This is a genomic window from Moraxella catarrhalis, assembly GCF_001656295.1.
GTDB classification, from domain to species: domain Bacteria; phylum Pseudomonadota; class Gammaproteobacteria; order Pseudomonadales; family Moraxellaceae; genus Moraxella; species Moraxella veridica.
Genome location: NZ_LXHE01000002.1, coordinates 230,685 through 288,355, shown reverse-complemented (window position 1 = coordinate 288,355; position 57,671 = coordinate 230,685). Strand labels below are relative to the sequence as shown.

The following is a 57,671-nucleotide window of genomic DNA, read 5'->3' as shown; positions in this document are numbered from 1 at the left end:
CGGCGATAGCGACTGATGGGCAGGCGGCTGCATGGATGACATCGGCAAATCAGAGTCTTTGACATCAGCGCCCTCCATAGATGCACCAGACCAAGACGGCAGAGTCATCACATCAGCATGTCTTGGCGCCCACATGGTGATGCCAAGTTCAGTTAAGATGTGACGATTTTGAATAAGGCGCGTTGGCAACATAACTTATACCGCTGAAGATTAGCCAATGATTATAGCTTATTTTTCGGCAAGACATGACGACAAATAGAGTTTGTTTCAGAAAATTGAGCACCCCATTTTCTAAAGCCTTGGGTATCCAAATGGATGGCACCTGTGGCGTATAAACCCAGCCCAAAATTGTGGTTTTCGCCATGATCCAGCCAATACTGGCATAAGCGATTTTGGAGATCATACAGTGCTTGGCTTTGTATTTCAAAGTCAGGCACCCAAATATCAACGGCGCCATTGGTCAAATGCTTACTCATTGGCGCACCGCCAGCACATTGGTTGAGCTCAGGATTTCGATACACTGAGCGAATTTGGGTATTGTCTGGCAATATGCCTCTGCTCTTAAGATCTTGATATAACTGCAATGTCGGTACAATCTTATCCCAAAGGTGTGCAGGCGGCACCTGATAAGGTTCATGACCGCACGCCTGCCATGAGTGCGCAGTCGTTAGCAGCTGACTCATGGGTGGTACATGGTTACCAAGTTTTGATCGCAAATACGCCTGATACCTTGCCACCTCTTGCTCGGCGGTGTGATGCGTCTGCAGCCAAGCCTCAAAATGTGTCTGCAGCCCCACATCACTCACAGATTCATCATACTCATGCGTGTGCTGATCGCTCGTTTTGGCTTGAGTGATAACCACCGACGGCTTTTTTATCGGTGCTGCTTGCGGTTTGGTTGGTGTGGGCGTGCTGCAGGCCGCCAATGTACTTATGATAAGTATAAACAAAAAGCATTGATTCAAATTTTTCATCAATTCACCGCCAAATTAGTTGATCCATCACCGACAGGATACTCGATTGCTTGAAATTTAGCAAATCAACCCCATATTATAAAGGTATTATTGATAATATCAATAATTAATACCTGCTTGAAATTAAAGTTTGGTGCCATAGTGACTTGGATTAATATTTTTCTAAGATGCGATTTTTAGAATATTTATCCATATTTTGTACAAAATTTGAGCAATATCCGCCAAAACAGCGAATAATTGACCTTGTAATTTCAAAAAATAGTGCTAAGATAAGGTATTTGATGCGCACTACATCAATGAGCATTTTCTTTTATTAATTTTTATTGATACTGCATTGATCTTTTGAAGTGGTATTTTACATAATGTTTTGACTCTGATTTGTGCATACTTTGCTAAGTATGTTCCGATTTTTCAATCATTGTCAGAGTTTTCAACACTAAAGGTGTAACCATGAAAACAGTGAGCAAATCTTTACTTGGATTGGCGAGCATTACTTTAACCGCAAGTTTAAGCATGAATGCGCAAGCCGGCAATAATCCTGCCAATATTGACAATGTGCTACAGCAGCTCACCACGCAGCATAATAATGCATCAAGCTTGGTCAAGTCAGCGCGTCAGCCTGCGTCTTTGGCGCTTAACAGTCCAATGATTGCTCAATCTGCTAAATCCAAAAAAACCGATGAAGATATTCCTGTGCTTGATCGCTTGACAGCTGTCGCTTCAAGCACTGTCAATAAGTTCAAACAAAATGGCATCGCTTCGTGGTATGGTCGTCAGTTTCATGGTCGTAAAACTGCCAGTGGCGAAACCTTTGATATGAATGCCTTAACGGCAGCACACAGTAGCCTGCCAATGAATTGCCATGTCAGAGTGACCAATCGCGATAATGGCAAATCTGTGGTCGTCAAAATCAACGATCGACCCAAGACCAATCGTGTGCTTGATTTGTCTTATGGTGCTGCACAAGCCATTGGTATGACTGGTAATGTTGGTAATGTAACCATTGAGCGTATTGATTAATCATCTAAGCGATATAGATAACTAAAACCGGCTACTTCAGCCGGTTTTTTGATGTTGATTTGGCAAAAGTTAAATTATAATTTACCCAAAAGACATGCTTAATATCGAATGGCGGTTAAAATTTGCTGTTTTAGGGTTAAATATTCAGTAGATTGATAAAAATCCCGCTGTTTAGGTACCCAAAAATGATGCGTAAACATCGCTGGCATGCCTTTTAATACATAAATCTCATCAGATAAATAAATCGCTTCATCAATATCATGCGTGATGATCAGACAAGTCAGCTGATTGGCTTGGCGAAACTGCCCAAACCACTCGTGCATATCCGCCTTGGTCACAAAATCCAAGGCAGAAAATGGCTCATCAAGTAGCATCAGTTCACGATTAGATAAATAGGTGCGAAGTAATGCGGCTCGTTGACGCTGACCACCAGATAGCTGATTGGGATATTTTGCTACCAGTCCATCTAGCCCAAAAATCGCCAAATTCGGCTGAATGTGCGCTGCGATCTCTTGCTTGGTTTTATGCGACAACATCAATGGCAAAGCGATGTTATCATACACCGTCTTATAGGGCAGTAATAAATCTTTTTGGAGCATATAGCCCACATGCCCAGCTACGCCAGTGACATCGCTGCCATCGATCATCACTTGTCCATATTTGGGATGGATCAGACCAGCGGCGATATTAAATAGCGTGCTTTTACCGACGCCACTTGCACCGACGATGCTGACCACACTGCCTTGAGCGACTTTAAGATTCAGACCATCAAATAATGGCGTCTTGGCCTTCGTGGTGAAAGCGTGACCGATGTTTTTGAATTCAAGCTTTGGGTGCATGAGCGATAGATTACTGGGTCAAATAATCATTGGTCACGCCTGCTTTTGGTGTGAATTCATCCATCAAGCCTTTTTGATAAACCCAGTTAAAAAACCGATCCCAGCGATCATAGTCAAATCGCCCCCAATCGCCTTGCTCATCAAGATATTGCGGCGAGATATACGCTTGGCTTTTTTTGGCAAGTTCTACATTAATCTCTGGAGCATGCTTAACTAAGATTTCGGTGCTTTCATCTGGATGGTGAGCGGCATAGAGATAGCCTTGTTTGATCGCTGCCAAGGCTTTTTTGTACTTTTCAGGGTAGTTTTTTAGCTCATCATTATTTGCAATTAATAAAGGCGCATAATAATCAAAAACTGGATCGGCATCTTTTAAATAAAAAAAGTTCGTATCCACACCCTTGATACCAGCATGAATACCATCCCAGCTATAATACGCCATGATGTAGTCAAACTGATTCATGCGTAGTGCAGTCGTTGCGTCGGTGGATTCGCCAGGGATCTTATTAAGCGGTGCACCGACAACCTGCTCAACCACGGCATCATCGACAGGATCTTCCCATGTTGAGTAGCGTTTGCCCTGCAAATCTTGGGGTGTAACTGCACCAAGCTCGGCTAGCGATAGCAGTCCTGCGCTACTGTGCTGAGTGATCGCCGCCACAGCCGTGATTGGCTCGCCTTTATTCAGACGCTTAACCATATTCGGCTGAAAATAAACACCAAAATCTGCGCGTTTATTTGCAACCAAGGTTGACGTGCTGTCTTCGCTTGGCTGTACGATCTTGGCATCAAAACCCGCTTCTTTAAAATAACCTTGATCAAGTGCAACATATAGCCCTGTATGATTGGTATTTGGCACCCAGTCTAGTGCAATAATCAACTCTTGAAGTTTTGGCTCATTGCCTGATTGCCCATTTGAACAAGCAGTCATTAATGAGGCTAATACGGCTACCAAGGTAATGCCAACGCCAACCAGTGGTCGAAAACAGAATATTTTCATTATTATTCCTTATATTGATAATCAAGCGCGCGGCGCTCCAGCCATTTGACCAGTGCGATCAGCGCCAATGTCAAAAAACTGATCAAAAAAATCACCGCAAACATATTGTCAAGCTCATACGACTTACGCACTCGGGTCATATACACACCCAACCCATGATAGCCCCCAAGCCATTCTGCCACCACCGCCGAAATCAGGGCATAGCTGAGCGCAACTTTCAAACCCGTAAAAAAATATCCCATTGCCGAGGGAATCTTAAGATGACGATAGGTTTGATAGGTATTGGCTTTCATAGAGCGAAATAAATTTAACTCATCCTTACTAACAGAACGATAGCCATCAAGCAGTGCAATGGTCATCGGAAAAAACACCGACAACACCACCAAAACCACCTTGGGCAAGATACCATAGCCAAGCCAAATGACCAAAAGTGGTGCGATAGCGATGGTCGGAATGGTTTGATTTAGCAGTATCAGCGGATACACACTTTGGCGAAAACCGCGCGACAAATCCATTAAAATCGACAGCACAAAACTTAACGCCAAACCAATGACAGTCCCGATAAAGGCAGTGGCTAAAGTGTATTTGGCATGATGTGCCAACAGATTGGCATCATCGATGAGTGCTTGTAAAATTTGCCAAGGACTTGGCAAAAGATAATCTGGCAGCATACCTACTGCCACCACAAATTGCCAAATGACCAAAATAATCAGCACTAAGCTGTATTGGCAAATCAATGTGATCAAATGGTGCATAAATCAGCTATAAAAGTCAGATAATGGGCTATTTTAGCATACCCGCCCAACCGTGCAAATAAAAACTTAATGCGTCATGCTTGATTGTTTTAATATAAACCTTGGTAAGCTAGATTTGCCTAGATTTACCCAGGTTTAAATATTAAATTGCATCATTGTGGTGTGCCATGCAGGGACTCTAGCTCTTGCAATAGTTGTTCAAGCTGTGTACTTTGTCTTGACTGACTGGGCGAGTTTTGTATAGGTTGGCTTAATGTGTCTGAGCTTGGTCGCTCGGCTAATACCACCTGTACAGTCATCGGTCTCTGATCACGCATAATATCAACAGTCAGCTGACTGCCAGGTGCTTTATGAGCGACGACACCGACAAGCTCATTGATACTGGTAATTTGCACGCCATCAATACGCACAATTTTATCACCAGATTTTAAGCCTGCATGCTCTGCTGGACTATTCTGCCAAACTTGACGAATAATAACATTTGAACGACTCTCAATATTTGTAGGATCATCTGCCATACGCACCATTTCAATCCCCATCCAGCCACGGCTAACTTTACCTGTGGTGATGAGTGATGTCATGACTTGCTGGACAATTTGATTGGGAATGGCAAAACCAATACCCATCGAACCGCCAGAGCGTGAATAAATCGCCGTATTAATCCCAATCAAAGCACCATTAGCATCAACCAAAGCACCGCCAGAGTTCCCTGGATTAATTGCTGCATCTGTTTGGATAAAATCCTCAAAACTACTGACACCGATACCAGTGCGTCCTGTCGCAGAAATGATGCCTTGGGTAACTGTTTGACCAACGCCAAATGGGTTACCGATTGCCAGTGATACATCACCAACACGAATTGGCTCAGCACGAAATGCCATTGGTACAAGATTATCCAGCTCAACCTTAATCACCGCCAAATCACTGTCTGCATCACTACCGATAACGGTAGCGCGTGCTTTACGACCATCATTTAGTGCCACTGTAATCTCATCAGCACCGTTAATCACATGGGCATTAGTCACGATATAGCCTTCGCTAGACACCACCACACCTGAGCCTAGATTTACGCCTTGATGTGGTGCTCCACCATAATAACGCTCCAAAAATTGCTGCAATACAGGATCGTTTGAATATAGTTGACGGTGTGCATTTTGGGTGGTATAAATATTCACTACCGACTGGGCAGCTCGGTTTACTGCTTCATAATATGACGCAATTGGTGCAGGTGTATCAGGATGTACTCTTGTGCTGTCATCAGCGATGGTAGGTTGCCACTCCTGTTCATTGGGCGCACTCACGGCAGGCAGCTGTTCTGATGGCTTGGTTACCACGCCTGGATTCATCACCAAATAGCCAATAATAACCGCAAATACAGCCAATAAAAGCCATGAAACAATCAGTAAAACGCCGATGCCTGACTGATGATGAAAACGCGTATTTGTCTGCATATATACCTTTAAAATTATGCTTTATTGGGTGTTGGATGGGATCACGGCGAGATTTTAGCACACAAATATTGCCCATTTATTTGGGCACTGTTGAATAATGCTAATAAAATTCACCATAGTTTACAAGTAATTTATCGAATCACTATGTCAGCACAAGCCGCTGATCAATAATACACCCTAATCAAGGTGTTACCGGCACCAGATCCAGACCTGTCGTCTCATCAAAACCAAACATGATATTCATATTTTGTACCGCTTGCCCTGCTGCACCTTTGACCAGATTGTCTTGCACCACGATTATCGTTAAGACATCCAGATCGTGATGAATACTGATACGAAGCTTATTAGATGCTCGAGCCGAACGCGTATCAGGGAATACTCCTTTTGGTAGCACATCAATAAAATATTCATCTTGATAAGCGCGCTCAAAAATCTCCTGCCAATTCAAAGCTGCGCCCTGATCACTCAAAGGAACATGAATGGTGCTCAGCATACCACGAATCATAGGCACCAGATGCGGTACAAAACGGATTTTGACTGGGAGTTTTGCTGATAAAATCTCATTCATGCCTTGTGCGATCTCTGGTGTATGACGATGTCCTGTCACACCATAAGCACTAAAATTATCTGCCGTTTCAGCATAGCTGATCGACAGCTTACCTTGTCTGCCTGCACCTGAGATCCCCGATTTGGCATCTATGATGATGCGTCCATCAATCAGGGCGTCAGCATGGGTATTCATGGCGTCAATCACTGGCTTAAGACCCAAAATTGCCGTCGTCGGGTAGCAGCCTGGATTAGCGATTACTTGAGCAGCAGCGATGTGCTCGCGATTGACCTCCGATAAGCCATAAACCGATTGAGATAAAATCTCTGGGCAAGTGTGCGCCATGCCGTACCATTCTTCAAAATCATCAAGCGACTGCAAACGAAAATCCGCACCCAAATCAATGACTTTTACGCCCGCTGCCACAAGCTTGGGAGTATGCGCCATCGCAACCCCATGCGGCGTCGCAAAAAATACCAAATCACACGCCTTTGCCATCTGATCCATGACAGCGTCCGTCATGTCACTGAAGACCACATCACACACGCCGCGCAAGCTTGGGAAAATCTCACTGACAGCGCGCCCTGCTTCACTTCTTGAAGTTAAATACTGAATGCTTGCGTTCGGATGACGGCTTAAGATTCGCAGAAGCTCGACGCCTGTATAGCCTGTTCCACCAACGATGCCGATGTTGATTGTTTGCTCAATCGCGCTCATGAATCCACCCCTTAAAATATTAAAAAATCAACTTGCCATCTTAGCTGAAACACGCCTGAATTGCAAATGACTGATCGAAGATGGAGCGATCATTTTAAATGAATAATGACTGCATAAATTGAGCATTGATTGATAAGTATACGTCATAAATTTGTGATACAATCAAGCCTTATTGATTATTTTTATAAAAATATCACAACCAATTAATAATATCTTAATATATTCATCAAGCAAGGAGCAAAAATGAGTTATCGTGACGAAACCTTAGCCATTCATGCAGGCTATCACCCTGAGCCGACCACCAAATCTGTGGCGGTGCCGATTTATCAGACCACTTCTTACGCCTTTGATAATACGCAGCATGGCGCGGATTTATTTGATCTAAAAGTGCAAGGCAATATCTATACGCGCATCATGAACCCAACCACCGCAGTGCTTGAGGAGCGCATCGCAGCCCTTGAAGGCGGTATTGGCGCACTTGCGCTTGCTTCTGGTATGTCTGCCATTACTTATGCCATCCAAACCATTGCTGAAGCAGGAGATAATATCGTCTCGGTGTCACAGCTGTATGGCGGGACTTATAATTTATTTGCTCATACCTTACCAAAACAGGGTATCCAAGTGCGCTTTTTTGATGGTAATTATCCCGAAAGTCTGCGTGATAAAATAGACGACAAAACCAAGCTTGTCTTTTTGGAGTCTATCGGTAATCCTTTGGGAAATATTGTGGACTTAGAAGCTGTGGCGAATATTGCTCATGAATATGGCGTGCCTGTGGTCGTCGATAATACCGTCGCTACACCAGTGCTACTAAAGCCTTTTGAGCATGGCGCAGATATCGTGATTCATTCTTTGACCAAATATATCGGCGGTCACGGTACAAGTGTCGGCGGTGCCATCATTGATAGCGGTAAATTTCCTTGGGGCAATTATCCTGAGCGATTCAAATCGCTGAATACACCCGATCCAAGCTATCACGGCGTCAATTATGTAGAAGCACTGGGTGCAGCTGCCTACATCGCGCGTGCTAGAGTCGTACCACTACGCAATACTGGCGCCGCCCTCAGTCCGATGAACGCCTTTTTGATCTTACAAGGCTTAGAAACCTTGAGCCTGCGCATGGAGCGTCATACCCAAAACGCCTTAGCAGTCGCCAAATATCTACAAGAACACCCCAAAGTAAGTTGGGTAAATTATGCTGGTCTCTCCACCCATCCTCAGCACGATTTGGCGAATAAGTATCTGGATGGCAAGCCTTCGGCGATTTTATCTTTTGGTGTTAAGGACGGTCGTAGTGGCGGCACGCGTTTCATTGATGCCCTGCAGCTAATCACTCGCTTGGTAAACATCGGCGATGCCAAGAGCCTAGCCTGCCACCCGGCAACCACCACGCACCGCCAGCTCAGTGATGATGAACTTAAAGCGGCTGGTGTCAGTGATGACATGGTTAGGCTCTCAATCGGCATTGAGCATATTGATGACTTGATCGCTGATTTAGAGCAAGCCTTAGAGCAAGTATAATAATTAATAAAATCCCCTAAGTGATATACTTAGGGGATTTTGATTCAGGTGATTAAATCTGATAATCATGCACCGCATCAATAAATACTTTGGCATGTTCAGGATTTGACCACTGCGTGATGCCATGCCCAAAGTTGGCAATATACCCTGTTTTATCAAGCACATAAGCATCATCAAGCATACGACGAACCTCACTGCGTATCATCTCAGGTGAACCAAAAATCGTGGTCGGATCCAAGTTACCTTGCAGCGCTTTTTTAACATTTAAAGCGTGCAAAGTATGGCGCGCCTTATCCAAAGGCATTGTCCAATCAAGTCCCAGTGCATCAGCTTGGCTGTCTGCTTGAACATCAAGCCAAAGCCCGCCACCTTTGGTGAATAAGACCACAGGCACATCAGGATGGATGGCTTTTAGGCGTGCCACGATATCGCGATTATAAGCATGACTAAATTCAGCAAACTGGCGATGACCAAGCGCACCACCCCAACTGTCAAAAATCTGCACAATCTGCGCACCTGCCACAATCTGCGCATCCAAATAATCCACCACTGCATCCGTAATCTTAGCAAGCAGTGCATGTAAAAGCTCAGGTGTGGCATACATCATATGCTTGGTGTGACGAAAATCACGACTAGAGCCGCCCTCCACCATATAAGTCGCCAACGTCCACGGACTGCCACTAAAACCAAACAAAGGCACCTGACCATTTAGCGCCGTGCGAATGCTTGTCACCGCTTTCATGACATAATCAAGCGATGAGTTCATGTCAATCTTTGGCAAAGCGGCAATCTGCGCTTCTGTACGCACCGTTTTGGTCAGCTTTGGACCTTCACCTTCTGCAAAGTACAAGCCCAAATCAAACGCATCTGGAATGGTCAAGATATCACTAAACAAGATGGCGGCATCCAACTCAAATCGGCGTAAAGGCTGCAAAGTGACTTCGGTTGCCTTATCGGTATCCTTGCATAGGCTCAAAAAATCACCCGCCTGCGCACGCACTTCTTTATATTCTGGTAAATAACGCCCTGCTTGGCGCATCATCCATACAGGCGTCGTATCCACAGGTAAGAATTTTAGCGCTCGTAGTAGGCGGTCATTTTTTAGGGGGGCGAACTGTACTGTCATAACTGTCTCTATCAATTTGTTTTTGGGTTTGACTGACTGAATTTGTCAAATCATTTAAGTCAAAAAATCACTGTCTGTTTTATTGTATAAAGTCATAAAATTGCCATATCATCACGGTGTACCATGACGGATTTTTCGTCAACGCCATGCAGGATTTTGGGAATCTCGGTAGATTTTTTTTGGACGATCTTTTTGGCATCTGTTGACGAAAAACCCACTTGACCAACAGCGATACGAGTTTTGTTTTTATCAATAATCTCAACCACATCGCCATCATCAAATACGCCATGAACCTCAACCACACCAATCGGTAGCAAGCTTTTGTGGTTGGTGGTGATGGCAGCTTTAGCGCCATCATCCACAATCAAGGTACCTGCCATGCGGATATGAGCCGCCAGCCACTGCTTGCGCGCGATCAGCTTATCTTTACTGTCAGTTGTCAGGCGTGTGCCGATACGCTCACCTGCCGCCAAGCGGATTATCACATCATCAACTTTGCCGTTAGCGATGACGGTTTGGCATTGACCCATCGCCGCCAAGCGTGCGGCTCGAATCTTAGTAAGCATGCCGCCGCTGCCCCATTTACCGCCATCACCCGCCACCTCAAACAAATAATCCGCCATGGCGCGCTCTTGACTGATGAGCGTTGCATTTGGATTATTTCTAGGATTATCGGTAAACACGCCATCTTGATCGGTCAAAATGATATAAAAATCAGCATGAACCATCGCTGCTGCCATCGCACCTAAGCTGTCATTATCACCAAATTTGATCTCATCAAAACTGATGGTGTCATTTTCATTGATGACAGGCACCACACCCCAGTCAAGTAGCTGACCGATGGTTTGAGAGATATTTAAATAGCGTGAGCGATTCGTCAAATCATCATGCGTCAAAAGCACTTGCGAGGACTGAACGCCTTTTTGGATCAGCGCTTGCCACCAAGTTTCAATGAGCCCCATTTGACCAATTGAGGCACAGGCTTGCAAGGCTTCTAGCTTTTTTGGGCGTTCAGGCAAATTCATGCGTACCACACCTTCTGCCACAGCCCCACTTGATACCAAAACCACTTCAATACCTTTGGCGTGCAGAATCGAGATTTGGCGCGCCCACTCATAAATGGCGGTTCGATCCAGTCCGCGACCATTATTAGTCAATAAAGATGAACCGATTTTGACGACGACACGGCGTAATTTAGTTTTCAAGACACTTCTCAAATAAAAAAGCAGTAGGATGCTAAAGACGCATCCATAAAACGCTGATAAAACCTAAAAGTCTATGATAAAAGCCCACTATTAATAGGGCGCATACTCGACCGCGACATCATAATCGTCATCATTCCAATCATCATCGTCATCACCATCACCGCCCTCACGCTGTGCTTTACGCATCGCACGATAAGCCTCTTTTTGGATTTCGGTATTATGACGCACTTCTTCTTCTAGTCGTGCAAAACGAGCCGCCTGCTCTTCGGCGAACATCGGATCTTCAAGCTCGCGCTCGCGCTCATCTTCGATCGCTTGCATTAGATGATGCTTGACCGCTTCCACACCCTCGCCAGTCAAAGTCGAAGTACGAAACACCATGCCTGTCCAACCAAGACGCGCCAAGATATCAGTACAAACGGCATTGTGTTCTTCTTCAGGGATTTGGTCAATTTTATTTAATACCAAAACCTGCGGCAGCTGTGATAATTCATGTGAAAACTTCGCCAATTCATTTAAGATGATTTCGGCATTTGCCACAGGATCTGAACCATCAATCGGCTTGACATCGACGATGTGCAGCAACCGACGGGTACGCGCCACATGCTTTAAGAAACGAATGCCAAGACCTGCACCGTCGGACGCCCCTTCGATCAGACCTGGAATATCCGCCATCACAAAAGACTGGTGCGACCCCACATCCACCACACCTAAGTTTGGGACAAGTGTCGTAAAAGGATAATCGGCAACCTTAGGGCGGGCGGCAGAGACTTGGCGAATAAAGGTAGATTTGCCTGCATTGGGTAAGCCGATCAAACCGACATCCGCGACGACCTTAAGCTCAAGCTTGATATTTTTAGCTTCACCTGGAAAGCCTGGAGTAGCTTTACGAGGCGCTTGGTTGGTTGATGATTTAAAGCGGGTGTTACCAAAGCCACCATCACCCCCTTTGGCGATTAAGATTTTTTGACCTCTTTCGGTCAAATCTCCAATCACCACATCCAAATCGGTGTCAATAATCGTTGTTCCAATCGGCACTGCCAAATAAACATCATCAGCACCCTTGCCCGAACAGTTTTTACTGCCGCCATTTTCGCCGCGGCGCGCCTCAAACTTACGAGTGTAGCGATAATCCACCAAGGTGTTGGTATTGTCATCGGCAATGGCATAGACATCACCGCCTTTTCCGCCATCACCACCATCTGGTCCGCCTTTGGGGACAAATTTTTCACGGCGAAAGCTGACTATTCCGTTGCCGCCATCACCTGCCTTGACGCTGATTACAGCTTCATCAATAAAACGCATAATTTTGCTCAAATTTTAGTTAATTGGTGAATATTGTAGCACAAATTGCCCAATGATTGAAAAATAACAAAACACAAAATCATTTATGCGGTAAAATAAAACCCATCATAACAAAGTTTAAGGAATGATCATGCCTAAGATTTCACTCATTGCACCGACACTCGCCCATCAGTCGCAGATTTTATCACTTGCCAAAGCCTTTGATGACAAGGGCTTGGTGCTGCATGGCGCATCGCTTTCGCTGTTTGATCGTTATGAAGATTGGCTAGATTTTGCTCATGCACCTGCAGGCACGCCTGCGCCCAATGAAGCGTTTTTTAAAGTCGCGGATGCTACTTTTTTGGGTGTGGATGAGCTTGGGCGAGTGCTTGGCATCATCAATGTACGGTATGAGCTGAATGACTTCTTAAAAGCGCAAGGCGGAAACATCGGCTATAGCACCCATCCAGATCATTGGGGTCAGAGCATCGCCAGTCAAATGCTTAAGCTTGCCTTAACACATTGCCAAGAAAAAGGCTTAACACAGGTGCTAATCACCTGCGATGACACCAATTTAGCATCAGCCAAAGTCATCGAAAATCAAGGCGGCATTTTGGCAGATAAGCTAAGTGTCAATGACAAAATTACTCGCCGATATTGGATTCAGTTTTGAAAATCCAAATTGTATTATTAAGACCTATCCAATTGAACTTACAGCGAATAATAGTACAAGCTAGGTAAAGCGTAGAGTTAAAATTGCGTGCTAGCTTTCCATAAGGTGTTGCTATACTGCGAAAATGCTTTAATCAAGCGAACATATTTTCAACTAAATGAAGTCATTGATAAAACCTATTGAAAAAGCTATAGATGAATTACTGTTATTTATTAGATGCAAATTATACTTGAACGATATCTATGAAGTACAAATAGAGCGATGCTATTATTTAGCTGATCCATTCCCTCCCCCTTCTCATTATAGTCAGCGAATGATTAAACTGCTACGGTTTTGTGCTCCGAAGCGGTAGTATAAGTAAAATCTGTCGTCGGCTATCTTGTAGCTATTTTAGATTTCTTTGATTATAATAGTAAGTTAATGTGTTAAAAATAAGAAATCGTATGTACATATTAATCTATGTCACTGATAGTGAGCTTTGATAACAAGGTGCTATATGAAAAAACTAGAATTGGGTGAACTCTACAACAGAGAAGATGTGCATAAGTTATTTGGGGGAGACTCAAAGTTCACACCAGGGGCTGGAACTTGGGGTATCAGTGGTATGCTTCGGACTCATCAAGATGATTTAAGCTGGGTATTCTATGTCACGCTAGGTCATAGAGAAGGTGAGCATCAGTTTGACGAGAGGATTTCTCACAAAGGTGTTTTAACGTGGCAATCGCAACCGAGTAAACATCTTGGCAGTAGGGAAATTATAGATCTAATTAATTTTGATGCTGATAAACATAGCATATATTTATTTTTAAGGCAAAATAAGAAAGAGAATTATCGATATCTAGGCCGATTAAGCTATCTATCGCATGATCCTGATCAAGAGAAGCCAGTTTATTTTGAGTGGCAGCTTATTGATTGGGATAACGTAAAAAATTTAAACTTCGTGAAAAACCTATCTGGTTATAAAAGCAGTGGCCTAAAGGCTGAGTCAGATAATAAGAAATCAGGACTAATAAAAACTCCAAGACCCGCTGCGAAGAAGAAAACAAGCAGTGAAGCTAAGAGTTATTTTTTAGTAACACCTCCAGGATCAATAGATCTAACTATTGAGCGCCAAAAGCAGATAGGTTCTTTAGGTGAGGAGTTGGTAGTAGAAGAAGAAAAAAGATTACTTGAATCATTAGGTAGGCAGGATCTAGCAGGTTCTGTAGAGCACAGCTCTAAGTTGATAGGCGACGGCTTGGGTTACGATATTAAGTCATATAACTCAGATGGCACTCCAAAATACATTGAGGTGAAGACGACTACACAAAGTGCAAATGCAGATTTTTACATCTCTACCAGGGAGCTTGCTGCTGCTGAACGTTATAAAGAGAACTATATCATCTATAGAGTTTATGACTTAGATGAGAAAGTACGTGCAGCAAAATTCTATACTATTAGTGCTAGTGAGCTATTAGATAGCTCACTACACGACATGATACCGACTGAATACAGAGTCAGATTAAAAGCTTAATCTACTTCTATTTCTAGTTGGAAGCTAATTTTGGGACGCCACACCTGATAAATAGCTGCTGTAACAGTTGGTCGTCTATAAAGACTATGGTGGCATCACGACCACGAGTTAATAAAACACGGTAGGTGTTCTTAATTAGCTGCTTTGGGTTTTGTGCATCTTTATCACGCTCTTTATAAGTATTAGGTTTATGCTGCCAATTATTATTCTGGTATATCAAATCATCACCCCATTCAACTAGCGCCATATCAAGCTCTAAACCCTGGCATTCATATTCTGTAGCAGCATAAACCAAGCAATTAGAATAGCGTTCTTCGTGTTGTTGCCAACGCATAAAGTCCTCAGCCTCTAAGTTGTTTTCTCTACTATTTAAGCCTCTTAGCTCGCGATAATTGTGATATATGACATAGTCCGGCACCTTATAAAAAGTAGTTTTAGTAAACACTTTAAAATGTTTGGGTTTGGTGGATGTCGTCGAATACAAGGCACCATACTGAAAGCGACCGTCTTCTGTTTTAATATTGCTGGCATACCCAGTTAAAGTTGATTTGGCTGCTTTTATGCTATCAGTCCATCTAAATAAATACTTATCTTTTATCAGTGAGAAGTACTGAGCTGCTTGGGCAAACTCCCCTTCTAAAAAGCTGTTGATAAACTTGTGATATTGATGTGCATCATGATTACGTAATGCGCTATTAAGAAAAAGATGATCAGAGTTATCTAGATACACGTTCGCGGGCATGTTACTTTGAAAGTGAATGAGGTCTGTTGGCGATCCATGGACATAATAGCCAATTTGTTTATTAATACTTACCTGTCTTACAGCATTGGCCCACAGCTCTAGACCAGCCTCTTCGCCACCTTTAATCTCTTGGCCTTGACCAATGAGCGCAACAGTGACACTCCATTGTTGCGTTACGCGGCTTGCAATATCTAATATAATATCAGGCTCAGACATCGAGACGTTATTAAACGTATGGTTAACTTTGTTTTCATCCCAAGCTCTCTGAGCCTCATCAAATATGAAAATATTTTCATAGGGGGTCTGGGTTGCATTATTAGACAGTGGCTTATACTCGTTTTTAAACTTATATAGATGCTGCACAAATGTATCATTTGTTAGGTTCGCTAGTACATCAACCAAAGGTCTATTACCCGATAAGAATACTGCCTGCCCTGGATTAATATGCTGACTATAGTCTTTATGAGCTATTTTCAAACCTAAAAATGTTTTGCCAGATCCAGGCTCACCATGAACTAAAACTAAATGATGCGTTCTATCGTTCTGAGCTTTTTCAATAATACTTTCAACCTGCTCCAAAACATTATAGAAGTTACTACTTTCAACAGTAGATATACGCGGTATATCACGATTATGAAATAATATTCTTGCGCTATGCACGATAGCTGGCGAGGGTATGTATTGTGAGTCCAGGAATTGAAGTAATAATTCTTTAGAGCTGCTTTTATTCAACTTAACTGTCGATGAGAGAGGGTTTGGACAAGATACAGTCTCTTTTAAGATTTCTAATAAGCAATAACGGCCAACAATAGTTAGGTCATGCTCGTTATCTACATAGTATGAATCATCCCATGAGGGATGAACAGATATTAAAATACCTTCAATATTGCTAACATAATCATGGGTAAAGCTATGGTAATAGCTTAGTTTTTGTAAATATACTCTAAGCTGCCACTTTTCATTCTCTTGTAGGTTGGGATGACTCTTGAACTCTATGACTTTTAAATCTATTCTGCCAGAATCACGCTTTTGAATAATAATTACATCTGGTCGAGACAAGCCACTTCTAGGTAGTATGTACTCAAATATTATTAGGTCATCAGGATAAGGGTAATTGGCTAAACACCCCTTAAGATAACTGAAGCTATCTTGCCAAGCATAAATTTGAGACTTTATTTGCTCTGCTGTCTCATTGTAGTGAAGAGTGTAAAACTTAATACAAGAGTCAACAATAACTGTTGTTTCAGTATTGCAAAATTCAGATATAGAGCCAGCCCAACCGCACTTTTTATGATTAATCATGCATTGTCCATAATGTGTTGTGAGTAGAATTAATATAACTTAGATAGAAGCAAGTCAATTTTTAACTGAGCTTGTTGACAGTTTCTTTTCTGATATTGATATTGATATTGATATGAATATATAATACTCTAAGTTGTTAGGGTCTGTCTAATTTAACTTACAGTGAATAATAGTACAAGCTAGGTAAAGCGTAGAGTTAAAATTGCGTGTTGCATGCCCTGTTCTCTCGCTTTATCTCTGATTATCTGCAAATCTTACCTTTGTCAGCTATAAAATATTCTGCCTGTTCAATCACTTCTATTAGGTCGTTTGCAACTTGACTGTCGTGCACTTCACCCCCAGTGATTTTAAAATCGATCGGATTTCCATGCGCGTCCACACATAGGTGTATTATTGTCGTGCTTCCGCCACGACTGAATCTAATTGCTCGCTCTTCACCACGCCGAGCGCCACTTACATGTTGATGACACCGTACAAACTGATAAAATTCTGCCACAGCCCCTTTTTAGACCATTGATGAAAGTGGTTATAAGCTGTTTTCCATAAACCTAGTTCGGTAGGTATGTCTCGCCATGGAGTGCCTGTTCTTAGTTTCCAAAGTATGGCTTCCATTATAGTGCAGTCATTCTTCCATTGATGACAACCGTGAACCTTCATTGTTGTTTTTAGTTGCTCCTATAGGTTGTCAGTTATTAATGTTCTAGACATGGTTTGAATTTCCCTATATTTTATTTAACTCACTTGCAATAAATTTTTACCAAATTTTATCTAAAATGTATTATATTAATTAGGAAAAATATCAAATATACCATATAAAATAAAAGCCCATCAACCTACTAAGCTGATGAGCTTTTTTGATTAAACAAAATAAATTAGGTTATTTTGCCATCTGTTCAGCCACGCGGATCACTTGGGTGCTATAACCCATCTCATTATCATACCAAACATATAAGGTGGCACGGTTATCAGTAGCAATGGTCGCTTTGGCATCAAAGATTGCCACTTTTTCAGAACCCACAAAATCGGTTGAGACCGCTTCAGGAGAATCTGAATAATCGATCTGTGCTTGCCATTGTTCACTTTGGGCTTTTGATTGAATAAAGGCGTTGATCGCGTCAGCGTCACCGACTGATTTTTCGAAGTTTAAATTTAAAATCGCCAATGAAACATTTGGTGTTGGTACACGGATGGCGTTACCTGACAGCTTGCCTTTAAGCTCAGGGATGGCTTTTGAGACTGCTGATGCAGCACCTGTGCTAGTCATCACCATGTTCAATGGGGCAGCGCGTCCACGGCGATCGGCTTTATGGTGGTTATCCACCAAGTTTTGATCATTGGTGAATGCGTGGATTGTCTCCATATGACCATTTACAATGCCGTATTCATCATGCAACACTTTCAGGGTTGGCGTGATGGCATTAGTGGTACAGCTGGCCGCTGATACAATGGTGTCGTCTCCGATGGTGTCATGGTTGACGCCATATACCACGTTCTTGATCTCGCCCTTAGCAGGTGCGGTTAAAAGCACTTTTTTGACGCCTTTGGATGCTAAGTGCTTACCAAGACCCGCTTCATCTTTCCATTTGCCTGTATTATCGATGACGATCGCATCATTGATATCATGTGCCGTATAATCTACCTCTGATGGATCAGAAGCATAGATCACCTTAATAAAGCGACCATTGACAATAATACCATTATTTGTGGTATCAACTTGCACAGAGCCATTAAACCAACCATGTACCGAATCGCGCTCTAGTAGCGATGCACGCTTAGCCAAATCGCCCTCGCCCGCTGGACGCACAACGATAGCTTTAAGCTGTAAGCCTGACTCTGATGCAGGACGACTCATTAATAGACGCGCCAAGATACGACCAATGCGACCAAAACCGTACAACACCACATCAGTCGCTTTGGCTTGGCTGCCGCTGCTAAAATCATTGGCTGATTTTTGTGCTTTAACCGCGTGAGCGATATCAAGCGATGTATTTGATAAGCCCTTGTCAACCAAAGCCTTAGCCAGCGCCAAAGTATCAGCCAGCGCCACGCCACGATTATCATGCAAAGCAATCAGTGCCGCCACATCCAAAGACGCGCGCTCACCCAAGAAAGTCACAGCCACTTGGTTATTAGCCAAGGCATTCAACGCAACAAGCAATTCAACCGCTTGAGACTCTTGGGTTTTACGAGATGATAAGTGAGTAGAATAAAGGTTTGACATGGTATTTTCCTTACGGTATTTTCGTCAAATTAATTAAGATTCAAATGATCACAAACACTAGAATTATAAATGAATATTCAAAACTTAGCAATGTTAATTCATTTTTGAAATATGGCTATTTGCACTGTAAATATCATCACAGTGATCAGTCAAAGCCAGCTTTGATCACATTCGCTGCGTCAATCCGCTAAATCATACCACGGATCCCTGCGATGCCGATCGCCCCATGATCTTTGGCGCTTTGTAAATCTGATAGCCGCATGCCGCCCAAAGCAAGACTTGGGACATCACAAAGCTGCGCTAAGTGTTGAAATCTCTCCCAGCCAAGCGCTGGTGTCTCAGGATGTGTGGCGGTTGGGCAAACTGGTGAAATCAGTGCCGCCAAGACGCGATGGCCTTTGTTTAGCTGATTGACAGCAAGCGCCTCTTTTTCATCATGAACGCCTACCCAAATTGGCAGGTCAGCAGGCAGATCATGCGCATTAAATTGATCCAGTTCAGCACGCGTTAATTTCACCATCAAGTCTTTGACATCTCCGCCCTGCTGATGATACGCGTGATAAGCAGACCACCCAACGACAAGCCTTAAATCTGCGCGCGACTCTGTCATCAGTGCCAATAGCTGTATGATCTCATGCACACCGATACAAGGGCGTAAATAAAAACACGCCCCCTTAGGCAGATGATGGGCATAATAATTGGCAAATTTTTCCATACCGCCAAATTCACTCAGCGTATGGCTGATATATAATACTTTTGGCAAGCTTAGCCAATCCAAGATACGCGCATTGGCGGCGGGCAACTCATGCGCCCTAGCGATGATTTCATCTTGTTTAAACCAATACAAGCTTTGATTTTCAAGCCCCACGCTCCGATGGCGAAAATCGCCATATTGGCAGTCGGTTAAGCAGGCTTGATAAATGTGCAGACAGACAGATTTATCCGCATAGTCATGAGCGATTTTACCCATAAAAACCAACTGGTCGGTATTTAATTTAAGTCCAATTTCTTCATGAACTTCACGCACGGCCGCCAAAGCAGGCGATTCATCTGCATGAATTTTACCGCCAACGAATTCTAATTTGCCGCCTTGATGCTGATGGAGGGAGCGCCGAGCTAATAAAAATTCATCGCCATATTTCAATACAGCCACTGCAACATAAACAGTTAGTGGATCGGTCTTGTTAGGAGTTGATTTCATAATGCTTGATATTTCAATCAGTTATGGATTTTTTTAATGAATTTTATCAAATTTTGATATTTATATTTGCAATTTACTAAAAACCTGCTATTATAACTACAAATGATAATTATTGCTGTTTAAAAACTAATATCATTCGAAAATCAACCCAATGATAAAACGGCAATAAATCATTTTAATGGCAATCATGCCAGCACTCAAAATATATTTGAATCAGAGTGCACTTTAGTAAGATAGTAGTTTAGCATACGGCTTGGGATAACCACCCATCACCCGTCAACACAAGGAAAATCGCCATGACTATGAGTATCGCTCGTTATTTCACCAATCGTGATAGTATTCGCTTACCAACCTTATATTCTCAAAATCTGTTCGCCATGACCAAGGAAGTACGCATCGAACATCAAGGTGAAGAATACCGACTGCGCCTCACTCGAAACAATCGATTGATTTTGACCAAGTAATTATCTCATAATTATCTAATGATCCATTGGCGACATTAGGTATTATCAAGATATTAACATAATGTATCATATTGATTTTATATCAGTTTAATATCTTAAATCACTTTAATAAAAACCGTTTTTCTCCAACCCAACAGGCATCATTTGTACTTACAGATGATGCTTGTTGGGTTTTTAAGGCATCAATCGGTCTAAAAATGCTGACAATTACTTTGTTAAAATGACATACGGATTAAAATCAATTTCATCAAACATTTGGCATTGATAAATCTTCTGTCAATGCCTTTTTATTCATCATCTGATACACATTCAAACGCATTTATGAATGGTTTTTTGGCTAAAACTTCCAACGATAAATCACATCTACCATGTTTTCGGCGGCACTGGTTGCCTCAATATAAACACGGCGTGTCAATTGATAACGCATGGATAAGGTTGACTCAGCATTAAACACACCCACGCCATAACGCAAATACAAATCTGGCGTAATATAGCCTGTAACATTAACATTGGTATCATCTGAGCTGCCCGAGGCATCAATGGTCAAACTCTGAAAACCAAATGCGTGACCAATTTGGTTGGTTAAATCTCTGGTCCCTGACAAACCTAAGCTTAAGCCAGCAGCGGCCAGGTGATTGGTTACTTGTGAGCGAAAACCCTGCTCTGTGATACCCAAATCACTTGATTCGCTAATGCGTCCTGTCACCAGTGCATTCATTGCTTGGTATTCATCCAAACCTGCATCATTAAATACGGTAATGTTTGGATTTGATGCCGTTCCACGAATGCGAACGCCCACCGTTTGCCCTTCAATTTGTTTTTCACCCTCAATAGATAAGCGTGGATTGAGCATGTCGCCATCAAAACGAATTTGGGCATAATTTAAATCCAAATTTTGACCGATGACATCAATTTTTGTGCGTTTAGAAACCTGAACCACGCCAAGAGCTTGCATTGTACCTTGTCCTGACTGGGTCAAATGTATCGCTCCTGCCAATGGTAATACCGCCCCAAATCCACGAAATTCAATCTCATTACCCAAATCAACACCGATATTTGCATTAATATCCCAAGGTTTGGCTCTACTTAAAATCTGGTCAATATTACCTGTGATACGGCGGTCAATGACTGATACATCTGGGGATTCGGTTACGATATCTGCGGTTGCCTCTGGCGGACGAATGGTTGCTGATGGAATACTAACGACACCTTGAACATCGACAAATTTTTGGAAAGGTCTGATAGTCACTTCCAGCTCAGGGCTGATTTGTGCCGTCACAAGCGGTGGCTGGCTGACGGTCAGATTTTCACCAAATACACCAAGGTGAGCATACAGCTCTTCTGCCCAATCCATTTTACCATAAAGCACACCATGGCCCTCACCGCCCATAAATCTACCGTCTAAGCGTGCTTGAGTACCCCGTATGTTCACCGTGGCATCAACATCAGAAATGGGCATCGGGACGCCAACAATAGCCAACGCGCCATTTTTTAAATTGGCATTACCATAAAACAATGGTTTGGATAATGTGCCACCTAAGCCACCTGCCAAGCTGACTTTACCGCTCAATGTTTGAATGCTTGGGAAAAATGGTCGCAATACAGCCAAATTAAGATCATTCATAACAAGCGCACCGGAAATGGGCTTATCTGTTTGATTGGGGTTGATGATTACATCGGCATAACCACGACCTGCCGCACCCAAGATATCGGTTCTTACCTTTAAGCCATTATCAACACTTTTGGCAATCACAGACGCGCGTTGATACGGCATCTCAACATAGCCTGTCTCTTCTTGAGTTAAGCCAATTGTGCCATCATCAGAATACAATACAGCATCAACCAAAGGCGATTGACCTGCCTGCCACTGTGCTTTTATGCGGCCATTGAGCATCGATTGCCAGCGAATATCACTTGGCAGAGCCGCTGACAGCACTTGGGTGTCAAGATTTTGGATAATAAGATTGACATTCCCCGATTCTGGTGTATAGCTTAATGTATCTTGCAGACAAATCGCACCCACGCCATCGCCTTGGGTATGTGCCGATTGCCAACAATGTGCTGCGATTTGTAGGCTATTATCATCCAATCCATAACTAAACTCAGTCGGCTGACGCTGCGACATTTTGCCAAACCTGTTATTCACAAAGCTATCTGACAATACCCCGCTGTAGCGCATATTACTGCGATTAAATGCCCCATCAATGCGCGTAGATGCTTCGATATCACCGCTTTTGGTCGAGATAGACAAAATATGATTGGCTTCTGTACCACTAAAATCCATCCGAGCCGATTTGATGACGCGGCCCATCACGATGATGTCATCGCCTTGAACCAAAAGCTGGCTTTCGCTATTGCCTAGATTGACGATTTTACCGATGGCTTGGGCATTTTGAATGGTGATATTGGCAAGCCTAAGCGCTGAGACGCTGGCATCGATATATAGCGTTGGCAAGGCATGATGATCATTGACGACAATCACACCGCCTTGAATGGCACCGCTTGCGGTATTGATCAGCTGACCAAGATCAATCACATTGACACTGGTGGTCAGCTGTCTTTCATCACCCGACATGGTCAGATGATTGTTACCAATGCGGACTTGTAGATTATCAGCATTGAGTTTATGAATGATATTTTGGGTTTGGCGTGCGTTGTCATCAATGCGATTTTTTAGTGCCAATAAATCATCAGATGAAGTCGGTGGGCGGCTTGCTTGCTTGATACTTTGGATATACCCAGCCAAATCTTTGGGTAGGGAAAGCTTGGCATACAGACTGCCTGAAGCGATGAGCGGCTGATTATTGTAGCTGCCTGTGAGATCTAAATTGGCTATATCAATGATTTGGCGAGTCTCTTGCCAACTGCCTGCAAGCTCAATTGTGCCGTTTAAGTCGGTATCTAGCGACTGGATAAATGCACCCAAGTTCAATGAATTCATATCAGCCTCTAGCTGCCATGCAACGCCTTGGCTGATATCTACCCAACCTGTCGCATTCAGCGTGCCTGCTTCGCCATCATGTCTTAGATGATTGACCATAAAGCGATTGCCAGAACCTGCCGCATCAATACTTAGATGACCATTTGGGATTGAGTTGTTAATCACTTGACCATCAAAGGTAAGTGCGATATCATCCATCACGCCATCACGATATCTGCCTGATGTGGCAAGATCGCCTGTGATGATCGCAACTAAATTGTCATCATCAACAAAAGCGGCGGTATCTACCTCATCTAATCGCCCCTTGATATCCCAACGAATACCATCATTTAACCCAAGGCGACCTGCAAGCGATACTTTGCCTGAGTCATTCATCATGACTGCCCGTGTGATGGTCAAATCATTCAAATCACCTTCAATATCCAGTCCGATGCTTGAGCCAGCTACCTGCGGTAAGATGTCTTGAGCAAGCTTGCCATCAAAATTTGCCTTAAGATGGCTAATTTGTCCATCTTGTAGCCTAATATTGCTGGTACCTTGACCCATCAGATGTACTTGCTTGCCGTCATTTAATAAAGCGGTTAAATCACTGTCATCAACTTTAATATCATGAATTGACACACCATCCATCTCACGCAGACGCCCTGAAGCAATCATTCTGCCTGAAATTTGCTCAAACGGTGTTTGATTGGGTGTTTGAAAATACGCATTGGGTTTGACTGGATTGGCAGTGACATCAAGCTGCCACTCAAGTGGTCTTTGGGCAGTCGCAAAATCAACCCTGCCAGTGCCTGTTAACTCGCCCATCACGCCTTGATAGTTGAAATCCGTCAAGTGCAAGCGTTGATTTTGCTCAATATTTGCCTGCACATGATACGATCCGCTTGGGGCGGCATTAAGTTTAACAATGTCAGCAGAGGCATTAATATAGGTATGCCCGTTCTCCAAACGAACTGATGCCTGACCTGAGCGACTGTGAATCTCGCCAATTTGTGGAATGTCATGGCGGATGAGATTTGCCCAAGTCGCATCAATACGCCAAGGCTCATGATCACTCTGTTGATTTTGAGCCAGCGTCGCTTGAATGCGTTCACCATCTTTTTGATTCAGATCAAACTCAAATCGAGTATCATGACTGGCTTTGTCTAATAGCGTATATTTAACTCCAAGTGAGCCTGTCAAAACTTGAGGCAAATAAGCTTCATAGTCGCGATAGTCGCTTGGCATGGCTTCACGGATACGATAGCCTTCTGCTGTGATGGTGGCGTCAAGCTCATAACCATCAGACCAGTTCATACTGCCTGCTGCAACCAAAGTACCACTGGGTGTATCCGCCTGTAGATACGGAATATCCATCACACTGCCGCGAATGATTCCACGACCGTGATAATGCCCATCAGGAATATCTTTGGCGGATAACTCAGTGTTAATGCGTAGCTCGATATTTGAGATGACGCCATCAGCAACGATAGAGCCATTTTTTAGTAAAATATTTTGGCTGTCAGCATAAGGCAATCGCACTTCATCAAAATCAAGGCGTGCGCTAAAAGGTGAGTTTTTATCCAACCCTTGAGCGATAAAGCTGCCTGTCACATGATGCTGATTATATTTGCCAGTGAGTGTACCAACTGTACGCTTAAGGCTACCGCCTGCTTTCACCGACAAAGTATCAAAATACGCATCATCAAGTGCCAAAATATGCACATCTGCCGACAACGACAGCGGATAATTACCTGTTAAATCAATTCCACCAGTGGCATGGCTGATATTAATATCATCACCATAGCTTAGCATGGCATTATCAATTTTAACTGTTGAATCTGCCCATGATGCGTGATCAAATGCGATATGATGCAGTACGACAGGCTCAGAATCCACTTGGTCATAGATAATTTCATTGACTTTGGCATTTTCAAGCTTAAGCGTCACTGGTAGGCTGATGGTCGCATAATCAAAGGGTTCGCCCGTTGATGGCTTGGTGTTTGTCACATAAACTTTATCAATCTCAGGATTGACCAAATGCACTTGGCGAGCAAACAACGCACGCCACCCAAGCTGCACATAGGCGCGATTAACGGTGACGGTGATGTCTTCACCTTGAGCAATTTTGACATCTTGCACCCATACGCCGCGGCGAATTGAGCCTTCGCTATACTTAAGCTCGGTACCAGTCTCTAGCGCGATTTTTTCGATTAAAAACTTCGAGCCTGCTTCGCTGTTAGTCATGGCAAATAGCACAACCAACAACAATAAAGTGGCAATAATCGCTCCGATAATTAAGCGAATCAAATAGATCAGCCAACGCGGCTTGGGCGTGGGTGGGTTTGGTGGTGCGGGCTGCGTTTTGGTAGGCGCGGCAGCGTCAGCAGAAACTGTTTTTTCTGCTAAGGATGAGTTTTTTGAATTATCCTGATGAGTCATGCACTGCCTTTAGACATCTGATTACCAATGCGCCATTTAATCACAAATGGTTAAAATTATCAATTCACACCGATCAGTGGGCGAATATAATATATTAAAATAAGTTTAATTAAAATGGTGTGCCAATAAAAAAATGTAGCTTGATGGGGTTGCCTTCTTCTTTGACGCCAGTTGCCACATCAACACGCACCTGACCCACAGGGGATGCCCAGCGTACACCAACACCTGCACCAATCTTGGTGTCATTATTAAAGCCTTTATCATAAGCATTACCAATATCGCTAAAGACCGCTAAGCGTAGATCTTTCATAAATTCATAGTTATATTCAGCTGTACCGACCGCCAAGACTTGACCACCTGTCAGATAACCCTTATCTGATACAGGTGATAAACTGTCATGTGCATATCCACGAATACTTTGGTCGCCACCAGCAAAAAAACGCAAACGATATGGTACATGATTAAAATTATCCGACCAAATGTATCCTGCTTGTAGCCCACCGATCAGCTGATGCGCCCGATTGCTGCCATATGCATTATCACCAAAACTATAAACTCCGCTGATGCCCGCTCTGGCAATCGCCATATTGGCATCAGAAACAACGCTGTCAGAACCGACTTCCAAAGAGTACTGCTGACGATATCCACGCATCGGGTTGACTGGATCGTCGGCGACGGTTTTATGGACAGCCACGCCTGCCAATAACGCTTCTTGGGTTGGCTTTCCGCCCACAAAATTGACAGGCAAATCCTGCCAAGTGTCTGGCGGCGCTTGTGTTTCTAGCTCATCCAGTCGGTAGCGCAATGAATAAGTACGATTCCAGCCGCCAGGCTGAATGATATTGCGGCTAATGCCCTGCTCGAGCGTCCGTGATGACAAGTCAAAGCCGTTTGTGGATTGTCCAAACACTTCTTCTTCATAGCCCAGGCTTGCTCTTAGCTTGTCATTCAAAGGATGGCTAAGCGGTCTGGTGGCATATAATTTGACCCCTTTTTTATCCTCAGACAGTCTTAGCTCAGCACCTGCTTGATAGCCATCACGATTCACCAAATTATGCTCAAACTTAGTGACCACTCGGGTACCTGTGTCTGATCCCCAGCCCACACCAATCTGTGCATCGCGCGGTTTATCGCTCGCCACAAAGACATATAGCGGCACTTTTTTACTTTGATAGACATCAGCAGGTGTTTTACGATTTGCCAATGCGGCGCGCTCAGGCAAATCTATCGCATCACTTTCAGATTCATCAGGTAAAATGGCGCGTGCCACAGCGGAGACAGCATCACTGATTCTGCCCAAAATTGAGCGATTGATACGATCGTCATTATTAATGGCAAGCACCCTATCATCAGGCATCTCGTGCAGACGGCGCGCCTTTGCAGTCACCAAATCCAATTTATCTTGAATCAGACTGGATGTACTAAACTCGATCGGTGAGATATCCACCAGCGTACCATCTGCCAGCTCCACTGTCTCGATGACGGGTTCCAGCGTGCTGTCATCGACTTGCCCTTGTTCGGCGCGGCTGCCTGAAGACCGCTCAAAGCTGACTTGATCGTTTTGGGTTTGTTCGCGCTCTGGAAAGACAATCTCAGTATTAACCATATTAAAATAGCGCGTGGCAAGCAAATCATTCGAAAGTGCGCGCACCGCCTGCAAATTATAAGCCTCTCCCATATCAAAGGTCAGTAGCTGCTCAAGCAATTTGCGTTTGACTGGCAATTTATCCGGATCGGTTGTCAATTGATTGGTTTTGGGATCAATAGTAAAAAAAACCACCTCATCAAAGCGATACTGCGTGCCTGTGTCATAAATCAAGCTGACATCAGCGATATTATCTGGCAAAATCACATCAACTGAACGATCTAGCCAACGCCCATCAAAATAGCCATGTTCAGCACTGGTGTTTTCGATGAGATATTTTTTGGTTTCGTATTGCCCGTGATGAAAGACATCACCCGCCTGCAGCGGCACTTCATCCGACACTTCAGCAAATGATGCATCATCAGCACCCTCACCGCGCACCTCGACCGCTCGATAATCAATACGAACAGGCTCGCCCAGACTATAGATGACGACATCCACTTCCCCAACACTGTTTCTTATGATTGATAAATCAACATCATAGTAGCCAACGGCACGTGCTGCCGCCAAAGCAGTTTGCCTTAGGCGCGCTATCGATCCACTCAAATCCATCACCGACTCTTGGGTGACATCTTCAAGCGCTGCCTTAATATTGGCATACGGCTCTATTTTTTGATCCGATGACTGAATGGCGGTGATTTCGCCTGATTGTGATGATTGATAAAATGTCGCCTTTAGTCTAGGTGCTTTGCTGACGCCATCATTAAATAGACGGGCATAAAGACGCTTTATTAACCCTGGCTGCTCAGGCTCTAGCGTCTGTGGTACTATCACTTCAGTATCAGGTTGCTCGCCTTGATATTCTGGAATATAATCATTTGGATTGATTCCCATCTCATCAGATTCTTGAGCAAATAATTCCTCTGAGCTTATCGGTGTGGTTTCTTCGATCGCCACCATATCCAGCCCCAGCGGAGGTGATTGATCGCCGATGCGTGATACAGGCGCTTGATGATCCACATTGACAGCATCCAAAGCTTGTGGTCTGACAGGAGTATTAAGACTCGCGGCATTCAGACGCGCTTGTATCTGCTCTGGCGTCAGCAAGGCAGGCATGGGAACATCCGCCACTACTTGATCGGCAGCATCTTGAGCCGCTGCGTGAGTGGTGAGGATGGTGTCAGAATCAATTTGCTGTGCCAAAGCCTGCATCATAACAAACGGCAGGCATGCCGCCAAGGAGACAGGCGCAAATATCCGATTGGTCAATAAAACCGACTTTGACATACAAAAAACTCAAGATGAAATAGCAAATTGCTGTTATTATAACAGAGTTTACAGACGATTAAAGCCCAAATACACCCAATCTCCATTTACAACAAGCTTTTAGATATCAAATATTATGGCAAGCCAATTAAACTTATTTCGCCGTCAAGTGTTTACTTCGATGTTTTTTACCCAATTTTTTGGGGCATTTAACGACAATGTCTTTAAACAAGCATTGATATTGGTACTCACCTACTCAGCAGCGATGAAACTTGGCGTGGAAGTCAGTTTATTAAATAACTTGGCTGCCTTGTTATTTATCCTGCCATATTTTTTATTCTCGGCATTGGCAGGTCAAATTGCAGATAAATACGAAAAATCGTTTTTGACTCGGCGTATCAAGCTGATTGAGATCATCATCATGATGATTGCGGCGGTGGGGTTTATTTACGAAATATACAGCTTACTGTTTTTTTGCTTGTTTATGATGGGCACTCAGTCCACCTTTTTTGGTCCTATCAAATACGCTTACTTGCCCGAAACCATGCAGCGCGATGAGATCATCGCTGCTAATGGATTATTTCAAACCAGTACCAGTCTTGCCATTTTGACAGGAATGATACTCGCCGGCGTGCTGACTCAGCTGTATTTATCTGAATACTGGCTGGCGTTCGTGACGATTTTTGTGGCGATACTAGGATATTTGGCGGCGCGCCAAATCCCCAAAACTCAAGTCCATGCGCCAGATTTGCAGATTGATTGGAACATCGCTCGTACCAGTTTTGATATCATTAAATATCTTTATGGCTTACCGCTTTTGTTTTTTATCATCATCGGTAACAGTTGGTTTTGGTTTTATGGCGCGACGTTTTTGACACAGACGCCAGAAGTCACCAAAGTTTTGCTGCATGGTGATGAATCGGTGGTGATCTTTTTATTGACCTTATTTTCTGTCGGTATCGCCATTGGATCGCTACTTTGTAAAACACTCACCAAAAACCAAGTCAGCTTTAGACTTCTGCCGTATGGATTAGCAGGGCTATCACTCTTTGCGATGGCGCTTTATGTGTCACTAAATCAGATGTCTTTGCCGGTGCCAGTTGAGCCTTATACTGTCATAGAGCTGATCCGCCACTCGCAGACTTGGCCGGTGTTTGCTGAGCTATTTTTATTGGGCTTTAGCGGTGGTGTGTATATCGTTCCGCTATATACCGCCATGCAAGCTTACGCCCCCGTTGATTATCGCTCACGCGTTGTTGGCGCCAATAATATTTTTAACGCAATTTTTATGGTGGTGTCTGCGATTTTTGCCATTTTGATTTTGGCAGTGATCAAACTTAACTTGCCGCAGCTGTTTGCCATCAGCGCCCTATTAAATCTTGGCTTTGGTATTTATTTATACTTAAAACTCAAAAAATACGATCGCACGTTGCCAATCAATATGGACGAAACGGCGATTTTGCCTTGATTTTCAATTTGCAACAAAAGGGTAAGATTTTATGCAAATTTTTGTAAATCGTTACCCTGAAGCAGCATGAAATCTGCTATGATTTGATCAATTTCGTCCCGTCACAGGGTTATAATTTATAGTTTATGGATGTTTTTATGAAAAAATTAGCACTTGCTCTATCAATTTGTGGCGTCATGTTTGGCTCTGTCGCCACAGCCAATACCACTTATCAAAGCCCAACTATGCGTGGTGAAATCACCGAAACGATCACGGCTCGTGCTGGTACTGCTGATTTACTACAAACAATCGTGCAAGGTCTGCCTGCGCCCAATATTTTAATCACAGAAATCAAAAATATCCCCACTGTTACCATTGCCGCCAATACCACAGGCACTGTCATTTTAGATGTTACTTTGATTGATGAGTTTTTGGATGATGTCGCTCCAAATGCTCGCCATTATCCAACCAATTTCCCAAATCGTACCGCTGAATATATCACGACAGAAAATGTCAAACATCTGTCAGATTGGATTGAACCTTATGCCAGCGTGTCTGATGCGTCATTTGATGTTGTCATTCGTGCCGCTAAATTAAACGGTATCGCAAGAAATCTTAATCTTGGTACAACCTATACGGTTCGTGCAGGCACATACATGCAAAAAGCCTTACAATTAAAACCAGATGACCTTGAAGCCAATCTGCTATTTGGGATTATGCTGTCTGAATCAGGTGGTTTTAAAGAAGGTCGTAAGTATTTGGATAAGGCGGTTTCAATGGGCAATGTTGAGGCTGAACAAAGCATCGCTCAAGCAGATTTGTTGAATGACAATCGCACAGCAGCACTCAAACGCTTGCGTACTTTGGCTGCCAAACATCCTAATAACGAGCAAATTGCTGAACAAGTTCGTATTGTTGACAACGGTGGTTATTATATTTGGAACATCAAAGATGATGACATTCATGTCAAACCCATCAAATAATGAGTTTGTGAGTCATATTATCCTCCGTACAGTCTCTTGATTGTACGGATTTTTTTTATTATGATAAAGCCTTGACTGATTTTAGCTGATCTAACTGACGATCTGCCATACGCCTCACCAGAGAAATCTATGCAGACTTTATCAATAAAACCAAGTAAATTACGCTTAGGTAAGCTTTTACTGCCTGCCAGCTTAATGATTATTTTGAGTGCTTGTCATACGCTTATACCGCCCAAACAGACACCTGCCAAATTACTTGAAAAAACAAGAAGCAGTATCATTACAAACGGTCGTGTCAGTGCGGCGACACAATCTATTTTGGTTTCGTCAGGTCATACCCAAGAAAGCTGTATGGCGGATTTTGAAGCCTGTATTGATGATGTACGATCAATTTTTTTGATCGAGACGCCCAACCGTTTACAGTTGTCTGTATTTAGCGAGCTGTATTATACACATGCTGAGAATCTCATCGCCAAGGACGCTTGCCGCATTGAGCTTGCCAGACCGCCTATTGATCCTTATTATGCCAATTCGCCCAATAGTGAAGATACCGTTGAGAACAAGCTTAAAGCTCGTACTGAGTGCCATGCCCAATATCGAGATGCGCTTTATCAGACGCTCAAATACAGCTATGCTTATTTGTTTTATCACAGCTTAGGTGGTGACAGCAATCCTTCTTTGATTCCCAGAGAGTCAGATGTTCGGACACTGGATTTGTATCATCTTGCCATTAATGATTTGATCACTCAAATTTATCGCAGAGACAATGGCGCGTTTTATGACGCCAAATTCCAAGATGTGTTATCAGCGGAACAGTTAGAGCCTGTCTACAATCAGCTGAGAATTAGCCGTATCAGCACTAACGACCGCGGTCAAAATACCCTACACATGTCTGTTGGCGCTCGTGACTTTTTGGCAAGCGAACTTAAAAAGCATGAACGCAGCAGTGAGCTGTTTTCTGAGGTGATTTCTGCTTATGATTCTAGATTGGTGGATTTGGATGTCAATACCAGACGCTCAGGGCTTGGTGTCAGTTTCGTTGGCGCCATCAATGATCGACATACTGCCAGTGCCCGTAATCTAAAAAATCTTGCACCCAATAAAGCTTTAGATGATCGCATTCACAATGTTGGGCATGTTCAGCTCACCGCCATCATCGAACCTACAGGCAAGACCATCGATGAAGTGCTGTCATCACATGAATTTCATGCGTATTTTTTTAATCCAAGCAATAACACTCATGTCAAAATCGGCGATACATCATATCCTTTGACAGCAAATTTTTCAGCGGGCTATGCTTTATGGCTGGCTGAAAATCAGCTCAGGCAAGTCTCGCTGATGAATATGATTTCTCGTTCTGATGCCATCGCTTTACCTGAACTATTTATGCTCAAACCGTATAATCCTGACCAAAAAGTCATCATTATGCTGCATGGTTTGGCATCAAGCCCTGCCACTTGGGTGAATCTTACCAATACCCTGATGACGGATCCTAAGCTCAATCAGCATTATCAGGTTTGGCAAATTGCTTATTCTACCAACTTGCCCATCTTGGAGAATCGCTATCAAATCCATGAGCTGATTCGCCATACATTTAGCAAGCTCGATCCGCACGGGCAAGACCAAGCCAGCAAAAATGCCGTGCTCATTGGGCACAGTATGGGCGGTGTGATATCTAGAATGCTGGTTTCTGATACCAATTTGACCGATGCGCTGGTCACACTGGATGATAAAAAGCAGTTCAAACTGATCAATGATTTACCCTCAGATCAGCGTCATACCATTTCTGAGCGGCTAAAATTAACATCATTACCACAAATTGATGAGGCGGTTTTCTTATCTGCACCTCATCGTGGAACAGATTATGCAGATCGCTGGTTTACTCGTGCCGCTCGGCGGATCATCAAGCTACCCGTTGACTTTACCAGATCTTTAGGTGCAGCACTGACCGATGATGTTCAGTCACAAAGTTTTTTGGGCTCATTATATCTACAAAATGGTGCAAGTCAGCTGTCGGATCGCTCATCTTTTGTCGCACTGACTAAAGATGTACAGATCAGCCCCTCTGTGCGCTATCACACCATCGTCGGCAATAATACTGGCATTAGCCACTCTGAAAATAACTCCAATGATACCGTGGGCGGCGCCATTTCTGATGGCATTGTGCCTTATGCCAGCTCGCATCTTGAGGGCGCAGCTTCAGAGATCATCATTGAAGGCAGGCACAATATCCACGAAAACCCAAAAACCATTGTACAGCTGCGTAAGATTTTACATGAGCATTTGGAACACTGATCAGATTAAAGCTCATTTGACAGATATAACAAAGCCCATAATCAAAACTGTGAATTATGGGCTTTGTTGTTAAAGCTGCTTGGTATTATTTAGATTTTAATACAGCAAAAATCTCATCACGAACTGTATCGATAGATTTTGTTCCATCAAAGTCATGATATTCAGGGGCGTTTTCACCTGATTTGGCAACTTCTTGATAATGACCGATCAACGCTGCAGTTTGAGCATGATAGACCGATAGGCGATCGCGTACCACTTCTTCTTTGTCATCATCGCGCTGAACCAAAGGCTCGCCTGTCACATCATCCACATCTGCCGTTTTGGGAGGATTATAGATCACATGGTAGGTGCGACCTGACGCCAAATGTGCGCGGCGACCTGACATACGGCTTACGATTTCATCATCAGGGACGCTGATTTCAATCACATAATCAATAGCAACGCCAGCATCTGCCAATGCTTCAGCTTGAGGGATCGTGCGTGGGAATCCATCAAAAATACAGCCATTTTCACAATCTGGCTCTTCTAGGCGCTCTTTAACCAAATTAATGATCAGCTCATCAGAAACCAGTTGCCCAGCATCCATGACACTTTTTGCCTGCTTGCCAAGCTCGGAACCTGCCTTGATCGCTGCACGCAGCATATCACCAGTTGAGATTTGAGGGATGTTGAATTCCTTAGACATTAGCTGAGCTTGCGTACCTTTGCCTGCACCTGGTGGACCTAGTAAAATAATGCGCATCGTTATATATTCTCCAAATAAAGCCTGCCTGATGGCAAGCGGCTGTTAGTTAACTGATTGTACTATAAAGCACATTGATGAATTGTTCAAGTTTTTTATCACAAAATCCAATGAAATCACAAGTTTTTGTGAATATTTGTATTTACCAATTCAACTGACTGTCATCACTGGTCTTTTGAGTATTTTGGTAAAAAATATCGACTAAGACTTTCAAAATAGCTATCATCAATAAGCCCAATATTGATCAATATTGGGCTTAAAAATATGTTATGGTACGATTTGAGAAATCGTCAAAGATACTTCGGTTTGCTTATCCAAGACAATGGGGTTGGCAGCCAAATCCCCAGACTCAGAGACAGCATTACCCGAATGACTGATCCGTGCATTGACGACCAGTACCGCGCCTGCGTCTCGCCCTGCTGACAGGGTGCGAGTTGGCATCATGGCATCCATATCACTCAGTGTCACACTAACTGCTTGTTGGCTCATAAGCTCACTGGCTGGCAGTTTTTTGACGGCATAAGGTGCGCCGCCTGATTGCCCACTAATAGAGACAAACAGCACGTCATCTGGTCTTAGCTGATCCACAAGCGCAGGCGACAGGCTGACGCCCACCGTGACACCTTGAGCAGCGGCAGCTTGCTGGCGATCGATGTTTTCAACCAATTTATCCAAACTTGCCAAAGCTTCACTGTGGTCACCTGAGCGTGCCATCAAACTTGAGCGTAATCTGGCAATCCATGCTTTGGCATTAGGATAATTACCTGCACGCACCTCACCCATTGCCATCATCATCATGGCACCTTCATGATTGGGTGTTTGGGTTAAGATTTTGGTTAAAATCTTATGCGTTGTTGCATCCATTCTGCCTTCATTGATAAAAAAATTGGTCTGTGCATAAGTCAATGCAATTTCTTCATTATCAGGCTGTAAACGATTGGCTCGTGCCAATGCTTCTAATGCTTGTGGCTGTGCTTCGAGCATCATAAATAGCTCAGATAAACGCATCCAGCGATTGGCATCATCGGCATGGCGATGCACATTGGTTTGCATGGCACTAATCAGTGCTGTTGACTCTTTAGCTGCCCATTCAGGCGGTACATCAATCTTACCAGTTAATAAATCATCTGCCACTTGACCGACTTTATCTTGAGCTTGCCAAAGTGTAAAAACTGCCGTGCGATCGGCGGTCATCACATAAGCAATAACAACCAATATCGGAATCCAAATTATGATAATTGCACGCCCTTTGATACCAACGGGCGTTTGTGCTTCTGTCGTCGTTTGGGCATCTATCAGCTGGCGTTTTAGTTCGGTGATTTGGGTTTGATAAGATGCCTCATCAATAACCCCTACCGCTTTATCAGCATCAAGCTCAGCAATGCGTTCACCAAAAATCTGCACATTAATCGCCATCAGTTGATTATCAGATGATACGCCAACTTTTCGCCAAGGTAGAATGACTACCAAAGATAACAATACCGTCAAAACAGCACACAATGAAAAAAATAAAATTAAACTTGGTGTCATATTGATGCCTTATTTTGTTGGTTTTGAATCACTGCCATCCAACGATTTATTTTGATGATGTGCCAAGATTTTTTTAAGTTTTGCTTCTTCACCAGCAGATAAAGGTGCATGACTTGTGGGGATTTGCTTAGACCAAGAACGACCTTTTTTGACTTTATAAATCCAGCCCAACAGCAAAAGTAATAAAAGTATGGGTGGAAAAAACCATAAAATCCATGTAGATGGACGCACAGGCGGCTTATAGCTGATAAAATCTCCATAACGCTCAAACATATAATTACGAATCTCAGCATCACTGCGACCATCTTTGACCATTTCATAGGTTTTTTGTTTTAAGTCTTGGGCGATGGGTGCATCTGAGCCTGCCAAATTTTGATTTTGGCATTTTGGGCAACGCAACTCTTCGATGAGTACTCGATACTGAGCCTCTTGCTGGGGTGAATCAAATTCATACAGCTCAAAGCTTGCGGCAGCAGCAGTTGATACACCAATCACCAATACCATCATCAAAGCACGCAAGTTCATGAATCATCCTTATGGCAGGCTTTAATTTTTTTGGCATCAGATAAACCATCATCGGCAACTGCTGTCAAACAGCGTTGAATACTAGCCCAATTTTTTTCACCAATCTCACCAATAATATGTTTATAAACAATGCCATCTGTCCCCACAACATAGCTTTCAGGTGCACCCATCAACCCCAAATCAAGAGCAAAATCACCCGTAAAATCCTGCACAGAATAAACAAACGGATCTTGATTTTTATTTAAATATGCCAACGCTTCAGACAGCTCATCTTTATAATTAACACCAATAATGGGAACGCCTTGCTCATGCAACTTAAGCAAAAATGGATGCTCAGCATGGCAGGTCAAACACCACGAACCCCAAACATTTAAAATAAATGGCGTATCTGGAAAGTCTGCCTTGGTGATTGTGCGTGTGGTATCGGATAATAAGGGTAAGCTTAAGCTTGGCAAGGGATTGCCCACCAAACGACTGGTATTAATCTCTGTCGGCTTACCAAGTCGCATAAAGAACATCACCACCAGTATCATAAAGATAATCAGCGGGATAATAAACAACATCAAGCGTTTATTGGGTTTTGCCATGATAATACTCCTTTGATGGTTTTATTGGTTTGTCATGGTTTTGTTGAACTTTGATGAATATTTACCAGATTTGGTTTGGTAAATGCGATATCGTTTATCCAAAATAGCGATGAATGCACCGATAGCCATAATAATTGCACCCAGCCAAATCCAGCGTACCATAGGTTTGACATATACACGCACCGCCCAAGTATTCATATCCACTTGACCTGTTTGAGTGCTGATTGGCTCACCTAACGCCACATACATTTCATTGAATAAACTTGGTCGAATACCAACTTCAGTCATTGGCATCATACTGACAACATAATCACGCTTTTGGGGATATAATACCGCAATTTGCTGACCATGTTGTCTGACAATGATGGTCGCTTGAGTGGCATCATAATTGACCCCTTGAATCATCTCAAATTCTTGTAAATAAAAATCATAGCCTTGAACATGTACGCTATCGCCCACCGTCATGGCAACATCTTTTTCAATGCTCATACTGCTGGTCGCTGCCACACCCATCATACAGACAATCACGCCAATATGTGCAATTTGCATGCCCCAGTAGCTTGGGCTAAGCTTAGCTAAGCCTGAAAAAATACCACCTTTATGATGCTTTAGTTTATCTTTAATATCTAAGATAATAAAGATAAGCACCCATAACGATAAAATCCCAGAGATATAAATACCATAATCAAATAATGGCTCTTCTGCCAATTGAGACACCATATAAGCCAGCACAGATCCAAGTACGAATGCACCGATGGCACAAGCCATTAAGGTTGCTAAAAATGGGCGGCTATCGTATTTATAACGCATGACAACGCCAACGCCCATAAATCCAAGCAAAAGCCAAGTGAGCGGCACAAATAATGCATTAAAATACGGAGGACCAACAGACACTTGACCTAATTTGAAAAAATCGGCAATGATGGGGTATAAAGTACCCAATAAAACGACCAATGTTGCAACCAACAAAACTAAGTTATTGACCACCAACATGGTTTCTCTTGATTTGAGACGGTAGCTGCTTTCAACAGTCAATCTCCAACCACGCAATGCAAACATTAATAAGCCAAATCCAATAACGATTGTTAAAATCGCCAGCACAGCCAAACCACGGGTTGGGTCAGCTGCAAACGAATGCACGGAGGTAATGACCCCTGAGCGAACCAGAAATGTTCCAAGTAAAGATAGTGCAAAGGCAAAAATCGCCAGCATCATCGTCCATGCCTTAAATACGCCGCGCTTTTCGGTTACCGCAAGCGAGTGCATGAGTGCCGTAGCGGCAAGCCATGGCATGAGTGATGCATTTTCGACAGGATCCCAAAACCACCAACCGCCCCAGCCCAATTCATAATATGCCCACCACGAACCCAAAGCAATGCCTAAGGTTAAAAATATCCATGCGACCAATGTCCAAGGGCGACTCCAGCGTGTCCAAACCGCATCTAAGCGGCCCGACCATAATGCCGCCATACAAAACGCAAATGGTACTGCAAGACCCACATAACCCATATAAAGCATGGGTGGATGAAAAATCAGACCAGGATCTTGTAATAATGGATTTAAATCAGCACCATCAACAGGTAAATTTGGCAAAACACGGTCAAATGGCGATGACGTAAAAATCATCATCGCAAGCATCATTACCTGAATACCACCCAAAATGGATAACACGCGCGCGCGCATATCCAGTGGTAGACCGCGACTCAACACAGACACCAACATACACCAAGTCGCCAAAATCGTCATCCAAAGCAGCAGCGAGCCTTCATGCCCACCCCAAGTCGCAGAAAGCTTATAATACCAAGGCATCAAGCTATTTGAATGCTTAGCCACATAAATTAAGCTAAAGTCATTGTACAAAAACCCTGCGACCAAGCCCAAAAACGCCACCGCCATCGCCAAAAACTGCGCCATCGCTAGACTTGGTGCCAGTCTTTGCCACTGTACTTGATGTTTGATAACACCGATGGCGGGTAAAATGGCTTGTAGCATTGCAAGTACCAACGCAAGCAATAGCGAAAAGTATCCAAGTTCTGTTATTAGCATAATAAAACACTCATTTGCTGGCAAAATTTTGCGGGGCTTTTTAATGTTAACTTGTTATCGGTTAACTTATTATCGGTTAGCTTGGTTAGCTTGTTATCGGTTAAACGAACCAACCCACTCCAAGATAACTCATATGGCGATATTCTTGGTAACATGTACCAAATCAACGATATTTGACTAAAAAAAGACAATCACCAAATGCAGCCAACCTGCCAAAAATCCTGTGATACCACCCAAGATAATTAAGGTAATCTCATCTTCTTGGAAAGCAGGTCTTAATAGATTTTGAAACTCTTTAGGGGTTAGGGCACGAATGCGACTTTCAAATAATCCAAAGATTTTATTTGCTCGAGAAACATTGAGCTTGGGATCACGAATAGGCACCATCGTTGCATCGATGGATTTATCAATAATAGTATCTTTAAAGCTATCAAGACTGCGCTCATCCATGCCCACTTTGAGCGTGGTTGCGACGACAGGATCTTCTAGCATGCCGTACAGATGTGATTTGACCAGTTCTCGCGTCTGATGGGCGCGTCTGCCGTACATCATCTCATTCATGATATTTTCAAGTGTGACAAGCTCATTGACGACAATTTCGGCAAAAACAGTTGAGACCTCATCCTGACGCTTCATAAAACCACCTTGCCAAGAATAGTTGTGCCAATGCGGGCGCATCCACACCACGCGTTTTTGGTTATTAACCATCTCATAACGAAACAGGCGAATGAACGGAACCGTCTTTGGCTCAACGGGATTAAACACCATCCATATGGCGATCCAGTTGGTCAAAGCCCCCCAAATCATCGCAAAAAAAGGCACCGTCCAATGCTGTGGCACAAAATAAAAAATCGCCATCTGAAGCACACCGAAGCCAAAGCCAATCAGTGCGCTGATTTTCCAAATAAAATTAATCTCTTTTTTGCCGACGCGCAAAAACATATCCACCATGAGCTTGCGGTCGTTTTCCATCTTAGAGACGATCATCTCGCGCATATCTACGAGCGATTCGACATTATAAGTCAAATCCATCACCAAAGACTTCATCGTCACAGCCAATCGTGAGCGCACATGGGCATAAATACGGCGTCGAATGGCGTATGGCGTGTGCGTCCATAGCGTGTACGAACGCTCAAGCATGATTTCATCGATCAGATTTTCTAAGTTTTTATCGACAGTGGCCGTGATAAACTCCGCCATCTCTTCAGGCTCCATCGCCTGAAAAAATTCATCCAAAGAACCAAGCTTTGAGAGCGTCTGATCAACGATCACCCCAGAGATTTTTCCGGCTTTGGCAGGCACGATGCCCTGCCAGCCCAAGCCTTTTAAGCCAAAAGGCATCCCAGGAATGCGAATTCCCCAAAATCTAATCGGATGAAACAGCATCTCAAGCGCCATCCAAACATGCGCCCATGTCACAAACGCTGTCACAGGTGGAATGGTCAGCATGGCGATGAATTCAGGATGCTCACTTAAAGCTTGCCAAATGGATGAAAACATAATGATTGGTCTTTGGGCTGATTGGGTCGGTTTTTTTAGTCAAAACCATAACATTATATCATATTTTGGCAATATTTGGATTGATTTAAAGTGATAAAGTCGCCCAATTTGTGCTATCACAAAATCAAAACTTACAGTAAAATGATGGGTAAAGTCAGACTTTTGTCTCAATTTATCAAATTACCCCAAAATAGCCATACCTCGTCATGAAAACATCCGCCAAAAAACCCACCAAAGCCAAGCCAACCAATCAAGTGCGCATCATCGGCGGTCAGCATAGGCGCAGGCTTTTGTCTTTTGTGGACGCACAAGGACTCAGACCCACGCCAGACAGACTCAAAGAAACCATATTTAATTGGCTGACTGGCTATTTGACCGACGCCAAAGTTTTGGATGCTTGTGCAGGTAGTGGTGCGCTTGGCTTTGAAGCTTTATCGCGCGGCGCCAAACAAGTTACGTTTATCGAACCGCACGCCGCCCAAGCTCGTATGCTCAAGCAAAATGCCGAGCTTTTGAAGCGATCAGATCAGGCGGTCATCCTCCATGCCGATGCCATCAGTGCTTTGAGGACTATGAAAGAGACGTTTGACATCGTCTTTATTGATCCGCCATATGCGCTAGATCTGTGGCAGCCCATTTTACAAAGCCTGCTTGAGCGTGGACTAATCCATACGGACAGCACCATTTATCTTGAGTCGGACAAACCGATTGACACGGTGCTAGATGATAAGATGCTTGAGCAATTCACCACCCTAAAATCCACTAAAGTCGGGCAAGCGATGGCGTATTTATTGATGCTTGAAGATGAAAATGTCATCAAATAGGTTTTGGATCTTTAGTGTTTTTTCTATAGCTATCAGATCATAGCTTTATCAAGGCGGCGTGTTCATGCAGCTGACATGACTTGATGGTAGTATAAATATAAGTTATCTTAGACCCAAAAAATAAGTCCCCAAAAGCTCGTAAAATGACTTGATTTTTTAGTCATAAAAGGGCATAGTTATCAATTCTTTTTTAGTTCAGTCAGACGGGTTTGATTGAGCGTTTTCACCAATAAAAGGTATCAAAAATGGCAGAAAAAATGGTCGTTGGTTTGGTTGGCTGGCGTGGCATGGTTGGCTCAGTTTTGATGAGTCGCATGGTTGAAGAAGGCGATTTTCAGCACATTACGCCTGTATTTTTTTCAACCAGCAATGCTGGTGGTCAAGCACCAGGTTTTGATGGTGTGGACGGCGGTACGCTCAAAGATGCAACTGATATCCTAGAGCTATCTCGATGCGATGCCATCATCACCTGCCAAGGCGGAGACTACACCAAGCAAGTCCACGGTGCCCTAAGACAAAGCGGCTGGACAGGCTATTGGATTGATGCGGCGAGCAGCCTGCGTATGCAAGAAGATGCCATCATCATTCTAGACCCCATCAATCGTGATGTCATTGATAAGGCACTTGCTGATGGTAAAAAAGACTTTATTGGCGGCAACTGCACCGTCAGCCTAATGCTGATGGCAATTGGCGAGCTATTCCGTCGTGGTTGGGTTGAGTGGGTATCTGCCATGACCTATCAAGCCGCTTCAGGTGCTGGTGCGAATAACATGCGTGAACTCATCAAAGGCATGGGTGTTCTGCGTGATTCGGTGTCAGATCAGCTTGATGACCCTGCCTCAGCCATCCTTGAGATTGATAGAAATATTGCTGATACACAGCGTAGCGACGATTTTCCCAAGCAGCATTTTGGTGCTGTACTGGCAGGCAGTTTAATTCCTTACATTGACAGTCAGCTAGATAATGGTCAATCTCGTGAAGAATGGAAAGCTCAAGCTGAAACCAATAAAATCTTGGGTAAATCAGCTGATGAAACCATCAATATCGATGGTATTTGTGTGCGTATCGGTGCCATGCGATGCCACAGCCAAGCACTTACCATCAAGCTAACCAAAGACATTCCCTTGGCAGAGATTACAACTGCACTGCGTGAAAGCAACAATCCATGGCTTGATGTTGTTGAAAATGATAAAGCCGCCAGCATGGAGCGTCTGACCCCTGTGGCTGTTACAGGTACGCTAAATGTTGCTGTGGGTCGTCTGCGTAAACTGAATATGGGCGGCGAATACTTGACCGCATTTACAGTCGGTGATCAGCTACTTTGGGGTGCTGCTGAGCCTTTGCGTCGTATGCTTGCCATCCTGCAAGGTCGTATCTGATTTTATAAAATCACCAAATTAAGGTGTGTCGTGACTGACGCACCTTTTTTTGATGGCTTTATTGGGCAGTTTTATTTATAATATTGAGCAAATTTATTCTATGAAAGCACAGTACATCTGAGTTGACATAGCCCCAAATACAGCTTAATTATTATGACACCTACCCAATCACCCATTTGTCTCATCTATGCTGGCGGCACTTTTGGCAGCCATGGCACACCACTATCTGCTTTGCCTGCTGAGATTTTTTTGCCAATACTCAGCAATCTATATGGCACAACCGATCATCATGTAAAAATCTTGAACAATCAGATCATCAAAGACTCAAGCCTTATGACGCCATCTGATTTTGTGGGCTTTTATGAGCTGATTTTGACCGCTTATCATGATGGTTATCGAAGATTTGTACTCATCACAGGCACTGATACGCTCAGTTTTTTGGCGGCTTTTTTGGCACATGCATTTGATGAATTTACCGATTTAAGTCTCGTGATTACTGGCAGTATACAGCCTTTATTATTGCCACAATGTGCTGATTTATCCATCAATTATGATAGCGACGCTTGGAATAATTTATCACAGTCTTTGGATTTGGCAGCGGCACAGTGTGGCACATTTGTCCATTTTTATCATCAATCGTTCGATGCCAAGCATACCCAAAAAATCAATAGCCAAGCACCCAATGCCTTTGTGGGAGCAGATGCGATATTTCAAAAATCATCGCCATCATCGATCAATACCGCCATTTACTTAAATCAATTACCCTCATTAATTAAGTGTGCCAAATCTGTCAAGATTCGGTCAGTGTATGTACTGCCTAACGATCCTAATACACTGGCTGATGAATTGTTGGCAGCGGCTGATGCTTGTGCGGTGATTTTGATTGGCTATGGTGCAGGCAATCTACCTAAGTCACAAGCCATGATTGATGCTTTGGCAAAGTTAACAGATCGTGGCGTTGCCATCATTTGTACCACCATGTGTACCCATGGTGGTACAAATATGGACTATGCAGCAGGGGCTTGGCAGTATGAACATGGTGTTTGGGCATCAGGTTCATTAACCATTCCTGCCATTTATGGTCAAATACTTTGGCTATCCATCACCCAAAAGCTCACCGCTTGGCACTGGAAATCCTCATGAAAACACATACTTTGGCTGTCGGTATCGAATTCATCGGCACACGCTATCGTGGTTGGCAGCGACAAGAAGAAGTCATCGGCGTACAAGCCGTCATCGAAAAAGCTCTATCCACTATTGCTAATGAGTCCATTGAGCTTATCGCTGCTGGGCGTACCGATGCAGGCGTGCATGCAGGTAATATGATTGCACATTTTGTAACGCACGCTGAGCGTTCAGCCCATAACTGGTTGCGTGGTACAAATAGCCTACTGCCTGATGATATTGCCTTAAGGTGGATTCAGCCCATGCCTGATGATTTTCATGCTCGCTTTAGTGCCATCGCTCGTCGCTATCGCTATATCACACTCAATCAGCCCTATCGCCCTGCCATTTTACGCCATCAAGTCACGCATGAATACACCAAGCTTGATATAGATGCTATGATAGTAGCCAGCCAATCTATCGTAGGCACACATGATTTTAGCAGTTTTCGGGCAGCTGCCTGCCAATCAAATCAGCCAGTGCGTACAGTCACACATGCCAACTTGTTTCAGCATGGCAGCTACTTGATACTAGATATCCAAGCCGACGGATTTTTACATCATATGGTTCGTAACATCATGGGGGCATTATTTGCTGTTGGACGAGGAGAAATATCCCCAGAGGCATTTTATGAGCTGATGCTTGCAAAAAATCGCACTTTGGCACCACCAACCGCATCTGCTGATGGGCTATATTTTATCAATGCCTATTATCATAAACGCTTTGAATCACTACTACCGCAGATGCCACTAACGCCATTATGGCTCAACTTACCTGATTGATACTCAATTATGACATCAGGTACACGGTCATGATAAATCGTACAAAATCATCATTTGATGCTGTATTTTTCATCAAAAAAGAGTATAATAGACCAAATTTATTATTGATTACTTAAGATTATGGCAAAAAAAGACGATATTATCGAATTTGAAGGCGAGGTTATTGATACTTTGCCGAATACTTTATTCAAAGTCCGCCTAGATAATGGACACGAAATCATCGCCCACATTTCAGGTAAAATGAGAAAGCACTATATCCGTATCCTAACAGGCGATAAAGTCAAAGTTGAAATGACACCTTATGACTTAACCAAAGGTCGTATCACATACCGTGGCAAATAATCTGACAGATACGACAAACCCAATCAATTGGTTGGGTTTTTTGGTATTTGAAATATGTGTATTTTGTGTTAGTTATTTTTGATGGCTAATCAATTTGAGAAGATGTGATTAATTAAACAAGCACTTTATATGATGGATACACCATTAACCATTCTCATCCATGGCTTACACTTAAGCCCTTGGTATATGAAACCTTTGGAGAAAAAATTAATCAATTTGGGATTATCAACTCATCGCTACGGTTATCGCAGTTTGATGCAGCCCATCGCCGTACACAGTGAAAACCTACATCAATATCTTACCCAAACCCATGATGTCAATCGTCCAATAAATTTAGTTGGGCATAGTTTGGGCGGCTTGGTCATTCGGCATTTTTTGGCAAATTATCCTGTCTGGCGGATACATCGCTGTGTTACCTTGGGAACGCCGCACTGCGGCAGTCAAGTTGCACACTATGCCAACACATACCTAAAACCATTCGTCAATCAGTCTTATTTGGGTGCACTTGATGGCACTTGTCCACAACTGCCCAATGGTATTGAGCTTGGCATCATTGCAGGCAATCGACCTTTTGGGCTTGGTTTACCTTTATTAATGCTACACAAGCGATTACATCGCCTAAATAAGCTTGATGCTCAACATGATGGTACTGTCTTTGTTTCTGAAACAATACTTCAAAATGCCAAGGATTATTTATTACTGCCAGTCAGTCATACAGGGCTACTCACAGATTTGACTGTTGCCCATCAAACCGCATATTTTTTAAACCATGGTAAATTTCAACACCAGCCCAATCATTAATCGATACCAAAACACTACCTAAGCCATAGCTAAAACATTTAACCACCAAATTGATTATCGCAATAAAAAGCCCATCATTAAGATGAGCTTTTTTGCTTTGGATATAGATTAGAATTTATATTCTAAACCTGCACCGACACCAAAGCCACTGTTCTTATAATCGAACTTTGTATCTTTGTGTGCATTTTTATATGTTTCATTACTGCCCTCATACGTGGCATTTTTACGCTCGCTGTTGACATAGCCAGTGTAGATGTGACCTGTGGTGGCTTTATTAAAGGCATATTTACCACCAATACCAACACCCACTGACTCATCGCCATCATTACCAGCAACATTTTTAATCAAAGTTGCCTGACCATAGGCTGTCCATGGCGTAGCAGTTTTCATTTCACCACTGACGATAAGGGTGTTTTCTTTTTTACTGTTTGGGGTTTCAAATTTAGAAATTTGATATAAAGCACCCGCTGTCAATGCTGGAGAAACCGCATAGTTACCAGATAGGCGTAAGTGGTTGTTTTTGCCATAAGCAATGTAAGAGGCACCTGCATTGATAGGGCCTGTGCTATAAGTAGCACCGATGCCATATTGGTCTTTATCAGCAATACCACCTTCATCAGTATCTGAGTCAAAAGCATACATGGCTAAGAACTGAGCACCATTGTATTCAGGCGATACATAAGCAAAGGCATTGTTGGCACGTGGGGCATTAAAAGTAGGACCGATGTCAGCGACATTATTACCCTCAAGTGCACTGGCAAAATCAACATTATCATCAATGGCGGTTAAGCGACCAGCCAACAATGTGCCGTATTCTTTATGAGCAAGACCTAGGTAAGTATCACGAGATGTGAACTGCTTTGCTGCACCATTATCAATGGCAACACCATATTCAAGCTGATAAACCACATCGATATCGGCGGTCAATGCTTCTGAGCCTTTTAAACCAATGCGTGAGCTGTTTGAATTAAGACCGCTTGTATTGGTGTCTTCTTTGGTCTGTACAATACCTGACTTATAAGTTGTATCAGTATTGTTGGCATCAACAGTCAAAAATGCTTTACCATAAACGGTGGGTGCAGCTTGTGCAGCAGTGATCGACAGAGCAGCGACTGCTGTTGCTAGAACTAGTTTTTTCATGGGTTTCTCCACTTTAAATCGGGCGTCGTTGCCCAGTACAATAGTACTTGTCAAAAAGATACACTGGCAGGAGGCTGATGTATCGATAATTATGATGGCAATCCATCATGATACAGAGTAACATAAAATTACATACTGTAGCAATAGGGACGACCAAAATTCATACTGTGACTATAGGATACCAACTTTGAAATATTTTGCAATACCTTAATCATGAAAAGTTTTGTAACATTTATAATTATTTTTATAAGTTATTGATATTTATTATATTTATTAAATATTAAATTTCTGTAATTTTTAATTTAACTGCTCAGTTGAGCATAAAATTAGACCCAAAAATGCTATTTTTATCCAAAATTCAGTCCAAGCTTGGTGTAAAATTTAAAAATTTGTTACAATTTAATCATCCTTACTCACCCCAAAATCTTGACAAATGAAACATATGTAAGATGAATTTTAGGTATCTATCATAATAATGTTACATGAGTGTGACGATTTTGGAGAGATTGACTTATTGGTCTAAATTTTATAAATTTTATGAACTAAAGGGTCAAATACCCATATTTGGATGCAGGGCTTGGGTATTTGGCGATCATTTGGGCGATCAAGCTATGATATAATAAGCCAATTTTGAGAGTTTGGATAAGATATGAGTGATGCTATGATAAATTCTGAAGATGATTTGACGGTCATTACCACACACGTACGCGCCAAGACAGACATTAGACACATCCATGAGTTTTTGGGCTGTCACACTTCGGAGCGCTGGCTAAATCTGGCGCGCGAGCATCTGCCATTACTACTCCAAGACCATGCCAACTGTGAGAAAAAATCGGCAGGCACGGCGATGAATCTCATTTTTCGTTATGAATTTCATCGCACACTCCAAGAGCGCTTAGCGCAGCTGGTACGCGAAGAGATGCTACACTATGAGCAAGTGCTGTCATTGATGAAAGAGCGCGGTATTGATTGGCATTATCTGCCCGCAGGTCGCTACGCCAAGGGGCTTTTGAAGCACAAGCGCACACATGAGCCTGCTGCGATGGTGGATGTGCTAATCATTGGAGCGTTCATTGAGGCGCGTTCTTGTGAGCGATTTGGGGCACTGGCGGATGTCATAGAAGATGAAAAATTGGCACGCTATTATAAGTATCTGCTCAAATCAGAAAGCCGTCATTATGAAGATTACTTAATGCTGGCTCGTTCTATCACAGATGACAGCATTGATGAGCGCGTGGCGTTTTTTCGGGACGTTGAGCGTGAGCTGATACAGTCGCCTGATGATGAGCTACGGTTTCATAGCGGCACGCCAAGCGATACTTTGATGGCAAATGGCATCCTACCAATCGTCAATCAATCCAAAGACCAACCTGCCAAAGTCAGCTAACTCAGTTTAAAGGTGCTCATCATGCATGATTTCCCAACGCCTGTCTATTCAGCCAATGCGGTCAAAGAGTGGGAGAAGCGCTGGTTTGGGCTTGGTAATAGCAGCTTCGGGCTGATGCAGCAAGCAGCACTGGCGATGGCTAATACCCTAAAAGCTCATCTCAAGCCTGATGACTCTGTCTGTATCTGGTGCGGCGCTGGGAATAATGGTGGTGATGGCTATCTGCTTGGGGTGTATCTATCAGAGCATTATCAAGTGTCTATCTACCCTGCCCTGCCTGCCGTCAGCGCCGATGCGGTGCGTGCTTATGACTGTGCGCAGGCTGCTGGCGTGCCTCTACAGTCACCTAATGAGGCAGATGTGCATATCGATGCGTTATTTGGCAATGGTCTGACGCGTCCGCTTGATGCCGACTGGTGCGCTGTCATTGAGCGATTTAATACCATGAAAGGTGTCAAAATCGCCATCGATATTCCTTCGGGGCTGCATCCTGATACTGGCACGCCCCTGCCCTACGCAGTCGTGGCGGATATGACACTGTGCCTGATGGGCTATAAAGCTGGATTATTTATGGGTCATGCCAAAAGCCATGTCGGGCATCTCATCAATCACCCTTTAATCCCCAAAGACGAGCACCTGATACCCATTGCCATGACAGATGATCGGCTGCCCAGACTGCCTGACAGATCTCAGCGCAGCAGTCATCTGCATAAGGGTAGCTTTGGGTCAGTGATGGTCATCGGCGGCTCTGCGCTTATGGGCGGAGCCGCCTTGATGAGCGCCGAAGCCGCCATCCGAGTCGGTGCAGGTCGGGTAACAGTTATGACGCACCCCAATCACCATAGCGCCATCATCAGCAGAAGCCCCAATCTGATGCTTGGGCGCATCGATCAGATCGATCAAGCTTGGCTGTCTGGGATGAATGCGGTATGCTTTGGTATGGGGCTTGGGCGTGATGAATGGGCTCAGAGCATCTTCAAAGAATGGCTGGCGGCGCTCATGGCTCATCATATACCGGCCGTACTTGATGCTGATGCGCTGTGGCATCTGGCAGATCAGCCTCGTCGCTTGCCTGATCACTGTATCGGTACGCCGCACCATGCCGAAGCTGGGCGGCTTTTGGGCATCAGTGCTGCACAAGTTGAAGCTGATCGCATGGATGCCATCTGCCGCTTGCAGCTGCGTTATGGCGGTCAATGGGTGCTCAAAGGGGCAAATTCTTTGAGCATTGACGCCGCAGGCAATGTCAGCATCTGTACTCTCGGCAGTGCCGCTATGGCAACTGCAGGCATGGGCGATGTGCTGTCTGGCATGATGGCAGGTCTGCTCGCCCAAGATGCCGCCCTGCCCTGCGCTCAGATCGTCGCCCTACATGCCAAAAGCGGCGATGTGCTGAGCCAAGAGAGCATCTGTGCTGATGTCAATAACATGGGTAATATCGCCGCTAAGCTGCTCAAAACCAGCGCCATTTCATCTAATGATTAGTCCATAAACACCATACCAAATCAAAAAACCTTTGCCAAATCATCAGTTTGACAAAGGTTTTTTGGTTTTGAGTTTGATGGATTATAAATTGGGATTTAGCCACTTTTCAGCAGTCTTGATATCCCAGCCCTTACGGCGTGCATAGTCTTCAAGCTGATCGGTGCTGATTTTACCGACATTAAAATAAGTACTGTCAGGATGACTATAATAAAAGCCCGATACGCTTGACGGCGGCCACATGGCGAAGCTTTCGGTCAAGTAAGCGCCGATGGCATTCGTGGTGTCCAGCCAGTCAAACAGCTTGCCTTTTTCGGTGTGCTCAGGGCAAGCCAGATAGCCTGGCGCGGGGCGGATGCCGACATATTTTTCGCGGATCAGCTCTTCATTAGATAGATTTTCGCCAGCTTGATAGCCCCAGTACTCTTTACGCACCAGTTCGTGGAGTTTTTCAGCGAAGCTTTCGGCAAATCGGTCGCACACCGCCTGCACCATGATGGCATTATAGTCATCACCCTTGGCTTTGTATTCATTTGCCAATTTTTCGGCACCAAAGATAGATACGGTAAAGCCGCCCAAATAATCATTGCCATTGGGCGAGATAAAGTCCGCTAGGCTATATTTTGGCTTACCAGTGACTTTATCCGACTGCTGGCGCAAGTGCTCAAACTGATGTGCGGCATTGCCATGATCGTCGTACACGGTGACCGTATCGGCAGCGGTGCGCTTAGCTTTTTCAAAGCGTAGCACGGCTTTGGCGGTGACGAGTTTTTCTTTGATCAGTTTATCAATCATCGCATTGGCATTGGTAAATAAGTCTTGGGCTTCTGCGCCGACCACCTCATCATCAAAGATTTTTGGATATTTACCCACCAGCTCCACGAAATAAAAAACGGCGTCCAGTCAATGTACGGCAGTAAATTCTCAAGTGGATAATCATCAAAGATAATCTGCCCCGTAGCGTTTGGTACAGGCGGTGCATAATTATCCCAGTCATATTTAAAGCCTTCGGCGATGGACTGCTCGTAGCTAAGCTTCGTCCCTTTTGGCTTACGATTGGCAAGACGCTCGCGCACTTCGGTATATTCAGCGCGTATGTCCGCCACAAAGTCTGCCTTTTTATCCTTGGATAATAATGTGGTCGCAACGCCCACCGCACGGCTGGCATCTGCCACATAGACGACGACATCATTTTGATAATTTGGCTCAATCTTGACGGCAGTGTGCGCCTTGGAAGTCGTCGCACCCTCAATGAGTAGCGGCAGATGGAAGTTTTGCTCTTGCATTTGCTTGGCGACATACACCATCTCATCTAAGCTTGGCGTGATAAGCCCTGGCAGACCGATGATGTCCACTTTTTCATCTTTGGCGACTTGTAGAATCTTCTCTGAAAGCACCATTACGCAAAGATCGATGATTTCATAGCCATTACAGCCCAAGACCACGCCCACGATGTTTTTGCCGATGTCGTGAACATCACCTTTGACAGTCGCCATCAGTACTTTACCCTTGGTTTCGCCGGCGACTTTTTCAGCTTCGATATATGGATTTAGCCATGCGACAGCTTGCTTCATGACGCGCGCTGATTTGACAACCTGCGGCAAGAACATTTTCCCAGCCCCAAATAAATCACCCACCACATTCATCCCATCCATCAAAGGACCTTCGATGGCATCCAATGGACGCGGATATTTTAAGCGCGCCTCTTCGGTGTCTTCATTGATATACGTGGTGACACCCTTGACAAGTGCGTGCTCGATGCGTTTTTCGACAGGCAGCTCACGCCATGCCAAGTCAGCAGTGGCATCTTTTTTCTTATCACCTGACTGATAATGCTCGGCAACCTCCAAAAGCTTTTCGGTGGCTTCGTTATTATCATTATTACGGTTTAAGATCACATATTCGATGGCATCGCGCGCTTGGCTCAATCTCATCATAAAGCTCAAGCATGGCAGGATTGACGATGCCCTCGTCATGCCATTACTAATCGCGTGATACAAAAACACCGCGTGAATCGCTTCACGAATCGGATTACCACGGAAACTGAACGACACATTCGACACACCGCCTGATACCATGGCATTAGGCAGATTATCGGTGATCCACTTGGTGGCATTAATGAAGTCCACGCCATAGTTACTGTGCTCTTCGATGCCGGTCGCTACTGCAAAGATATTAGGGTCAAAGATGATGTCTTCGCTAGGGAAATCCACTTCGTTCACCAAGATATCATAAGAGCACTGACAAATCTCAATCTTACGCGCTTCGGTATCAGCTTGACCCACTTCATCAAACGCCATGACGATGACCGCCGCACCATATCGCATACATAGGCGCGCTTTTTCGACAAATTCATCATAGCCTTCTTTAAGCGAGATGGAGTTGACGACCGCCTTGCCTTGCGTGCATTTTAGACCTGCTTCGATGATGTCCCATTTTGAGGAGTCAATCAATCAAAGGCACGCGGCTAATGTCAGGCTCAGAGGCAACGAGATTGACAAAATGGATCATCGCCTGCTTTGAGTCAAGCATCGCCTCATCCATATTGATGTCCACAATTTGGGCGCCGCCTTCGACTTGGTCGCGCGCCACATCCAAGGCCTCGCTGTATTCTTCGTTTTTAATTAATCTTAAAAACTTCTTGGAGCCTGTGACGTTGGTACGCTCACCAACATTGACAAATAAGCCATCGCGCGTGATATTAAACGGCTCAAGCCCCGACAATCGGCAAGCAGGCACATACTCAGGCAGCTTACACGGTGGATAAGGCGATACCATCTCAACAATCGTTTGGATATGTTCAGGCGTCGTGCCACAGCAGCCGCCCACGATATTGACAATGCCTGATTTGGCAAAGCCTTGGACCATGGTGGCGGTCTCGATGGCGGTTTCGTCATATTCGCCAAATTCGTTCGGTAAGCCTGCGTTGGGGTGCGCTGACACAAAGGTTTCACACACATCAGACAGTGATTTGATGTGCGGCTTTAGGGCATCTGCCCCCAAGGCACAGTTAAAGCCGATCGAGATGGGTTTGGCATGGCGTACAGAATTATAAAAAGCTTCTGCCGTCTGCCCTGACAGCGTGCGCCCAGAAGCATCGGTAATCGTGCCGCTGATCATAATCGGCAGCTCAAAGCCGATTTTCTCAAACACACCTGTCACCGCAAAAATCGCTGCCTTGGCGTTTAAGGTATCAAACACCGTCTCAATCAACAAAATATCTGCGCCACCTTCGATCAATGCCAAGGCAGATTCGGTGTAATTATCCACAAGCTCATCAAAGGTAACATTACGAAAGGCAGGGTCATTAACATCTGGCGAGATAGAACAGGTGCGAGATGTCGGACCAATCCCGCCCGCCACAAACCTTGGCTTATCTGGGGTTTTGGCGTTATATTCATCACACGCCAAGCGAGCCAGATGCGCTGCTTGCTTGCTGATCTCATACGCCAAATGCTCCATGCGATAGTCAGCCATCGAGATTTGGGTACCATTAAAGCTGTTGGCCTCGATGATGTCCGCGCCAGCCTCCAGATAGTTTTTGTGGATGGCGCTGATGATGTCAGGCTGCTTGAGTACAAGCAGATCGTTATCACCCTTCACATCATTTGTGATATCAGCGAAGCGTGCGCCGCGGTAGTCGCTTTCGGTCAGCTTATAATTTTGGATCTCGATGCCCATCGCCCCATCCAAAAACAGCATCCGCGTTTTTAGCAGGTCCGTCAGACACACTTTATTCCCCGCTTGGATGTCTTCATAAGGAAAAACATCAGGTGGTGTTAGGATAAAATTGTCAGGATTGTGCGGTTTGTGCGTGGTGTTGGTGCTCTGTACGCTTATGAGTCATCCAAAGTCTAAAATAAAATGAAGGTATTATACCACCATTCTGACTTGGTGAATATGGGGCAGATACCACCCTCCTTAGATCACTCCAAAATCCGCCACGACCGATGGATAGTTATGCTTATTAGCATCGCCAAAATCATGCTATACTTAGCCCTTTAGATGGATATCGCCAAGGACTTTGCCGTGAAATTTTTTATGCTAAAAATTGGAGCGACACCCAAAGGTCGCTTGATCGAACAACACGATGTTTTCTTTGATATTGCTGATGATGTCAAATCATTAATCCCGCATTTTGAGCAGGCGTGACCAGAGATCACGAACATTTGGCATCTAGATGCGTATCGCGCGGTCACTGCTGTCAATGGCTATCGCATCGAAGTTGTGCCGCGTGCGCCGCATTCTACCGATCAGTCCTGCGATGCTTTTGATGACAGTGATAATAAGCAGCTGTATTTTGTGAATTTGGGCGGTTATTTGCCAAATCATTTTAGGAGTTTTATCACAAACTGCTCATCGTTGCAAATAACATGTCGGAAGCGGTCACTATCGCCAAGTGATCAGAATTTTATCAACAATTTGATATCGCAGGCACGTGCGCCACATCGCATATTGATGATAAATATGGCGTGGATATTGATGAGATTCACCGAGTCGCTGATGTGCTACCGCAAGCCTTCAAGACACATTATCAGCTGCGCATCACTGCCGATGGGGCAGCAAAAGATGATGAGATGGTGATTGGCTATTTGCCAAAAAAGCTGTTTGATTCAGATCTGATTTAGTTTGATATCAATATAAATAACCAAAAAGTGACTTATGAGCCCAACAACTTTACCACTACCTTGGCAGCCGCCTGCCTTAAGTGCTGATTTTAAAAGCATGCCTGAAGACTTTATCGTTACTGAGATGTTAGACATTGAACATTCAGGCAGTGGCGAACATCTGTGGCTGCACATCACCAAGATCAATTTAAACACCGCTTATGTCGCTAAGCTGCTTGCTGATTGGGCAGGCGTGCCTGCGCGAGATGTCGGCTACTCTGGGCTCAAAGATCGGCACGCGGTCACACATCAGTGGTTTAGCATTCGCCTGCCCAGTCAGACCATGCCAGATATTTCTTTGGAAAATTTCATCAAAGCACATCTGAATGATGGCGAATCTTTCATACCCAATAAACAGACATGGCACAATCGCAAACTCAACCGAGGCACGCACAAATACAATCATTTCGCCATTCGTCTGCGTCATCTTAAAGGCGATATCGGTGTCATAGATGAGACGCTTAAGCGCATCAAATCTGGCGGTGTGCCGAATTATTTTGGTGAGCAGCGTTTTGGCATCGAGGGTAAAAATCTTGATAAGGCTTATAGCTTTTTTGAAAAACAGCTGATGAGCAATAAACCTTATCGCCCCAACAAAAAGCTTGCCGAAAAAGACGGGCTGATGATATCAGCTGCCAGAAGCGCGCTATTTAATGCCTTGCTCGGCAAGCGCGTGGCTGATGGCACCTGGAATCAGGCGCTCTTGGGCGATGTGTTTAATTTAGAAGGCACAGGCTCAATTTTTCAAGATGCGCTGACAGATGAGGTCAAAAGTCGCGTCAAACAGTGTGACATCCACCCAACCGCACCTCTCATGGGTATTGGTGATCGTCGTGATTGCGATGCCGCTCGGGCGCTTTATGATACGCTGCTTGACCATGATCGTTATCAAACCCTTTGTCAAGGATTGATAAAAATCGGTGCCAAATTAGCATACCGCCCCCTTCGTCTGATGGTACATGATCTGACTTGGGAGCGATCAGGCGATGATCTGTGCCTTGAATTTAGACTACCCAAGGGTGCATTTGCTACCGTTGTGATTCGTATGATCGTCCAAGAGTATCAATCCAAGCACACTTAGTATCATAAAAAGTCAGATACGTCGCTTGGTGAAGAGATTGGGATTATTTGGCAAATTGGCGCTTGAGACGAACCATGATCCAAATCAGCGCAATAATGCCAATCACAGCGATCATCATACCAACCACAGGAAATAAGATAGATACCGCCGAAAGCCCAATCGCCGCGCCCGTTTCCGCCATGCCGATGGCAGGATTGGCGCTGCCTGCCGTTGTGGCGGTCGATACGGCTCTGGTGGCAGCAGAGGTGATCTTGATGGTCGCTGCCGCACCGCCACCAGCGACGATGGCAAGCGCCCAAGTCATCGCAGGGCTAAATTCAGTCAAGGTACTTGCCATAACCAAAGTACCTGCCACGCCTGCCAAAGGCACAGCGATTGTATCAAGCAGATTATCCACAAATGGAATCAGATAAGCCATCGATTCGACCACGCTCGCCACGCCTAAGATGACCAAAGCCGAGAGACTGCCAAGCCACTGCCACGAATCACTCAGTGGAATGATGCCAAAATGCACTGCAATAGACAGCCCAAACAGTGGCACAAACACACGAAAACCCGTGCTTGCTGCAAGCCCAATGCCCAAGCAGATGCTCAATATCATCTCCATGCTCATCACTTCCTTATTGATTATCTCAAATTAGCTTTGAGGAAAGTATTTATCCAAGCCTTCTTCGATGCCCGAACTGATCACACCTTTTAGCGGTTTGGCGAACAGTCCAAGTTTGGCTTGAAAGGTGATTTTATCAGCATCCAAAGTCGCTTGAGCATCGACACCTGCTTTATTGATGCTTGCGCTGTCCTTATCATCGCCTTTGATGTAATTGATATTCAGCCCAAACTGATTTTCCGCCTCTTGCAGCCATGCTTGCGCCTTAGCTCGCGCGCTCTCAAAATCCAAACTGTGCGTACGCTCAAAATAAATATCACTCATAAATAACCTTTTATCTTAGTCAATAAACTCAATTGACTTATCATTTTAGCGTATTTTATTTTAAGATTGAGTGGCGTTTTGTAACTTACTAGACTCTCAAAACCAACATAGCAGGCTACGCCAAGCCAGTTTAGCAGTTTTGTTAACATGAAAACTAAAAAATGGGCGTGCCGCTAATATCAAAGCCTGCACGCCCATCACAGATTATTGCGCCGTTTAGGTTTTTGGTAGGGTGACGCCTGTTTGTCCTTGATATTTTCCGCCGCGATCTTTATAAGATGTTTGGCACACATCATCGGCATCCGATTGGAAAAATAGCATCTGTGCCACGCCTTCACCAGCATAGATACGCGCCGGCAAATTGGTGGTATTACTAAATTCTAAGGTGACATGCCCTTCCCATTCAGGCTCAAGCGGCGTAACATTGACGATAATACCGCAGCGCGCATAGGTGGATTTACCCAAACAAATGGTCAACACATCTCTTGGAATACGAAAGTACTCAACCGTCCGCGCCAAGGCAAATGAGTTCGGTGGAATGATGCACTCATTACCGATGATATCAATAAAACTGCGCTCATCGAAGTTTTTGGGATCGACGATGGCAGAATGTACATTGGTAAACACCTTAAATTCATTGGCGCAGCGTACATCGTAGCCATAGCTTGAAGTGCCGTAGCTGACCAGCTTTTGACCTTGAGAGTTATAGCGCACCTGATGGGGCTCAAACGGCTCAATCATGCCATGATTTTCAGCCATTTGACGAATCCAGCGATCTGATTTGATAGACATTGTTCACTCTTATGTGTTTAAATTGTTTTTTATTATAGAGTATTTACCCCATCTTTTGTAGTACTTATTTGAACAAATCTGCCCAAGCACCCTTCCAATTAATCCACAGTTTTTGTCGGGAATTTGTCGTGTGATGCTTGTGAAATTCTTGATATCTGCTAATATATCAAGAATTGATTAGGGATAAACTGCTCAAAAGGATAACTTGAATGAATCGCTTTGATTTTAGTACCGCACCTTATAATGCGCTTGCCAATCATCAAAGGCAAGTGCTTGAAAAATCAACGGATATTGTGTTTTTTGATGATAATGCTACCATCATTGAAGCGCAAGATAGCATTGATACGTTATATATCGTCATCAAAGGCATGGTCAAAGAAATTGATGCCAGTGGCGAGGTGTTGGCACTGTATCACCCTTCGGACAGTTTTGATACACGGGCGCTGTTTGAGCAGTCGTATCGGCACAGCTTTATT

At 44.0% G+C, this 57,671-nt stretch carries 45 protein-coding genes and 3 pseudogenes (2 of these 48 cut by a window edge); 20 read left to right on the top strand and 28 right to left on the bottom strand.

The features are described 5' to 3' along the window. Together AO382_RS01365 and AO382_RS01360 are read right to left on the bottom strand one after the other, a co-directional pair. A protein-coding gene (locus AO382_RS01365) for a hypothetical protein (RefSeq protein WP_064617520.1) crosses the window boundary here: on the bottom strand, window positions 1–192 show its 5' end (the start). 621 nt of this gene lie to the left of the window's left edge; the window shows 192 of its 813 coding nt (coding positions 1–192); the start codon lies at window positions 190–192; its stop codon lies beyond the left edge, outside the window. A gap of 29 nt (window positions 193–221) precedes the next feature. Further along, on the bottom strand, window positions 222–950 hold the full coding sequence (locus AO382_RS01360) for a D-Ala-D-Ala carboxypeptidase family metallohydrolase (RefSeq protein ID WP_227513594.1): 729 nt from the start codon (window positions 948–950) through the stop codon (window positions 222–224). Window positions 951–1,424: 474 nt separating this feature from the next. Between AO382_RS01360 and AO382_RS01355 the strand changes: the two genes are divergently transcribed. Next, window positions 1,425–1,994, top strand: a complete 570-nt coding sequence (locus AO382_RS01355) for a septal ring lytic transglycosylase RlpA family protein (RefSeq protein ID WP_064617516.1) — start codon at window positions 1,425–1,427, stop codon at window positions 1,992–1,994. 98 nt (window positions 1,995–2,092) lie between these two features. Here the strand turns inward: AO382_RS01355 and AO382_RS01350 are convergent, their stop codons facing one another. The 5 genes from AO382_RS01350 to argC all read right to left on the bottom strand — a co-directional run bounded on the left by AO382_RS01350 (window position 2,093) and on the right by argC (window position 7,303). Beyond that, the gene (locus tag AO382_RS01350; protein ID WP_064617514.1) at window positions 2,093–2,833 is read right to left on the bottom strand and encodes an ABC transporter ATP-binding protein; all 741 of its coding nucleotides are present in this window, start codon (window positions 2,831–2,833) and stop codon (window positions 2,093–2,095) included. Between the two features lie 10 nt (window positions 2,834–2,843). Further along, window positions 2,844–3,833: an ABC transporter substrate-binding protein gene (locus tag AO382_RS01345; RefSeq protein ID WP_064617512.1), complete on the bottom strand. Its 990-nt coding sequence runs from the start codon at window positions 3,831–3,833 to the stop codon at window positions 2,844–2,846. Window positions 3,834–3,835: 2 nt separating this feature from the next. Then, entirely contained in the window at window positions 3,836–4,588 is a 753-nt protein-coding gene (locus AO382_RS01340; RefSeq protein ID WP_064617510.1) for an ABC transporter permease, read from the bottom strand. A gap of 152 nt (window positions 4,589–4,740) precedes the next feature. Then, window positions 4,741–6,039: a S1C family serine protease gene (locus AO382_RS01335; protein WP_064617508.1), complete on the bottom strand. Its 1,299-nt coding sequence runs from the start codon at window positions 6,037–6,039 to the stop codon at window positions 4,741–4,743. Between the two features lie 181 nt (window positions 6,040–6,220). Further along, window positions 6,221–7,303: an N-acetyl-gamma-glutamyl-phosphate reductase gene (argC, locus tag AO382_RS01330; protein ID WP_064617506.1), complete on the bottom strand. Its 1,083-nt coding sequence runs from the start codon at window positions 7,301–7,303 to the stop codon at window positions 6,221–6,223. Between the two features lie 243 nt (window positions 7,304–7,546). On the opposite strand from argC, the gene AO382_RS01325 reads away from it, so the two are divergent. Beyond that, window positions 7,547–8,824, top strand: coding sequence for an O-acetylhomoserine aminocarboxypropyltransferase/cysteine synthase family protein (locus AO382_RS01325; protein WP_064617504.1), 1,278 nt, complete (start codon window positions 7,547–7,549; stop codon window positions 8,822–8,824). Window positions 8,825–8,876: 52 nt separating this feature from the next. Here the strand turns inward: AO382_RS01325 and hemE are convergent, their stop codons facing one another. The 3 genes from hemE to cgtA form a co-directional block, all read right to left on the bottom strand. Next, window positions 8,877–9,950, bottom strand: coding sequence for a uroporphyrinogen decarboxylase (gene hemE, locus AO382_RS01320; protein WP_064617502.1), 1,074 nt, complete (start codon window positions 9,948–9,950; stop codon window positions 8,877–8,879). 92 nt (window positions 9,951–10,042) lie between these two features. Then, a complete protein-coding gene (gene proB, locus AO382_RS01315; protein WP_227513593.1) occupies window positions 10,043–11,155 on the bottom strand; it encodes a glutamate 5-kinase in 1,113 nt (370 codons plus the stop codon). Between the two features lie 90 nt (window positions 11,156–11,245). Then, window positions 11,246–12,460 carry an Obg family GTPase CgtA gene (cgtA, locus tag AO382_RS01310; RefSeq protein ID WP_064617498.1) on the bottom strand — a complete coding sequence of 405 codons (1,215 nt, stop codon included), beginning with the start codon at window positions 12,458–12,460 and terminating at the stop codon, window positions 11,246–11,248. Between the two features lie 130 nt (window positions 12,461–12,590). On the opposite strand from cgtA, the gene AO382_RS01305 reads away from it, so the two are divergent. Next, window positions 12,591–13,112 (top strand): GNAT family N-acetyltransferase, encoded by a 522-nt coding sequence (locus tag AO382_RS01305; RefSeq protein WP_064610771.1) that lies wholly within the window; start codon window positions 12,591–12,593, stop codon window positions 13,110–13,112. Here the strand turns inward: AO382_RS01305 and AO382_RS10770 are convergent. Continuing rightward, window positions 13,084–13,272, bottom strand: a pseudogene (locus AO382_RS10770) (hypothetical protein); the annotation flags it as partial. The gene AO382_RS01305 and the pseudogene AO382_RS10770 sit on opposite strands and share 29 nt — an antisense overlap. 336 nt (window positions 13,273–13,608) lie before the next feature. On the opposite strand from AO382_RS10770, the gene AO382_RS01300 reads away from it, so the two are divergent. Next, a complete protein-coding gene (locus tag AO382_RS01300) occupies window positions 13,609–14,625 on the top strand; it encodes a DUF3427 domain-containing protein (protein WP_064617496.1) in 1,017 nt (338 codons plus the stop codon). 13 nt (window positions 14,626–14,638) lie between these two features. Here the strand turns inward: AO382_RS01300 and AO382_RS01295 are convergent, their stop codons facing one another. From AO382_RS01295 to AO382_RS01280, 4 genes and pseudogenes are all read right to left on the bottom strand, one after another. Then, entirely contained in the window at window positions 14,639–16,669 is a 2,031-nt protein-coding gene (locus AO382_RS01295; protein WP_064617494.1) for a DNA/RNA helicase domain-containing protein, read from the bottom strand. A 200-nt stretch (window positions 16,670–16,869) separates the two neighbouring features. Continuing rightward, window positions 16,870–17,326, bottom strand: a pseudogene (locus tag AO382_RS10600) (transposase); the annotation flags it as partial. A 220-nt stretch (window positions 17,327–17,546) separates the two neighbouring features. Continuing rightward, window positions 17,547–18,890, bottom strand: coding sequence for a glyceraldehyde-3-phosphate dehydrogenase (locus AO382_RS01285; RefSeq protein ID WP_064617492.1), 1,344 nt, complete (start codon window positions 18,888–18,890; stop codon window positions 17,547–17,549). A gap of 187 nt (window positions 18,891–19,077) precedes the next feature. Next, the gene (locus tag AO382_RS01280; RefSeq protein ID WP_064617490.1) at window positions 19,078–20,091 is read right to left on the bottom strand and encodes an NUDIX domain-containing protein; all 1,014 of its coding nucleotides are present in this window, start codon (window positions 20,089–20,091) and stop codon (window positions 19,078–19,080) included. A gap of 302 nt (window positions 20,092–20,393) precedes the next feature. On the opposite strand from AO382_RS01280, the gene hemP reads away from it, so the two are divergent. Next, window positions 20,394–20,555: a hemin uptake protein HemP gene (hemP, locus tag AO382_RS10295; RefSeq protein WP_227512539.1), complete on the top strand. Its 162-nt coding sequence runs from the start codon at window positions 20,394–20,396 to the stop codon at window positions 20,553–20,555. Window positions 20,556–20,892: 337 nt separating this feature from the next. Here hemP and AO382_RS01275 read toward each other — a convergent pair whose 3' ends face one another. Beyond that, complete coding sequence (locus tag AO382_RS01275; protein ID WP_064617488.1) at window positions 20,893–25,917, bottom strand: translocation/assembly module TamB domain-containing protein; 5,025 nt, start codon at window positions 25,915–25,917, stop codon at window positions 20,893–20,895. A gap of 109 nt (window positions 25,918–26,026) precedes the next feature. Beyond that, window positions 26,027–28,789, bottom strand: a complete 2,763-nt coding sequence (locus AO382_RS01270) for an autotransporter assembly complex protein TamA (protein ID WP_064617486.1) — start codon at window positions 28,787–28,789, stop codon at window positions 26,027–26,029. 115 nt (window positions 28,790–28,904) lie between these two features. Between AO382_RS01270 and AO382_RS01265 the strand changes: the two genes are divergently transcribed. The 3 genes from AO382_RS01265 to AO382_RS01255 all read left to right on the top strand — a co-directional run bounded on the left by AO382_RS01265 (window position 28,905) and on the right by AO382_RS01255 (window position 33,493). Then, the gene (locus AO382_RS01265; RefSeq protein WP_064617484.1) at window positions 28,905–30,236 is read left to right on the top strand and encodes an MFS transporter; all 1,332 of its coding nucleotides are present in this window, start codon (window positions 28,905–28,907) and stop codon (window positions 30,234–30,236) included. A 137-nt stretch (window positions 30,237–30,373) separates the two neighbouring features. Further along, window positions 30,374–31,198, top strand: coding sequence for a tetratricopeptide repeat protein (locus AO382_RS01260; RefSeq protein WP_064617482.1), 825 nt, complete (start codon window positions 30,374–30,376; stop codon window positions 31,196–31,198). A gap of 129 nt (window positions 31,199–31,327) precedes the next feature. Then, a complete protein-coding gene (locus tag AO382_RS01255) occupies window positions 31,328–33,493 on the top strand; it encodes a lipase family alpha/beta hydrolase (RefSeq protein ID WP_064617480.1) in 2,166 nt (721 codons plus the stop codon). Window positions 33,494–33,578: 85 nt separating this feature from the next. Here the strand turns inward: AO382_RS01255 and adk are convergent, their stop codons facing one another. From adk to AO382_RS01225, 6 genes are all read right to left on the bottom strand, one after another. Further along, window positions 33,579–34,235 carry an adenylate kinase gene (gene adk, locus AO382_RS01250; protein ID WP_064617478.1) on the bottom strand — a complete coding sequence of 219 codons (657 nt, stop codon included), beginning with the start codon at window positions 34,233–34,235 and terminating at the stop codon, window positions 33,579–33,581. A gap of 267 nt (window positions 34,236–34,502) precedes the next feature. Further along, the gene (gene ccmI / locus AO382_RS01245) at window positions 34,503–35,765 is read right to left on the bottom strand and encodes a c-type cytochrome biogenesis protein CcmI (RefSeq protein WP_064617475.1); all 1,263 of its coding nucleotides are present in this window, start codon (window positions 35,763–35,765) and stop codon (window positions 34,503–34,505) included. Window positions 35,766–35,774: 9 nt separating this feature from the next. Next, window positions 35,775–36,290: a cytochrome c-type biogenesis protein gene (locus tag AO382_RS01240; RefSeq protein ID WP_064611932.1), complete on the bottom strand. Its 516-nt coding sequence runs from the start codon at window positions 36,288–36,290 to the stop codon at window positions 35,775–35,777. Next, the gene (locus AO382_RS01235; protein WP_064617473.1) at window positions 36,287–36,877 is read right to left on the bottom strand and encodes a DsbE family thiol:disulfide interchange protein; all 591 of its coding nucleotides are present in this window, start codon (window positions 36,875–36,877) and stop codon (window positions 36,287–36,289) included. The genes AO382_RS01240 and AO382_RS01235 overlap by 4 nt, the downstream gene beginning before the upstream one ends. A 21-nt stretch (window positions 36,878–36,898) precedes the next feature. Continuing rightward, window positions 36,899–38,923, bottom strand: a complete 2,025-nt coding sequence (locus tag AO382_RS01230) for a heme lyase CcmF/NrfE family subunit (protein ID WP_064617470.1) — start codon at window positions 38,921–38,923, stop codon at window positions 36,899–36,901. A 177-nt stretch (window positions 38,924–39,100) separates the two neighbouring features. After that, window positions 39,101–40,423, bottom strand: a complete 1,323-nt coding sequence (locus AO382_RS01225; RefSeq protein ID WP_064617467.1) for a hypothetical protein — start codon at window positions 40,421–40,423, stop codon at window positions 39,101–39,103. 206 nt (window positions 40,424–40,629) lie between these two features. On the opposite strand from AO382_RS01225, the gene rsmD reads away from it, so the two are divergent. From rsmD to AO382_RS01195, 6 genes are all read left to right on the top strand, one after another. Next, window positions 40,630–41,247, top strand: coding sequence for a 16S rRNA (guanine(966)-N(2))-methyltransferase RsmD (rsmD, locus tag AO382_RS01220; RefSeq protein WP_064617463.1), 618 nt, complete (start codon window positions 40,630–40,632; stop codon window positions 41,245–41,247). Window positions 41,248–41,504: 257 nt separating this feature from the next. Next, complete coding sequence (asd, locus tag AO382_RS01215) at window positions 41,505–42,626, top strand: aspartate-semialdehyde dehydrogenase (protein ID WP_064617896.1); 1,122 nt, start codon at window positions 41,505–41,507, stop codon at window positions 42,624–42,626. Window positions 42,627–42,779: 153 nt separating this feature from the next. Then, entirely contained in the window at window positions 42,780–43,769 is a 990-nt protein-coding gene (locus AO382_RS01210; protein ID WP_064617460.1) for an asparaginase domain-containing protein, read from the top strand. Then, window positions 43,766–44,572, top strand: coding sequence for a tRNA pseudouridine(38-40) synthase TruA (gene truA / locus AO382_RS01205; protein ID WP_064617457.1), 807 nt, complete (start codon window positions 43,766–43,768; stop codon window positions 44,570–44,572). The genes AO382_RS01210 and truA overlap by 4 nt, the downstream gene beginning before the upstream one ends. Window positions 44,573–44,692: 120 nt before the next feature. Next, entirely contained in the window at window positions 44,693–44,914 is a 222-nt protein-coding gene (gene infA / locus AO382_RS01200; RefSeq protein ID WP_003657459.1) for a translation initiation factor IF-1, read from the top strand. A 132-nt stretch (window positions 44,915–45,046) separates the two neighbouring features. Then, window positions 45,047–45,715 (top strand): esterase/lipase family protein, encoded by a 669-nt coding sequence (locus AO382_RS01195; RefSeq protein ID WP_003657460.1) that lies wholly within the window; start codon window positions 45,047–45,049, stop codon window positions 45,713–45,715. A gap of 108 nt (window positions 45,716–45,823) precedes the next feature. On the opposite strand, the gene AO382_RS01190 is transcribed toward AO382_RS01195, so the two are convergent. Then, window positions 45,824–46,855 carry a porin gene (locus tag AO382_RS01190; protein ID WP_064617454.1) on the bottom strand — a complete coding sequence of 344 codons (1,032 nt, stop codon included), beginning with the start codon at window positions 46,853–46,855 and terminating at the stop codon, window positions 45,824–45,826. Between the two features lie 649 nt (window positions 46,856–47,504). Between AO382_RS01190 and AO382_RS01185 the strand changes: the two genes are divergently transcribed. Both AO382_RS01185 and AO382_RS01180 read left to right on the top strand, forming a co-directional pair. Next, a complete protein-coding gene (locus AO382_RS01185; protein WP_064617451.1) occupies window positions 47,505–48,242 on the top strand; it encodes a tRNA-(ms[2]io[6]A)-hydroxylase in 738 nt (245 codons plus the stop codon). Between the two features lie 21 nt (window positions 48,243–48,263). After that, window positions 48,264–49,727: a bifunctional ADP-dependent NAD(P)H-hydrate dehydratase/NAD(P)H-hydrate epimerase gene (locus AO382_RS01180; RefSeq protein WP_064617449.1), complete on the top strand. Its 1,464-nt coding sequence runs from the start codon at window positions 48,264–48,266 to the stop codon at window positions 49,725–49,727. Between the two features lie 81 nt (window positions 49,728–49,808). On the opposite strand, the pseudogene metH reads toward AO382_RS01180, so the two are convergent. Next, window positions 49,809–53,426 (bottom strand): annotated as a pseudogene (gene metH / locus AO382_RS01175) (methionine synthase). Between the two features lie 327 nt (window positions 53,427–53,753). Here metH and AO382_RS10950 point away from each other — a divergent pair. The 3 genes from AO382_RS10950 to truD all read left to right on the top strand — a co-directional run bounded on the left by AO382_RS10950 (window position 53,754) and on the right by truD (window position 55,472). Further along, entirely contained in the window at window positions 53,754–53,876 is a 123-nt protein-coding gene (locus AO382_RS10950; protein ID WP_162270567.1) for a DUF1543 domain-containing protein, read from the top strand. Window positions 53,877–54,196: 320 nt separating this feature from the next. Beyond that, entirely contained in the window at window positions 54,197–54,352 is a 156-nt protein-coding gene (locus AO382_RS10595) for a hypothetical protein (protein WP_154806246.1), read from the top strand. 34 nt (window positions 54,353–54,386) lie between these two features. Continuing rightward, window positions 54,387–55,472, top strand: a complete 1,086-nt coding sequence (gene truD, locus AO382_RS01165) for a tRNA pseudouridine(13) synthase TruD (RefSeq protein WP_064617446.1) — start codon at window positions 54,387–54,389, stop codon at window positions 55,470–55,472. 43 nt (window positions 55,473–55,515) lie between these two features. Here truD and AO382_RS01160 read toward each other — a convergent pair whose 3' ends face one another. The 3 genes from AO382_RS01160 to dcd form a co-directional block, all read right to left on the bottom strand. Beyond that, the gene (locus AO382_RS01160) at window positions 55,516–56,079 is read right to left on the bottom strand and encodes a DUF4126 domain-containing protein (protein ID WP_258865231.1); all 564 of its coding nucleotides are present in this window, start codon (window positions 56,077–56,079) and stop codon (window positions 55,516–55,518) included. Between the two features lie 30 nt (window positions 56,080–56,109). Beyond that, entirely contained in the window at window positions 56,110–56,403 is a 294-nt protein-coding gene (locus tag AO382_RS01155) for a polyhydroxyalkanoic acid system family protein (RefSeq protein ID WP_049235719.1), read from the bottom strand. A 216-nt stretch (window positions 56,404–56,619) separates the two neighbouring features. Further along, window positions 56,620–57,195, bottom strand: a complete 576-nt coding sequence (dcd, locus tag AO382_RS01150; RefSeq protein WP_064617440.1) for a dCTP deaminase — start codon at window positions 57,193–57,195, stop codon at window positions 56,620–56,622. Between the two features lie 209 nt (window positions 57,196–57,404). Between dcd and AO382_RS01145 the strand changes: the two genes are divergently transcribed. Continuing rightward, a protein-coding gene (locus AO382_RS01145) for a DUF294 nucleotidyltransferase-like domain-containing protein (RefSeq protein ID WP_064617437.1) crosses the window boundary here: on the top strand, window positions 57,405–57,671 show its start. It continues 1,548 nt past the right edge of the window; the window shows 267 of its 1,815 coding nt (coding positions 1–267); its start codon is at window positions 57,405–57,407; the stop codon falls past the right edge of the window.

Bases quoted from the DNA above. Each gene is read 5' to 3' on its own strand.
- AO382_RS01355 (WP_064617516.1), top strand. From the start codon at position 1,425: ATGAAAACAGTGAGCAAATCTTTACTTGGATTGGCGAGCATTACTTTA.
- AO382_RS01350 (WP_064617514.1), bottom strand. From the start codon at position 2,833: ATGCACCCAAAGCTTGAATTCAAAAACATCGGTCACGCTTTCACCACG.
- AO382_RS01345 (WP_064617512.1), bottom strand. From the start codon at position 3,833: ATGAAAATATTCTGTTTTCGACCACTGGTTGGCGTTGGCATTACCTTG.
- AO382_RS01340 (WP_064617510.1), bottom strand. From the start codon at position 4,588: ATGCACCATTTGATCACATTGATTTGCCAATACAGCTTAGTGCTGATT.
- AO382_RS01335 (WP_064617508.1), bottom strand. From the start codon at position 6,039: ATGCAGACAAATACGCGTTTTCATCATCAGTCAGGCATCGGCGTTTTA.
- argC (WP_064617506.1), bottom strand. From the start codon at position 7,303: ATGAGCGCGATTGAGCAAACAATCAACATCGGCATCGTTGGTGGAACA.
- AO382_RS01325 (WP_064617504.1), top strand. From the start codon at position 7,547: ATGAGTTATCGTGACGAAACCTTAGCCATTCATGCAGGCTATCACCCT.
- hemE (WP_064617502.1), bottom strand. From the start codon at position 9,950: ATGACAGTACAGTTCGCCCCCCTAAAAAATGACCGCCTACTACGAGCG.
- cgtA (WP_064617498.1), bottom strand. From the start codon at position 12,460: ATGCGTTTTATTGATGAAGCTGTAATCAGCGTCAAGGCAGGTGATGGC.
- AO382_RS01305 (WP_064610771.1), top strand. From the start codon at position 12,591: ATGCCTAAGATTTCACTCATTGCACCGACACTCGCCCATCAGTCGCAG.
- AO382_RS01300 (WP_064617496.1), top strand. From the start codon at position 13,609: ATGAAAAAACTAGAATTGGGTGAACTCTACAACAGAGAAGATGTGCAT.
- AO382_RS01295 (WP_064617494.1), bottom strand. From the start codon at position 16,669: ATGATTAATCATAAAAAGTGCGGTTGGGCTGGCTCTATATCTGAATTT.
- AO382_RS01285 (WP_064617492.1), bottom strand. From the start codon at position 18,890: ATGTCAAACCTTTATTCTACTCACTTATCATCTCGTAAAACCCAAGAG.
- AO382_RS01280 (WP_064617490.1), bottom strand. From the start codon at position 20,091: ATGAAATCAACTCCTAACAAGACCGATCCACTAACTGTTTATGTTGCA.
- hemP (WP_227512539.1), top strand. From the start codon at position 20,394: ATGAGTATCGCTCGTTATTTCACCAATCGTGATAGTATTCGCTTACCA.
- AO382_RS01275 (WP_064617488.1), bottom strand. From the start codon at position 25,917: ATGACTCATCAGGATAATTCAAAAAACTCATCCTTAGCAGAAAAAACA.
- AO382_RS01270 (WP_064617486.1), bottom strand. From the start codon at position 28,789: ATGTCAAAGTCGGTTTTATTGACCAATCGGATATTTGCGCCTGTCTCC.
- AO382_RS01265 (WP_064617484.1), top strand. From the start codon at position 28,905: ATGGCAAGCCAATTAAACTTATTTCGCCGTCAAGTGTTTACTTCGATG.
- AO382_RS01260 (WP_064617482.1), top strand. From the start codon at position 30,374: ATGAAAAAATTAGCACTTGCTCTATCAATTTGTGGCGTCATGTTTGGC.
- AO382_RS01255 (WP_064617480.1), top strand. From the start codon at position 31,328: ATGCAGACTTTATCAATAAAACCAAGTAAATTACGCTTAGGTAAGCTT.
- adk (WP_064617478.1), bottom strand. From the start codon at position 34,235: ATGCGCATTATTTTACTAGGTCCACCAGGTGCAGGCAAAGGTACGCAA.
- ccmI (WP_064617475.1), bottom strand. From the start codon at position 35,765: ATGACACCAAGTTTAATTTTATTTTTTTCATTGTGTGCTGTTTTGACG.
- AO382_RS01240 (WP_064611932.1), bottom strand. From the start codon at position 36,290: ATGAACTTGCGTGCTTTGATGATGGTATTGGTGATTGGTGTATCAACT.
- AO382_RS01235 (WP_064617473.1), bottom strand. From the start codon at position 36,877: ATGGCAAAACCCAATAAACGCTTGATGTTGTTTATTATCCCGCTGATT.
- AO382_RS01230 (WP_064617470.1), bottom strand. From the start codon at position 38,923: ATGCTAATAACAGAACTTGGATACTTTTCGCTATTGCTTGCGTTGGTA.
- AO382_RS01225 (WP_064617467.1), bottom strand. From the start codon at position 40,423: ATGTTTTCATCCATTTGGCAAGCTTTAAGTGAGCATCCTGAATTCATC.
- rsmD (WP_064617463.1), top strand. From the start codon at position 40,630: ATGAAAACATCCGCCAAAAAACCCACCAAAGCCAAGCCAACCAATCAA.
- asd (WP_064617896.1), top strand. From the start codon at position 41,505: ATGGTCGTTGGTTTGGTTGGCTGGCGTGGCATGGTTGGCTCAGTTTTG.
- AO382_RS01210 (WP_064617460.1), top strand. From the start codon at position 42,780: ATGACACCTACCCAATCACCCATTTGTCTCATCTATGCTGGCGGCACT.
- truA (WP_064617457.1), top strand. From the start codon at position 43,766: ATGAAAACACATACTTTGGCTGTCGGTATCGAATTCATCGGCACACGC.
- infA (WP_003657459.1), top strand. From the start codon at position 44,693: ATGGCAAAAAAAGACGATATTATCGAATTTGAAGGCGAGGTTATTGAT.
- AO382_RS01195 (WP_003657460.1), top strand. From the start codon at position 45,047: ATGGATACACCATTAACCATTCTCATCCATGGCTTACACTTAAGCCCT.
- AO382_RS01190 (WP_064617454.1), bottom strand. From the start codon at position 46,855: ATGAAAAAACTAGTTCTAGCAACAGCAGTCGCTGCTCTGTCGATCACT.
- AO382_RS01185 (WP_064617451.1), top strand. From the start codon at position 47,505: ATGAGTGATGCTATGATAAATTCTGAAGATGATTTGACGGTCATTACC.
- AO382_RS01180 (WP_064617449.1), top strand. From the start codon at position 48,264: ATGCATGATTTCCCAACGCCTGTCTATTCAGCCAATGCGGTCAAAGAG.
- truD (WP_064617446.1), top strand. From the start codon at position 54,387: ATGAGCCCAACAACTTTACCACTACCTTGGCAGCCGCCTGCCTTAAGT.
- AO382_RS01160 (WP_258865231.1), bottom strand. From the start codon at position 56,079: ATGGAGATGATATTGAGCATCTGCTTGGGCATTGGGCTTGCAGCAAGC.
- AO382_RS01155 (WP_049235719.1), bottom strand. From the start codon at position 56,403: ATGAGTGATATTTATTTTGAGCGTACGCACAGTTTGGATTTTGAGAGC.
- dcd (WP_064617440.1), bottom strand. From the start codon at position 57,195: ATGTCTATCAAATCAGATCGCTGGATTCGTCAAATGGCTGAAAATCAT.